The sequence below is a fragment of the Rhizobium sp. BK008 genome (assembly GCF_014197345.1).
Classification (GTDB): domain Bacteria; phylum Pseudomonadota; class Alphaproteobacteria; order Rhizobiales; family Rhizobiaceae; genus Rhizobium; species Rhizobium anhuiense.
On the sequence record NZ_JACIFK010000001.1, the window covers coordinates 2189928 to 2244879 of the forward strand.

Annotated in this window: 59 protein-coding genes (2 of these 59 only partly in view); 37 read left to right on the forward strand and 22 right to left on the reverse strand. The window is 62.1% G+C overall.

What is annotated here, in order from left to right; translation table 11 throughout:
- The 3 genes in view from FHT69_RS10745 to rsmA are tightly spaced (at most 6 nt apart) and all read left to right on the forward strand, a layout consistent with a single transcriptional unit that may run on beyond the window.
- Window positions 1–464: the end of a peptidylprolyl isomerase gene (locus FHT69_RS10745; RefSeq protein ID WP_028756979.1), read on the forward strand. It extends 484 nt beyond the left edge of the window; only the last 464 of its 948 coding nucleotides appear in the window; the start codon falls outside the window, past its left edge; it ends in the stop codon at window positions 462–464.
- A gap of 6 nt (window positions 465–470) precedes the next feature.
- Window positions 471–1499 carry a 4-hydroxythreonine-4-phosphate dehydrogenase PdxA gene (pdxA, locus tag FHT69_RS10750; RefSeq protein ID WP_183905314.1) on the forward strand — a complete coding sequence of 343 codons (1029 nt, stop codon included), beginning with the start codon at window positions 471–473 and terminating at the stop codon, window positions 1497–1499.
- A complete protein-coding gene (rsmA, locus tag FHT69_RS10755; protein ID WP_028756977.1) occupies window positions 1499–2353 on the forward strand; it encodes a 16S rRNA (adenine(1518)-N(6)/adenine(1519)-N(6))-dimethyltransferase RsmA in 855 nt (284 codons plus the stop codon). Before pdxA ends, rsmA begins: the two co-directional genes overlap by 1 nt.
- 98 nt (window positions 2354–2451) lie before the next feature.
- On the opposite strand, the gene gmk is transcribed toward rsmA, so the two are convergent.
- The 7 genes from gmk to fabD form a co-directional block, all read right to left on the reverse strand.
- On the reverse strand, window positions 2452–3114 hold the full coding sequence (gene gmk / locus FHT69_RS10760) for a guanylate kinase (protein WP_028756976.1): 663 nt from the start codon (window positions 3112–3114) through the stop codon (window positions 2452–2454).
- A gap of 3 nt (window positions 3115–3117) precedes the next feature.
- On the reverse strand, window positions 3118–4005 hold the full coding sequence (locus FHT69_RS10765) for a YicC/YloC family endoribonuclease (RefSeq protein ID WP_028756975.1): 888 nt from the start codon (window positions 4003–4005) through the stop codon (window positions 3118–3120).
- Window positions 4006–4023: 18 nt separating this feature from the next.
- On the reverse strand, window positions 4024–5262 hold the full coding sequence (gene mltG, locus FHT69_RS10770) for an endolytic transglycosylase MltG (RefSeq protein ID WP_028756974.1): 1239 nt from the start codon (window positions 5260–5262) through the stop codon (window positions 4024–4026).
- Window positions 5263–5444: 182 nt separating this feature from the next.
- A complete protein-coding gene (gene fabF, locus FHT69_RS10775) occupies window positions 5445–6707 on the reverse strand; it encodes a beta-ketoacyl-ACP synthase II (protein ID WP_028756973.1) in 1263 nt (420 codons plus the stop codon).
- A 93-nt stretch (window positions 6708–6800) separates the two neighbouring features.
- Window positions 6801–7037 (reverse strand): acyl carrier protein, encoded by a 237-nt coding sequence (locus FHT69_RS10780; RefSeq protein WP_003547058.1) that lies wholly within the window; start codon window positions 7035–7037, stop codon window positions 6801–6803.
- Between the two features lie 286 nt (window positions 7038–7323).
- A complete protein-coding gene (gene fabG / locus FHT69_RS10785) occupies window positions 7324–8061 on the reverse strand; it encodes a 3-oxoacyl-[acyl-carrier-protein] reductase (protein ID WP_028756972.1) in 738 nt (245 codons plus the stop codon).
- Window positions 8062–8091: 30 nt separating this feature from the next.
- Window positions 8092–9036: an ACP S-malonyltransferase gene (gene fabD / locus FHT69_RS10790; protein ID WP_097595056.1), complete on the reverse strand. Its 945-nt coding sequence runs from the start codon at window positions 9034–9036 to the stop codon at window positions 8092–8094.
- Window positions 9037–9237: 201 nt separating this feature from the next.
- On the opposite strand from fabD, the gene FHT69_RS10795 reads away from it, so the two are divergent.
- The 6 genes from FHT69_RS10795 to FHT69_RS10820 all read left to right on the forward strand — a co-directional run bounded on the left by FHT69_RS10795 (window position 9238) and on the right by FHT69_RS10820 (window position 14957).
- Window positions 9238–10281 carry an aldo/keto reductase gene (locus FHT69_RS10795; protein ID WP_183905315.1) on the forward strand — a complete coding sequence of 348 codons (1044 nt, stop codon included), beginning with the start codon at window positions 9238–9240 and terminating at the stop codon, window positions 10279–10281.
- 306 nt (window positions 10282–10587) lie between these two features.
- Window positions 10588–11055: a 30S ribosomal protein S6 gene (rpsF, locus tag FHT69_RS10800; RefSeq protein WP_003547040.1), complete on the forward strand. Its 468-nt coding sequence runs from the start codon at window positions 10588–10590 to the stop codon at window positions 11053–11055.
- A gap of 14 nt (window positions 11056–11069) precedes the next feature.
- Complete coding sequence (rpsR, locus tag FHT69_RS10805) at window positions 11070–11318, forward strand: 30S ribosomal protein S18 (protein WP_003547038.1); 249 nt, start codon at window positions 11070–11072, stop codon at window positions 11316–11318.
- Window positions 11319–11474: 156 nt separating this feature from the next.
- Window positions 11475–12461: a DUF2232 domain-containing protein gene (locus FHT69_RS10810; RefSeq protein WP_183905316.1), complete on the forward strand. Its 987-nt coding sequence runs from the start codon at window positions 11475–11477 to the stop codon at window positions 12459–12461.
- Window positions 12462–12483: 22 nt separating this feature from the next.
- The gene (gene rplI / locus FHT69_RS10815) at window positions 12484–13062 is read left to right on the forward strand and encodes a 50S ribosomal protein L9 (protein ID WP_028756952.1); all 579 of its coding nucleotides are present in this window, start codon (window positions 12484–12486) and stop codon (window positions 13060–13062) included.
- Between the two features lie 398 nt (window positions 13063–13460).
- Window positions 13461–14957, forward strand: coding sequence for a replicative DNA helicase (locus FHT69_RS10820; protein ID WP_025393962.1), 1497 nt, complete (start codon window positions 13461–13463; stop codon window positions 14955–14957).
- 24 nt (window positions 14958–14981) lie between these two features.
- Here FHT69_RS10820 and FHT69_RS10825 read toward each other — a convergent pair whose 3' ends face one another.
- The 3 genes from FHT69_RS10825 to FHT69_RS10835 form a co-directional block, all read right to left on the reverse strand.
- Window positions 14982–15284 carry an AzlD family protein gene (locus FHT69_RS10825; protein WP_028756953.1) on the reverse strand — a complete coding sequence of 101 codons (303 nt, stop codon included), beginning with the start codon at window positions 15282–15284 and terminating at the stop codon, window positions 14982–14984.
- Window positions 15281–16000 (reverse strand): AzlC family ABC transporter permease, encoded by a 720-nt coding sequence (locus FHT69_RS10830; RefSeq protein WP_028756954.1) that lies wholly within the window; start codon window positions 15998–16000, stop codon window positions 15281–15283. The genes FHT69_RS10825 and FHT69_RS10830 overlap by 4 nt, the downstream gene beginning before the upstream one ends.
- A 67-nt stretch (window positions 16001–16067) precedes the next feature.
- A complete protein-coding gene (locus FHT69_RS10835; protein ID WP_028756955.1) occupies window positions 16068–16889 on the reverse strand; it encodes an AraC family transcriptional regulator in 822 nt (273 codons plus the stop codon).
- Window positions 16890–17079: 190 nt separating this feature from the next.
- Between FHT69_RS10835 and alr the strand changes: the two genes are divergently transcribed.
- Window positions 17080–18243, forward strand: a complete 1164-nt coding sequence (alr, locus tag FHT69_RS10840) for an alanine racemase (RefSeq protein WP_018241436.1) — start codon at window positions 17080–17082, stop codon at window positions 18241–18243.
- Between the two features lie 10 nt (window positions 18244–18253).
- Here the strand turns inward: alr and FHT69_RS10845 are convergent, their stop codons facing one another.
- Window positions 18254–18889 (reverse strand): LysE family translocator, encoded by a 636-nt coding sequence (locus FHT69_RS10845; protein WP_097631074.1) that lies wholly within the window; start codon window positions 18887–18889, stop codon window positions 18254–18256.
- 166 nt (window positions 18890–19055) lie between these two features.
- Between FHT69_RS10845 and radA the strand changes: the two genes are divergently transcribed.
- The 4 genes from radA (at window position 19056) to FHT69_RS10865 (ending at window position 23656) form a co-directional block, all read left to right on the forward strand.
- A complete protein-coding gene (gene radA, locus FHT69_RS10850; RefSeq protein ID WP_028756957.1) occupies window positions 19056–20456 on the forward strand; it encodes a DNA repair protein RadA in 1401 nt (466 codons plus the stop codon).
- Between the two features lie 90 nt (window positions 20457–20546).
- Entirely contained in the window at window positions 20547–21173 is a 627-nt protein-coding gene (locus tag FHT69_RS10855) for a CvpA family protein (protein WP_028756958.1), read from the forward strand.
- Window positions 21174–21321: 148 nt separating this feature from the next.
- The gene (purF, locus tag FHT69_RS10860) at window positions 21322–22812 is read left to right on the forward strand and encodes an amidophosphoribosyltransferase (RefSeq protein WP_028756959.1); all 1491 of its coding nucleotides are present in this window, start codon (window positions 21322–21324) and stop codon (window positions 22810–22812) included.
- Between the two features lie 103 nt (window positions 22813–22915).
- The gene (locus FHT69_RS10865; protein ID WP_183905317.1) at window positions 22916–23656 is read left to right on the forward strand and encodes an SDR family NAD(P)-dependent oxidoreductase; all 741 of its coding nucleotides are present in this window, start codon (window positions 22916–22918) and stop codon (window positions 23654–23656) included.
- 25 nt (window positions 23657–23681) lie between these two features.
- Here the strand turns inward: FHT69_RS10865 and FHT69_RS10870 are convergent, their stop codons facing one another.
- Window positions 23682–24431 carry a GH25 family lysozyme gene (locus FHT69_RS10870; RefSeq protein WP_028756961.1) on the reverse strand — a complete coding sequence of 250 codons (750 nt, stop codon included), beginning with the start codon at window positions 24429–24431 and terminating at the stop codon, window positions 23682–23684.
- A gap of 298 nt (window positions 24432–24729) precedes the next feature.
- On the opposite strand from FHT69_RS10870, the gene cysS reads away from it, so the two are divergent.
- The 7 genes from cysS (at window position 24730) to rarD (ending at window position 31390) form a co-directional block, all read left to right on the forward strand.
- Complete coding sequence (gene cysS / locus FHT69_RS10875) at window positions 24730–26121, forward strand: cysteine--tRNA ligase (RefSeq protein ID WP_183905318.1); 1392 nt, start codon at window positions 24730–24732, stop codon at window positions 26119–26121.
- Window positions 26118–26594 carry a GFA family protein gene (locus FHT69_RS10880; protein ID WP_063474253.1) on the forward strand — a complete coding sequence of 159 codons (477 nt, stop codon included), beginning with the start codon at window positions 26118–26120 and terminating at the stop codon, window positions 26592–26594. Before cysS ends, FHT69_RS10880 begins: the two co-directional genes overlap by 4 nt.
- Window positions 26591–27079 (forward strand): GFA family protein, encoded by a 489-nt coding sequence (locus FHT69_RS10885; RefSeq protein WP_183905319.1) that lies wholly within the window; start codon window positions 26591–26593, stop codon window positions 27077–27079. The genes FHT69_RS10880 and FHT69_RS10885 overlap by 4 nt, the downstream gene beginning before the upstream one ends.
- On the forward strand, window positions 27076–27552 hold the full coding sequence (locus FHT69_RS10890; protein WP_028756965.1) for a GFA family protein: 477 nt from the start codon (window positions 27076–27078) through the stop codon (window positions 27550–27552). Before FHT69_RS10885 ends, FHT69_RS10890 begins: the two co-directional genes overlap by 4 nt.
- Window positions 27549–28508 (forward strand): prolyl aminopeptidase, encoded by a 960-nt coding sequence (pip, locus tag FHT69_RS10895; protein WP_028756966.1) that lies wholly within the window; start codon window positions 27549–27551, stop codon window positions 28506–28508. The genes FHT69_RS10890 and pip overlap by 4 nt, the downstream gene beginning before the upstream one ends.
- 164 nt (window positions 28509–28672) lie before the next feature.
- Window positions 28673–30286: a citramalate synthase gene (gene cimA, locus FHT69_RS10900; protein ID WP_183905320.1), complete on the forward strand. Its 1614-nt coding sequence runs from the start codon at window positions 28673–28675 to the stop codon at window positions 30284–30286.
- A 189-nt stretch (window positions 30287–30475) separates the two neighbouring features.
- On the forward strand, window positions 30476–31390 hold the full coding sequence (gene rarD / locus FHT69_RS10905) for an EamA family transporter RarD (protein ID WP_097595046.1): 915 nt from the start codon (window positions 30476–30478) through the stop codon (window positions 31388–31390).
- Window positions 31391–31496: 106 nt separating this feature from the next.
- Here the strand turns inward: rarD and FHT69_RS10910 are convergent, their stop codons facing one another.
- Entirely contained in the window at window positions 31497–32120 is a 624-nt protein-coding gene (locus FHT69_RS10910; protein ID WP_080759971.1) for a TIGR00730 family Rossman fold protein, read from the reverse strand.
- A 154-nt stretch (window positions 32121–32274) separates the two neighbouring features.
- Here FHT69_RS10910 and FHT69_RS10915 point away from each other — a divergent pair, with 154 nt between their 5' ends.
- The 5 genes from FHT69_RS10915 (at window position 32275) to FHT69_RS10935 (ending at window position 38595) form a co-directional block, all read left to right on the forward strand.
- Window positions 32275–34299 carry a LysM peptidoglycan-binding domain-containing protein gene (locus FHT69_RS10915; RefSeq protein WP_183905321.1) on the forward strand — a complete coding sequence of 675 codons (2025 nt, stop codon included), beginning with the start codon at window positions 32275–32277 and terminating at the stop codon, window positions 34297–34299.
- 207 nt (window positions 34300–34506) lie between these two features.
- Window positions 34507–36384 (forward strand): ABCB family ABC transporter ATP-binding protein/permease, encoded by a 1878-nt coding sequence (locus tag FHT69_RS10920; protein WP_047616292.1) that lies wholly within the window; start codon window positions 34507–34509, stop codon window positions 36382–36384.
- The gene (locus tag FHT69_RS10925) at window positions 36282–37217 is read left to right on the forward strand and encodes a phosphatidylserine decarboxylase (RefSeq protein WP_280952055.1); all 936 of its coding nucleotides are present in this window, start codon (window positions 36282–36284) and stop codon (window positions 37215–37217) included. The genes FHT69_RS10920 and FHT69_RS10925 overlap by 103 nt, the downstream gene beginning before the upstream one ends.
- Before the next feature lie 75 nt (window positions 37218–37292).
- Window positions 37293–38138 (forward strand): CDP-diacylglycerol--serine O-phosphatidyltransferase, encoded by an 846-nt coding sequence (pssA, locus tag FHT69_RS10930; protein WP_048338675.1) that lies wholly within the window; start codon window positions 37293–37295, stop codon window positions 38136–38138.
- A 310-nt stretch (window positions 38139–38448) separates the two neighbouring features.
- Window positions 38449–38595: a hypothetical protein gene (locus FHT69_RS10935; RefSeq protein ID WP_164735938.1), complete on the forward strand. Its 147-nt coding sequence runs from the start codon at window positions 38449–38451 to the stop codon at window positions 38593–38595.
- Between the two features lie 224 nt (window positions 38596–38819).
- Here the strand turns inward: FHT69_RS10935 and FHT69_RS10940 are convergent, their stop codons facing one another.
- Window positions 38820–39584 carry an SOS response-associated peptidase gene (locus FHT69_RS10940; protein ID WP_183905322.1) on the reverse strand — a complete coding sequence of 255 codons (765 nt, stop codon included), beginning with the start codon at window positions 39582–39584 and terminating at the stop codon, window positions 38820–38822.
- 41 nt (window positions 39585–39625) lie between these two features.
- A complete protein-coding gene (locus tag FHT69_RS10945) occupies window positions 39626–39946 on the reverse strand; it encodes a YnfA family protein (protein ID WP_183905323.1) in 321 nt (106 codons plus the stop codon).
- A gap of 71 nt (window positions 39947–40017) precedes the next feature.
- On the opposite strand from FHT69_RS10945, the gene FHT69_RS10950 reads away from it, so the two are divergent.
- The 8 genes from FHT69_RS10950 to FHT69_RS10985 all read left to right on the forward strand — a co-directional run bounded on the left by FHT69_RS10950 (window position 40018) and on the right by FHT69_RS10985 (window position 45097).
- Window positions 40018–40434, forward strand: a complete 417-nt coding sequence (locus tag FHT69_RS10950) for an NUDIX hydrolase (protein ID WP_183905324.1) — start codon at window positions 40018–40020, stop codon at window positions 40432–40434.
- A gap of 34 nt (window positions 40435–40468) precedes the next feature.
- Window positions 40469–40915 (forward strand): TIGR02301 family protein, encoded by a 447-nt coding sequence (locus FHT69_RS10955; protein ID WP_063474246.1) that lies wholly within the window; start codon window positions 40469–40471, stop codon window positions 40913–40915.
- A gap of 103 nt (window positions 40916–41018) precedes the next feature.
- On the forward strand, window positions 41019–41276 hold the full coding sequence (locus FHT69_RS10960; RefSeq protein WP_047616277.1) for a hypothetical protein: 258 nt from the start codon (window positions 41019–41021) through the stop codon (window positions 41274–41276).
- A 19-nt stretch (window positions 41277–41295) separates the two neighbouring features.
- Complete coding sequence (locus tag FHT69_RS10965) at window positions 41296–42054, forward strand: hypothetical protein (RefSeq protein ID WP_063474245.1); 759 nt, start codon at window positions 41296–41298, stop codon at window positions 42052–42054.
- 99 nt (window positions 42055–42153) lie between these two features.
- The gene (locus tag FHT69_RS10970) at window positions 42154–43017 is read left to right on the forward strand and encodes a YgfZ/GcvT domain-containing protein (protein ID WP_097631121.1); all 864 of its coding nucleotides are present in this window, start codon (window positions 42154–42156) and stop codon (window positions 43015–43017) included.
- Complete coding sequence (locus FHT69_RS10975; protein ID WP_047616273.1) at window positions 43014–43622, forward strand: YfbR-like 5'-deoxynucleotidase; 609 nt, start codon at window positions 43014–43016, stop codon at window positions 43620–43622. The genes FHT69_RS10970 and FHT69_RS10975 overlap by 4 nt, the downstream gene beginning before the upstream one ends.
- A complete protein-coding gene (locus FHT69_RS10980) occupies window positions 43619–44149 on the forward strand; it encodes a tyrosine phosphatase family protein (RefSeq protein WP_063474244.1) in 531 nt (176 codons plus the stop codon). Before FHT69_RS10975 ends, FHT69_RS10980 begins: the two co-directional genes overlap by 4 nt.
- 57 nt (window positions 44150–44206) lie before the next feature.
- Window positions 44207–45097 (forward strand): mechanosensitive ion channel family protein, encoded by an 891-nt coding sequence (locus FHT69_RS10985; protein WP_063474243.1) that lies wholly within the window; start codon window positions 44207–44209, stop codon window positions 45095–45097.
- A 110-nt stretch (window positions 45098–45207) separates the two neighbouring features.
- Here FHT69_RS10985 and FHT69_RS10990 read toward each other — a convergent pair whose 3' ends face one another.
- Together FHT69_RS10990 and FHT69_RS10995 are read right to left on the reverse strand one after the other, a co-directional pair.
- The gene (locus FHT69_RS10990; RefSeq protein WP_063474242.1) at window positions 45208–45723 is read right to left on the reverse strand and encodes a superoxide dismutase family protein; all 516 of its coding nucleotides are present in this window, start codon (window positions 45721–45723) and stop codon (window positions 45208–45210) included.
- A gap of 142 nt (window positions 45724–45865) precedes the next feature.
- Window positions 45866–46219, reverse strand: coding sequence for a hypothetical protein (locus tag FHT69_RS10995; RefSeq protein WP_174824458.1), 354 nt, complete (start codon window positions 46217–46219; stop codon window positions 45866–45868).
- A 409-nt stretch (window positions 46220–46628) separates the two neighbouring features.
- Here FHT69_RS10995 and FHT69_RS11000 point away from each other — a divergent pair, with 409 nt between their 5' ends.
- The 3 genes from FHT69_RS11000 to FHT69_RS11010 all read left to right on the forward strand — a co-directional run bounded on the left by FHT69_RS11000 (window position 46629) and on the right by FHT69_RS11010 (window position 50475).
- Complete coding sequence (locus FHT69_RS11000) at window positions 46629–48533, forward strand: bifunctional diguanylate cyclase/phosphodiesterase (RefSeq protein ID WP_183905325.1); 1905 nt, start codon at window positions 46629–46631, stop codon at window positions 48531–48533.
- 179 nt (window positions 48534–48712) lie between these two features.
- Window positions 48713–49372, forward strand: coding sequence for an HD domain-containing protein (locus FHT69_RS11005; RefSeq protein ID WP_183905326.1), 660 nt, complete (start codon window positions 48713–48715; stop codon window positions 49370–49372).
- 245 nt (window positions 49373–49617) lie between these two features.
- Window positions 49618–50475 (forward strand): MOSC domain-containing protein, encoded by an 858-nt coding sequence (locus tag FHT69_RS11010; protein WP_183905327.1) that lies wholly within the window; start codon window positions 49618–49620, stop codon window positions 50473–50475.
- Between the two features lie 276 nt (window positions 50476–50751).
- On the opposite strand, the gene FHT69_RS11015 is transcribed toward FHT69_RS11010, so the two are convergent.
- From FHT69_RS11015 to era, 5 genes are all read right to left on the reverse strand, one after another.
- Window positions 50752–51747: an aldo/keto reductase gene (locus FHT69_RS11015; protein WP_183905328.1), complete on the reverse strand. Its 996-nt coding sequence runs from the start codon at window positions 51745–51747 to the stop codon at window positions 50752–50754.
- Between the two features lie 101 nt (window positions 51748–51848).
- Window positions 51849–52619, reverse strand: coding sequence for a DNA repair protein RecO (gene recO / locus FHT69_RS11020; RefSeq protein WP_047616261.1), 771 nt, complete (start codon window positions 52617–52619; stop codon window positions 51849–51851).
- A 65-nt stretch (window positions 52620–52684) separates the two neighbouring features.
- Window positions 52685–53170, reverse strand: coding sequence for a response regulator (locus tag FHT69_RS11025; RefSeq protein WP_063474238.1), 486 nt, complete (start codon window positions 53168–53170; stop codon window positions 52685–52687).
- A 324-nt stretch (window positions 53171–53494) separates the two neighbouring features.
- Entirely contained in the window at window positions 53495–54247 is a 753-nt protein-coding gene (locus FHT69_RS11030) for a Crp/Fnr family transcriptional regulator (RefSeq protein ID WP_047616257.1), read from the reverse strand.
- 151 nt (window positions 54248–54398) lie between these two features.
- Window positions 54399–54952, reverse strand: the 3' portion of a protein-coding gene (era, locus tag FHT69_RS11035) for a GTPase Era (RefSeq protein WP_183905329.1). Its footprint extends 388 nt past the window's final position; 554 of the gene's 942 nt are visible here — the last part of the coding sequence; its start codon lies off the right edge, out of view; the stop codon is at window positions 54399–54401.

Consider the following 54952-nt stretch of genomic DNA (forward strand, 5'->3'; position numbering starts at 1 on the left):
AACAGAAGCCGGTGACGACGGAATATATGCTGCAGCAGATCATCTTCGTCATTCCGCAAGCCAAGCGCGGCGCCATCACCGGCAAGCGTAAGGGCGAGGCCGAGGCGTCGCGCTCGAAATTTCCGGGCTGTGATCAGGCAAAGGTCTTTGCCGCGACGATGCGCGACGTGTCTGTGCGCGATCTCGGCCGCATGCTCGCCCCCGAGATCCCGCCGGATTGGAAACCGCTGGTCGAGCAGGCCAAGGGCAATACGACGGGCACCCGCGTCACCGACAAGGGCGTCGAATATCTGGCGATCTGCAGCCAGCGCCAGGTCTCCGACGACCAGGCCGCCGAAATGGTCTTCCGCCAGGAGGATCTCGACAAGTCCAAGGCCGGTAAAAAAGATGCCGGCCCGGAAAATGAAAACAGCAAGAAATACCTGGATGAACTGCGCAAAAAGGCGCAGATCGCCTACCGCTGACCGACGATGGCGACACCGTTTTCGCGACCGCTTGCGCTGAGCCAGGGCGACCCCGCCGGCATCGGGCCGGATATTACGCTGATGGCGTGGCTGCGGCGGCGCGAACTCGGGCTGCCGCCTTTCTTCCTGATCGGCGATCCTGATGTTCTGGCGCTGAGAGCCCGCCAGCTCAATCTGGCGGTTTCGATCCGCGAGACGGACACGGCCAGCGAGGCTGCCGGCCTATTTGCCGACGCGCTGCCGGTCATGACCGTACCGGCCGGCATCGAAGTGGTGGCCGGCGAGCCGCATGCGGCTACGGCGAAGGGCACGATCGCATCGATCGAGAAAGCCGTGTCGCTCGTCATCAGCGGCGAGGCGCTCGCGGTCGTGACCAACCCGATCGCCAAGGCCGTGCTCTACGAGGCGGGTTTCCGGTTTCCCGGCCATACCGAATTTCTCGCCGATCTCGCCGCCAGGGCGACGGGCCGGCCGGTGACGCCTGTCATGATGCTGTCCGGTCCGAAACTGCGGGCCATTCCCGTCACTATCCACATTCCAGTCCGGGACGTGCCGCAGGCGCTGACCGGCGAACTGATTGTGGAAACCTGCCGGGTCGCCCATGAAGACCTCAGGCACCGCTTCGGCATCGAGGCGCCGCGGCTCGCCGTTGCCGGCCTCAACCCGCATGCGGGCGAAGGCGGGACGATGGGCCGGGAGGACGAGGACATTATCCGTCCGGCGATCGAGCGCCTGCGCGACGAGGGCATCGATGCGATCGGCCCCCTGCCCGCCGATACGATGTTCCATGACGAGGCGCGGGCGCGTTACGACGTCGCCGTCTGCATGTATCACGATCAGGCGCTGATCCCGGCCAAGGCACTCGGTTTCGACGACAGCGTCAACGTGACGCTCGGGCTTCCCTTCGTGCGCACCTCGCCGGATCACGGCACCGCTTTCGGCATCGCCGGCAAGGGACTGGCGCGCGAGCAGAGCCTCATTGCCGCGCTGAAGCTCGCCGCCCAGCATGGCCGCAGCGCCGAAAGCCGCCGCTGATGGCTGCACTCGACGGTCTGCCACCGCTTCGTGACGTCATCCAACGCCACGGCCTCGATGCGCGCAAGGCGCTCGGGCAGAACTTCCTGCTCGATCTCAACCTCACCCAGAAGATCGCCCGCACGGCGGGGACGCTCGACGAGGCAACCGTCATCGAGGTCGGCCCCGGCCCCGGCGGGTTGACCCGCGCGATCCTGGCGCTCGGCGCCAGGAAGGTTATCGCCATCGAGCGGGATACACGCTGCCTGCCGGCGCTCGCCGAGATCGCCGATCATTATCCCGGCCGGCTCGAGGTGATCGAAGGCGACGCGCTGAAGACGGATTTCGAGACATTGGCGCCGGAAGGCCCGATCAAGATCATCGCCAACCTGCCCTACAACGTCGGCACGCAGCTTTTGGTCAATTGGCTGCTGCCGAAAGCCTGGCCGCCGTTCTGGCAGTCGCTGACGCTGATGTTTCAGAAGGAAGTCGGCGAGCGTATCGTCGCTGGCGAAGACGATGATCACTACGGCCGTCTCGGCGTGCTCTGCGGCTGGCGGACAGAGGCCCGCATGGCTTTCGACGTGCCGCCGCAAGCCTTCACACCGCCGCCGAAGGTGACGTCGACGGTCGTGCATCTCACACCCCGCGAAAATCCCATCCCCTGCGCTGTCGCCGATCTGGAAAAGGTGACGCAGGCCGCCTTCGGGCAGCGCCGCAAGATGCTGCGCCAAAGCCTGAAACCGCTCGGCGGTGAGCGCCTGCTCATCAAGGCCGGGATCGATCCGGCGCGGCGAGCCGAGACCCTTTCCGTCGAAGAGTTCTGCCTGTTGGCGAACAGCCTTCAAAGCTCGGCGAAAAGCCAGCCGTTCTAGAGCATTTCCGTTTTTCTTCGAATCACGAAAATGCTCTATCTCTTTGTTTTCACGCAATTCCGGACGCAAAACCGCTGTGCACTTTTGCTGGAATTGCTCTAAAGCGACGGCGTTTCTTCCAGCAGTCCGCGGACGAAGTCGAACATGCCATGGCGGCGGTCGCGGCGCAGGCGTTCGGCCTTGACGATCGACTGAACGGCGTCGAAGGCGGTGTCGAGGTCGTCGTTTACGATGACATAGTCATATTCGCGCCAGTGGGCGATCTCGGCGCGGCTGTTGGCGAGGCGCGTCTGGATGACCTCTTCGGAATCCTCGGCGCGGCGATGCAGCCGCGACTGCAGTTCGGTCATGGTCGGCGGCAGCACAAAGATCGAGACGACGTCGGCCGACATTTTCTCCTGCAATTGCTGGGCGCCCTGCCAGTCGATATCGAAGAGCATGTCGCGGCCTTCGGCCATGGCCTGCTCCACCGGCTCGCGCGGCGTGCCATAGAAATTGCCGTGCACCTCGGCCCATTCGAGCAGCGCATCGCTGTCACGCAGCCGCTCGAACTCACGCACGCTCTTGAAGTGGTAATGCACGCCCTCAACCTCGCTCGGGCGGCGCGGGCGCGTGGTAACGCTGACGGAAAGGCCGATATTCTTGTCGATCCCCAGCAGCGTGCGCGCGATGGTGGACTTGCCGGCGCCCGACGGCGACGAAATGACAAGCATCAGACCGCGGCGGGCGATCTGCACGGGCGAAGTTTTCGCCGGTTTCATGTCTTACTCCAAATTCTGGACCTGCTCGCGGAACTGGTCGATCACGACTTTCAGCTCGATGCCGGCAGCGGTGACCGCCGAGGCATTCGACTTCGAGCAGATGGTATTCGATTCGCGGTTAAATTCCTGTGCAAGGAAGTCCAACCGGCGCCCTGCAGGGCCACCTTTCACCAGAAGATCGCGCGCGGCGGCGATATGGGCCTTCAGACGATCGATTTCCTCGCGCAGATCGGCCTTGGTCGCCAGCAGCGCGGCTTCGGCATGCAGCCTGTCGCGGTCGAGCGCGGCCATGCCGTCCATCAGCAAGGCGACCTGCCCGGCAAGCCGCGCAGCGATCTCCTGCGGCGAGCGCGACGGATCGGCCTCGATCGTCCGTGCCAGGCCATCGATCGTCGCGACATGGTCGAGAAGAATGCGGGTCAGCGCCGCCCCTTCCTGTTCGCGCATCGCCCTCAGATCGGCAAGCGCGGCCAACAGACCGGCAGCGATATCGGCGTCACGGGCGGCAAGCGCCTCCTCGCCATCCTCGCCTTCGCGGAATTCCACGATGCCGCGCACCAGGAGCAGCGTATCGAGCTTCAGCGGCGACGGATCGATCACCCCGTCCAATTGCTCGCGCATGGCCAGCACGGCGGCGAGCGCCTCCCTGTTCAGCACCGCCTCGAAGCGGTTCTCGTCGGCGGTGACGGATAGGGATGCCTGCAGGTTGCCGCGGCTGAAGCTTTCGCCGGCGAGGCGGCGGACCTCCGCCTCCATGCGTTCGAGGCCGGGCGGCAGGCGCAGGCGCAGATCAAGGCCCTTGCCGTTGACCGAGCGCAGTTCCCATGCCCAGCGCCAGCGGCCGCTCGTTCCCTCGCGCCGCGCAAAACCGGTCATGGACTGCAAAGCCATGCGAACCTCCCGAAGGTATCAGTTGATCTTCTTTTTCTTCGGCGGCACGACGGTCGCGCCACTATCCGCCGGCTGCTCTTCCGGCTGGCCGTCGACTGCGATGTTCGGATCCGAACCCTTGTCGGCTTCGAGCTTGCGCCAGCGCTTGACGTTGGCGTTGTGCTCCTCGAGCGTGGCGGCAAAGACATGGCCGCCGGTGCCGTCGGCAACGAAATAGAGATCCTGCGTCTTCCAGGGATTGGCGACGGCTTCGAGCGCATCCTTGCCGGGATTGGCGATCGGCGTCGGCGGCAGCCCCTTGATGACATAGGTATTGTATGGCGTGTCCCGCTTCAGGTCCGACTGGTAGATCGGCCGGTCGGCCGGTTTACCCTCGCCGCCGAAGAGACCGTAGATGATCGTCGGATCGGATTGCAGGCGCATGCCCTTGCCGAGCCGGTTCAGGAAAACGGAGGCGACATGGGCACGCTCGTCGGGAACGCCGGTTTCCTTTTCGACGATCGAGGCGAGCGTCACGAACTCCTCCTTGGATCGCAGCGGCAGCGAGGAGTCGCGCTTGTCCCAGATCTGATCGACGAGCTTCTGCTGCGCAGCCGCCATCTGGTCGATGATTTCCGAGCGTTTGGTGCCGCGCGAGAATTTGTAGGTATCCGGACGCAGGCTGCCCTCGGTCGGCAGGGCGGCCGGCAAGTCGCCTTCCAGCACAGTATCCTGCAGCATGCGGTCAAACATCTGGCGGACCGTCAGGCCCTCCGGGAAGGAAACGGAATAGAGAATGGACTTGCCCGATTTCAGAAGCTCCATGATATCGCTCATGGAAGCCCTCGCCTTGATCTCGTATTCACCCGCTTTCAGGCTCTCACCGGCAGAAAGATGCGTTGCCGTGAGATAGCGGAAGATGCGGGCATCGCTGATGATCGCATTGCGCTCGAGGTTCGAGGCGATTTCGGCCAGACCAGCGCCGTTGCGGACGATGAAATTGGTGTTGGTCTGCAGCGGACCGGGGTTTCGATAGGTCGATGTGGCATAGTAGAAGCCGATGACGGCGACGACGCAGACCAGAACCGCCATGGTCATGATGAAGTTCAGGAAAAGAACCACCTGTCCGCGGGCTTTCTTGGACCGCTTCGGCGGCTCCGGAACGCGCTCCGGACGCAGGGCTTCGCTCGGCGACTTCGGGATGATCGGTCCCTTCTGTGCCTGCCGGTCGTTCTCGCCCTGCGGGGTATCGTTGCTCTGGTTCGTCGTATCGCTCACCGGCAATCCTCTAAAACTTGACCCTCACTTCGCTATTTCGCGAAGCAATGCGGCAAAAGCAGGTTCTGCCGCCGTTCAACGGCGCCGCTGCCGGTCGTTATGCTCCCGCACGTCCCGCTACGCAACGTAGGGAACGGCCGCCCTGCGGCGCAAGGGACACCCGTTACGCCGCGTAGAGGCCCTTATTGTGCGTAGCGGCGCAGCACGAGCGACGCGTTCGTGCCGCCGAATCCGAACGAATTGGACAGCGCCACATTGATTTCTCGCTCGCGCGCCTTGTGCGGCACAAGATCGATCGCCGTCTCACGTTCGGGATTGTCGAGATTGAGCGTCGGCGGCGCGATATTGTCGCGGATGGCGAGCGTGGTGAAGATCGCCTCGATGGCGCCGGCAGCACCGAGAAGGTGCCCTGTCGCCGACTTGGTCGAGGACATCGAGATCTTCGACGCCGCATTGCCGACCAGCCGTTCGACGGCGCCGAGTTCGATCGTATCGGCCATGGTGGAAGTACCGTGGGCGTTGATGTAATCGATATCGGCCGGCGTCAGCCCGGCCCTCTTCAGCGCCATCGCCATGCAACGGCCGGCGCCCTCGCCGTCCTCGGACGGCGCGGTGATGTGATAGGCATCGCCCGACAGGCCGTAGCCGACGACTTCGGCGTAGATCCTGGCGCCGCGCGCCTTGGCGTGTTCCAGTTCCTCGAGCACGACGATGCCGGCGCCCTCGCCCATGACGAAGCCGTCGCGGTCGCGGTCGTAGGGGCGCGAAGCCTTTTGCGGGTCGTCATTGTGCTGGGTCGACAGCGCCTTGCAGGCGGCGAAGCCGGCAAGCGAAATGCGGCTGACCGGGGATTCCGTGCCGCCGGCGACCATGACGTCGGCGTCACCCAGCGCGATCAGCCGAGCGGCATCGCCGATCGCATGCGCGCCCGTCGAGCAGGCGGTGACGACCGAATGATTGGGGCCGCGCAGCTTGTGGCGGATCGAGACCTGGCCGGAGACGAGGTTGATCAGGCGGCCGGGAATGAAGAAGGGAGAAATGCGGCGCGGGCCCTTGTCGCGCAGGGTGTAACCCGCCTCGACGATGCCTTCGATGCCGCCGATGCCGGAGCCGATCAGCACGCCGGTGGCGATCTGGTCCTCATCGGTTTCGGGGTGCCAGCCGGCATCGGCAAGCGCCATGTCGGCGGCGGCCATGCCGAAGATGATGAAGGGATCGACCTTGCGCTGTTCTTTCGGCTCCATCCACTGATCGACATTGAATGTGCCGTCGGTGCCGTCACCGACTGGGATACGGCAGGCGATCTTGGCGGGAAGGTCGTCGACTTCGAATTCGGTGACGAGGCGGGCGCCGTTCTGGCCGGCAAGCAGCCGGGACCACGTCACCTCTGTTCCGCATCCCAAGGGTGATACCATGCCGGTACCGGTGATGACGACACGTCTCATCGCGTGCTTCCCCCCGTCTCTTATGTTCTATGGAGAAATATGCCGAAAAGAAAAGGGCGGACTCCAGGCCCGCCCTTTCTCAAATGCACAGGATCAGGCCTGGGCCTTCTCAATAAACTTCACGGCATCGCCGACCGTCAGGATCGAGTCGGCAGCGTCGTCAGGAATTTCAACGCCGAATTCTTCTTCGAAAGCCATGACAAGTTCGACCGTGTCGAGCGAGTCAGCGCCCAGATCGTCGATAAAGCTGGCGCTCTCGACGACCTTGTCGGCATCGACGCCAAGATGATCAATAACAATTTTCTTTACGCGTTCTGCGATATCGCTCATGTCGGTTTCCTCGACCTTATGTCCTGATCGGAATGCCATTGCGGCACCCTTACCCTGTTTCAGCCTGCGATGTTTTCAGACATCCTCGGCAAACTCGTTTACCCGGCTTCAGAGATGTCCCAGGCTTGCAAAAAGCCCGCCGGTCCGTCTGCTTTCTCGGGACGACTGTTCACAGTCATGGCCCGCTTAACATGCTTTATGTCTGCCGCAAAGCCAGAAAATCAACGGTTCGTGATTGCTCAACATGCTATTGGCGGAATTATACCCATGCCAACAGTTTGTCGTTTCAGATCATCGCCATGCCGCCGTTTACGTGCAGCGTCTGGCCCGTCATGTAAGCAGCCTCGGAGGAGGCAAGATAAGCGACCGCCGAAGCGACCTCGCCGCCCGTACCCATGCGCTTCATCGGGATCGCTCCCATGATCGCTTCCTTCTGCTTGTCGTTCAGCTTGCCGGTCATGGCGCTCTCGATAAAACCGGGCGCCACGCAGTTGACCGTCACGTTGCGGGTGGCAATTTCCTGCGCCAGCGACTTGGTGAAGCCGATCATGCCAGCCTTGGAGGCGCAGTAATTGGCCTGGCCCGGATTGCCGGTGACGCCGACGACCGATGTGATGTTGATGATGCGGCCATAGCGGCGACGCATCATCGGATGCGTCAATTCGCGCGTCAGGCGGAAGGTCGACGTCAGGTTGACTTCGAGCACGCTGTCCCAGTCCTCGTCGCTCATGCGCACGAACAAGCCGTCGCGGGTGATGCCGGCATTGTTGACGAGAATGTCGACGCCTTCGAGGTCGGCCTCGGCCTTCTGGCCGAGCGCCTTGACCTCATCGCGGTCGGAGAGGTTGGCCGGGAAGATCTTGACGCGCTCGCCGAGTTCGGCGGCCAGCGCTTCCAGCTTCTCGACGCGGGTGCCGTGGAGGCCGACGATAGCGCCCTGCTTATGAAGAAGGCGGGCGATTTCCTCGCCGATACCACCCGATGCGCCGGTGACGAGAGCCTTGCGGCCGGAAAGATCGAACATGGAAACGTTCCTTATATCTGGAGATACCAATCAGGCCATGAGGGCGGCGACGGCCGCGTCGATATCCGCCGGACCGTTGACGGAGATGCCGTTGATCGTTTTGTCGATGCGACGGGCAAGGCCGGTCAGCACCTTGCCGGAACCGAGTTCATAAAGCGTCGTGACGCCATTTCCGGCGAACCATTCCACCGTCTCGCGCCAGCGGACCTGGCCGGTGACCTGCTCGACCAGGAGGCCGGCGATCTCGTCGGCGCCGGTCACGGGGGCGGCACGCACATTGGCAATGAGGGGCACGACCGGATCGGATTTCGAAACCGTTGCCAGTGCTTCGCGCATGGCGTCGGCGGCCGGCGCCATCAGCGTCGAATGGAAGGGAGCGGAGACCGGCAGCAGAATGGCACGCTTGGCGCCCTTGTCGGTCGCAAGGCCGGCGGCCTTTTCGACGGCGGCCTTCTCACCAGAGATGACGATCTGGCCGCCGCCATTGTCGTTGGCGATCTGGCAGGCGCCGACGGCAGCCGCTGCCTCGCAGACGGCAACGACGTCGGCGTGTTCGAGGCCGATGATCGCGGCCATGGCGCCGACGCCGACGGGGACGGCCGCCTGCATGGCATTGCCGCGGATGCGCAAAAGCCGCGCAGTATCGGCGAGCGAGAAAGTGCCGGCGGCGCAAAGTGCCGAATATTCGCCGAGCGAGTGGCCGGCGACATAGGCGACCTTGGACTTCAGATCCAGCCCCTTGGCTTCAAGAACGCGGACGACGGCGATCGAGACGGCCATCAGCGCCGGCTGGGCGTTCGCCGTCAAGGTCAACGTATCCTCGGGACCATTGAACATGACGTCCGAAAGCTTTTCACCGAGTGCCTCGTCGACCTCGTCGAAGACGGCGCGGGCTTCGGCAAAATTCTCGGCGAGATCCTTGCCCATGCCGACGGCCTGACTGCCCTGGCCGGGAAAAGTGAAAGCGATGGTCATTTTCATGTCCCTGATTGCGCCCCTTGAGGCTGTTTTGCCTCCAATTGACATTCTTTCCGGCAGAGTCAAGTGGCGGCCCCTTCTGCGCAAAGCCTTTCGCACGCGCGCAAAAGCCCGGTTTTTGCTCTTGCGCTCCGCCAAATCCAGCCTAGATTTGCGCGGACCCTCCCAAGGCTTTCACCTCTCTTCCAAGGTTTTTCCATGAAGTACAATTCACTAGGCCGCACCGAGATTTCCGTTTCAGAGATCTGCCTTGGCACGATGACCTGGGGTTCGCAGAACAGCGAATCCGACGCGCATGCGCAGATGGACTACGCCGTCGAAAAAGGCGTCAATTTCTTCGACACGGCCGAGCTTTATCCGACCACGCCGGTTTCGGCCGAAACGCAGGGCTGGACCGAAGACTATATCGGCAGCTGGTTCGAAAAGACCGGCAAGCGCGGGGATATCGTGCTCGCCACCAAGGTTGCAGGCCGCGGCCGCGACTATATTCGCGGCGGCCAAGGCGCCGATGCAAAGAATATCCGACTGGCGCTCGAGGCCAGCCTGGCGCGGCTGAAGACCGATTACGTCGATCTCTACCAGGTCCACTGGCCGAACCGCGGCCATTTCCATTTCCGCCAGAACTGGAGCTACAATCCCTTCAACCAGGATCGCGACAAGGCCGTCGCCAACATGCTCGACATCCTGGAAACGCTCGGCGCGCTGGTGCAGGAAGGCAAGATCCGCGCGATCGGCCTTTCCAACGAAACCACCTGGGGCATACAGAAATATCTGACGCTTTCCGAACAGAAGAGCTTGCCGCGCGTTGCCAGCGTCCAGAACGAATATAACCTGCTCTACCGTCATTTCGATCTCGACCTCGCCGAACTCTCGCATCACGAGGATGTCGGGCTGCTCGCCTATTCGCCGCTTGCCGGCGGCATCCTGTCCGGCAAATATGTAGATGGCGGCAGGCCGAAGGGTTCGCGCGGTTCGATCAACCCCGATATCGGCGGTCGCCTGCAGCCGTTGCAGGAACCGGCGACCAAAGCCTACCTGCAGATCGCCGCAACCTTCGGCCTCGACCCGGCGGCCATGGCGCTCGCCTTCTGCCGATCAAGGCCGTTCATGGCCTCGGTCATCATCGGCGCAACCTCGATGGAGCAGCTGAAAGTCGATATCGGCGCGGCCGAACTGACGCTCTCTCATGAAGTCCTGGCGGAGATCGCCAAGGTGCACCGCCAGTATCCGCTGACGCTTTGATCATCTTGCCGTAACGCCCCCCGACGCCGACCATCGGTTTGCGTCGGGTCCGATTGCACTTGCCTTTGCCCAAAAAATCCGTATAAGCCGCCCTGTTCGTTAACCCGGTCTTCTGGCTGGTGGCTGAACGGAGGGCCGGTTTCTTTTTGGAAATCGTTCGGAACGGAAGCGTTCCAGCCTCCCGTGTCTCCGCTCTCGACCGTCTCGGAAACGCTTTCTTGCCTGGGCCCGCCCAATCAGGAGCAGTCGTTGAGGCTTAGCCGCCGAATATCGGGTTGAACCAAACGCAAGAAAGGCAAAGCTGTCATGGCTCTTTATGAACATGTATTCCTTGCCCGGCAGGATATTTCCGCTCAGCAGGTCGATGCCCTCGTAGAACAGTACAAGGGTGTGATCGAAGCAAACGGCGGTAAAGTCGGGCGTATCGAGAATTGGGGCCTCAAGTCCCTCACCTACCGCATCAAGAAGAACCGCAAGGCGCACTACGCCCTGATGGACATCGATGCACCGGCTGCTGCCGTCCAGGAAATGGAACGTCAGATGCGCATCAGCGAAGACGTTCTTCGCTACATGACGATCGCCGTCGAGAAGCATGAAGAAGGTCCGTCTGCCATGATGCAGAAGCGCGACCGTGACGACCGTCCGCGTGAAGGCGGCCGTGGCCCGCGTGAAGGCGGCTTCGGTGATCGCGACCGTGGCCCGCGTCCGCCGCGTGAAGGTGGCTTCGGCGACCGTGACGACCGTCCGCGCCGTCCGCGCGAAGACCGTGTATAAGGGAGATCCGAGATATGTCTGAAACTTCCTCCGCTCCGGTCCGCCGCCCGTTCCATCGCCGCCGCAAGACCTGCCCGTTCTCCGGCGCCAACGCGCCGCGGATCGACTACAAGGACGTACGCCTGCTGCAGCGCTACATTTCCGAGCGCGGCAAGATCGTTCCGTCCCGCATCACGGCGGTTTCCCAGAAGAAGCAGCGCGAACTCGCCCAGGCGATCAAGCGCGCCCGTTTCCTCGGCCTGCTGCCCTACGTCGTCGCCTGATCGGCCGACACCAATACCATTGAGGGAAGGCATTCGTGCCTTCCCTTCTCCCTTTCGCGATGGGCGCGGATCGGAACTCTTAAAACCCATGTTGAGACGTTTCTGAATTCGATTCAGCAACATCCTCTAACTGCTTGATGAAGCAGGACAGCGACCTTGAAACGACTAAACATTAGAACGCTGCTGATCGGCGCACTCGCCGGATTGACCGCCGCCCTGCTGGTGCTGGGCGCGAGCATGCAGCCGTCGTTTTTCAGCGCGCTTCTCTACACGGCTTCAGCGCTGCCGATTCTGATCGTCGGGCTCGGATGGGGCAATGCCGCGGCGATCTCGGCCGTCACCACCGCTGCCGCACTCGGCGCGATCTTGATCTCGCCTTCCTTCGCGCTGATCATGACGCTGGTGACGCTTCTGCCGGCCGGCTGGCTGAGCCATCTCGCCAATCTCGCGCGTCCCGCCTCCGAACTCGGTGGCCCCGACCACCTGCTTGCCTGGTATCCACTCTCCGATATCCTGCTGCATCTCTGCGGCCTGGTGACGCTTGCGGTCATCGTCATCGGCGTGATCATCGGCTACGGGCCTGAGATCACCGATCCGATCGTCGACCTGCTGATCACCTCGCTCAAACAGCAGCAACCGGAATTCATGCCCGATCCGGCCGCGACCGCGCAGACCAAATCGCTGATCCTGCTGATGCTGCCGGCTTTGCAGGGCGGCATGTGGGTCTCCATGCTGTTTGCCGCCTATTATTTTGCGGTGCGCATCGTCTCAGCCTCCGGCCGCGGCCTTCGCCCGCGCGAGGACATTCCCTCGTCGCTGCGCATGAACCGCAACTCGATCTTCATCTTCCTGGCCGGGCTTGCCGCCTGCTTCTTCGGCGGCGTTCCGGCGCTGGTCGGCGCGACCGTGGTCGGCACCTTCGGCGCCGGTTTCATGCTCTCCGGTTTCGCCTCGCTGCATTTCCGCACGCGCGGCAAGGACTGGCGCATGCCGGCCCTCATCCTTAGCTACCTGGCTTCGATGCTCATGCTGCTGCCAGCTCTCCTCATCCTCGTCCTTGGTCTCAGCGATACGCGCAAGGCGATCGCGCTGACCCCGACGAAAGATGCTGATGCCCCCAAACAACCCGATACGAAAATCTGAGACACAAGAAAGGAAAAAGAAAATGGAAGTCATTCTTCTCGAACGCATCTCCAAGCTCGGCCAGATGGGCGAAACCGTCAAGGTTCGCGACGGCTTTGCCCGTAACTACCTGCTGCCGCTCGGCAAGGCGCTGCGCGCCAACGCCGCCAACAAGACCCGCTTCGAAGCCGAGCGTGCGACGCTCGAAGCCCGCAACCTCGAGCGCAAGTCGGAAGCCCAGAAGGTCGCCGACGTTCTCGACGGCAAGTCCTTCATCGTCGTGCGTTCCGCCGGCGAAACCGGCCAGCTCTACGGTTCGGTCGCTGCCCGTGACGTCGTCGAGATCCTCGCCGCCGAAGGCTTCAACATCGGCCGCAACCAGGTTCACCTCAACACGCCGATCAAGTCGATCGGCCTGCACAAGGTTGAGCTGCAGCTGCATGCCGAAGTCGAAATCCACGTCGAGCTCAACGTTGCCCGTTCTGCCGAAGAGGCAGAGCGCCAGGCCAAGGGTGAAGAGCTCACCTCGGTCGACGCGATCTACGGTGTCGACGAAGACGCATTGCGTCCGGAAGACTTCTTCGATCCGGAAGCCGACGGCGTCGACGAAGACGAAGCATAATTTTCGTCGGAGCGATCCACGAGAGAGAAAGCCCGGCCATCGCGCCGGGCTTTTTCGTTTACACACCTTCGACAGACCGTTTTCCACCCCTTCGACAGGCGCGGCCGATCGGGGTCGCTTTTTTAAGGGGATTTCCCGGATGTTTTTGCTGCGCGCCTTATCGCGCCACGCTAAAATACCCTTCTCCGAAACGGATGCGCTGAGTCGGCGCCAGACCGTGTCGTGCGGGTGACACTGCCGGTATTTCTCCTTTGTGTCGCCCAGGACTGTGGAGAAGTCGAACAACGTGCACAGCGTTCAGGATTTAGGCGAAGAGAGCCCCCGCTCCTTTCGTAGCCTCTTGATTTTCGCGTCCGGAATTGCAAATCCGGAGCTGGAAAAAGACAGAACGGATGATGATGAACGACGCCGCTCGAAAGATTGCAGCCGTTGCTCCGTCGGAGCAGCATTATCGCGAAGCTCCCAACAATATCGAAGCCGAGCAGGCGCTTCTGGGCGCAATCCTGATGAACAACGACGCCTATTACCGGGTGTCGGACTTCCTGAAGCCTATCCATCTCTATGAACCGCTGCATCGGAAGATCTTCGAGGTTGCCGGCGATATCATCCGCATGGGCAAGATCGCCAATCCGGTGACGATCAAGACCTTCCTGAAGGCCGACGAGAAGGTCGGCGACATGACGGTTTCGCAATATCTGGCGAGCCTCGTCAGCAACGCCGTCACCGTCATCAATGCCGAGGATTACGGCCGGGCGATCTACGACCTGGCGCTGCGCCGGGCGCTGATCACCATCGGCGAGGACGTCGTCAACATCGCCTATGACGCGCCGCTCGACATGCCGCCGCAGTCGCAGATCGAAGATACCGAACGCCGCCTCTTCGAACTGGCGGAAAACGGCCGCTACGACGGCGGATTCCAGGCCTTCAACGATGCCGTTGCGCTGGCGATCGACATGGCGGCCGTCGCCAAGGAACGCGATGGCGGGCTTTCCGGCATTTCCACCGGCATCCATTCGCTGGATTCCAAGATGGGTGGCCTGCAGCGTTCGGACTTGATCGTGCTGGCCGGACGTCCCGGCATGGGCAAGACCTCGCTTGCCACCAATATTGCCTATAATATCGCCGCCGCCTACGAAGGCGAAGTCCAGTCGGACGGCAGCATGAAGGCGAAGAACGGCGGCGTCGTCGGCTTCTATTCGCTCGAAATGTCGTCCGAACAGCTCGCCACCCGTATCATCTCCGAGCAGACGGAAGTCTCCTCCTCGAAGATCCGCCGCGGCGACATCAACGATGCCGATTTTGAAAAGCTCGTCGCCTGCTCGATGATGATGCAGAAAGTGCCGCTCTATATCGACCAGACCGGCGGTATTTCGATCGCCCAGCTTTCGGCGCGCGCCCGCCGCCTCAAGCGCCAGCGCGGCCTCGACGTGCTTGTGGTCGACTACATCCAGCTGATGACCGGCTCGGGCAAATCCAGCGACAACCGCGTCCAGGAAATCACCCAGATCACCACCGGCCTGAAGGCGCTCGGCAAGGAGCTCAACGTTCCGATCATCGCGCTGTCGCAGCTCTCGCGTCAGGTCGAAAGCCGCGACGACAAGCGCCCGCAGCTTTCCGACCTTCGCGAATCCGGCTCGATCGAGCAGGACGCCGACGTCGTGTTGTTCGTGTTCCGCGAGGAATACTACGTCAAAAATTCGGAGCCGCGCGACATCCACGATCCGAAATATCCGGAATGGGAAGCGCTGTTCGACAAGGTAAAAGGTACGGCCGACGTCATCATCGCCAAGCAGCGCCACGGGCCGACAGGCACGGTGAAGCTCGCCTTCCAGTCGGAATTCACCCGCTTCGCCGATCTCGCCGATCCCTCCTTCACACAGTACGAGGAACATTGACGCGGTTTTCCGGGTCAATTTCCCCTAGAAACCTGTGGCCCGCAACAAGGCCACCGTCACAACGCCGCCGACGACGCTGGCAAGCATCGGCAGGCGGCGGGCGGCCAGCGCCGTTGCGGCACATGCCAGTGTCTCCGCCCAGCCGGTCGCAAAGGCGGTCGGAGCGATCACCGCCATCAGGACCGCCGGCGGGATCGCCTCAATCGCCGTTTTCCAGCGCTCGTCCAGCTGCACGTGACGGATGAGGACGAGACCGCTGATGCGCGTGAAAATCGTCGCGAATGCCATCGCGAGGATGGCAAGCAGGGTATTGATATCAAGCGTCATGCGGCCTGCTCCTGGACCCCACCCTTCCAGAAAGCCATCACCAGTCCGGCCAAAGCGCCGGCTGCGATATACCAGACGCCCGGCACGAAATGATGGACGGCGACGGCTGCAATTCCGCTCGCGGCCAGAATAGCGCCCGTTTCCGGTCCCTTCCAGAAGCCCATGACCAGCACGACAAACACGGCCGGAAAAGCGAAATCGAGACCGATGACCGCCGGATCGCCCAGAAAGACGCCGAGCAACGCGCCTGCGAGCGAAGAGCCGACCCAGGCGACATAGAAGGGCGCGACGATGCCGGCATACCAGACGGGCGTCAGCCGTGTGCTGCCGGCGCGGAACTCCGCCATGGCCCAGAGTTCGTCAGCGAGAAACAGCATGGCGGCATAGCGCTTGATGGTGGAGAAGGACTGCATCTTCATACCGAGCGACGCGCTCATCAGCACATGGCGGATATTGACCAGCAGTGTTGCGAAGCCGACGCCGACCCAGCTTGCCGGATGCGCCCATATATCCATTGCCACGAACTGCGAGCCGCCGGCGAAGACCAGCGCACTCATCAGCGTCGTTTCCAACACCGAAAGACCCTTGGTGGCCGAAATCGCGCCGAAAACCAGACCGATCGGAGCAACGGCGACGACAAGCGGAAAGATGGCGCGCATTCCGGCAAGAAATTCGCCGGTAAGAAATTCGCTGGATGGCCGGCTTTGCTGCAACATGGCAACCTCCTGATTGAGATCACGGAGCAGTAGCCCAGCCCGACACAGCCGTATTGAACGAAAGTGATCAGCCAGTACGGAATTGACCGGGTGTTACGCCTGTCCGCGCCTTGAAGTGCCGGGAGAAATGCGCCTGATCGGCAAAACCGCATTCGAGCGCGATATCGGCGGGCATGCGCCCCTGCCGCAGCAGCCTGCGGGCCACCTGCACGCGCCGGTCCGTCAGGAAGGCATGTGGCGTGATGTGGTATTCCTTGCGGAAGGCGCGGATGAGATGCGCGCGGCTCAACCTCGCCACCCCGGCCAGTTCCTCAAGGCCGACGTCGCTGTCGAAATTCTCGATGAGATATTCGCGCGCGCGGGCGACGGCGCTTCGCTCCTGCGTATCGACAGGCACGACGATTGTGCTGCCGTGGCGCGCAAAGATCGCCGCCAGCACCGAGAACATGCTTTCATCGGACTCCAATGCACCTGCGCCCCTTTCGAGCGTGCGGTGGGCGGCGTGAAAAGCATTGGCGAGTTGCGGATCGCGTGGAAGCCCGCCGGAAAAAGACGGCGTCGCGTGAAAGGCCTTGCCCGTCACATCCTCCAGAATATCGATGAATAATTTCATGTCCGGATAAATCATGCGGTAGCGGTAGCCCTCGCCGCCGGGAGCGCCGTCATGAATGACGCCCGGATCGATAAGATAAAGGTCGCCCGGGCCGGTTTCCTCCCGCCTGCCGCTCAGCGTGGCGATCTGGCTGCCGCTTTCAATCGCGCCGATGCTGAATGTATCGTGCGCATGCGGCGCATATTCATGAGTGAGAAAGGTAGCGCTCAGACACTCCATGTCACGGAAGCGGCTGTCCCGCCAAAAGCGGGCCGATTCCACGTTGGCGAGCGGCATAGCCTCCGCCGCCTCTTTCTGAGATACGTTCTGCATGCGGGTAGATTAGCGCCGAAGCCGCCATGCGTCTTGAACAAAAGTGATCGTACAGGCGGCAAAGGATGGTATGTGACCGCCCGCGCTTTCCCTTGGCCACAATGCTCACTAGACTGGGTGAGGTGATTTTCCCTTCATTTCTTCACGGCGATTCATGACAGATTTTCCCATTCCCTTCGACGACGACGATCTTTTCGCTTCCGCAGGCCTGCGGCTGACCGTCGACTTGACCGCGCTTACGGAGAACTGGCGCGATATGGCGCGCCGCTCCGGTGCAGCGCGCGCCTCGGCCGTCGTCAAGGCGGATGCCTATGGCATGGGCATCGAGGATGCCGGCGAAGCGCTCTATATGGCAGGCGCCCGCGACTTCTTCGTCGCGACCGTCGACGAGGGCGTCACCCTTCGCCTCTATGCGCCGGAGGCGCGCATCTTCGTGCTCTCCGGCATCTGGCCGGGCACCGAGCGACGCTTCTTCGACAATGATCTGGTGCCGGTGATTTCTTCCGACGAGCAACTCGCCTTCTGGATGGCGGTGCTGGCCGATTACGGCGACTACCCCTGCGCGCTGCATGTCGATACCGGTTTCAATCGGCTCGGACTACATATCGACGATGCGATCGCGCTCGTCGACGATGTTTCGCGGCCGGCGAGTTTCGCGCCGGTGCTTGTCATGAGCCATCTCGCCTGCGGCGACGATCCCAGCCATGCGATGAACCGGCGGCAGCTCGAATCATTCCACAGGGTTAGCGCCGCCTATGAAGGCATCGATTCAAGTCTTGCGGCCTCGGCCGGCATCTTTCTCGGCGAGGATTATCACTTCGACCTGACCCGCCCCGGCATTGCGCTCTATGGCGGCGAAGCGGTCTGCGGCATGACGAACCCGATGCGGCCGGTGGCAACCGCGGAAGCGCGCATCATCCAGGTGCGAAATGTCGAGGCCGGCGAGACCGTCAGCTATGGGCGGGCGCTGCAGCTCAACCGCAAAAGCCGGCTGGCGATCGCCTCGGCCGGTTATGCCGACGGCTATATGCGCAGCCAGTCGAGCGGCGGCGTGCCGCTGCGCCAAGCGGTGCCGCAAGGCGGGCAAGGCTTTATCGCCGGACACAAGGTGCCGGTTGCCGGCCGGATCACCATGGACCTGACGATCTTCGATATCACCGACCTGCCTGACAATGCCGTGCGCGCCGGGGATTATGTCGAGCTGTTCGGCAAGAATATGCCAGTCGACGACGTGGCGCGGGCAGCAGGCACGATCGGATACGAGATCCTGACCAGCATGGGGCTCCGCCATGAGCGGCGCTATGTCGCCGAGGAGTAGAGTTCGCCCGTCAACGGCTGCTGAGCGCAAGGCGGACGCCGAGCGCTACGAAAAGCGCGCCGAGGCTGCGATCGAGCCATAGCCCGACTTTCTGATTATGCCTGAGCGCATCGGCAAGGCGCCCGCCGAGAAGGACGAGCGGCGGCTCGATGAAGGCAGCGACGACAATGATAAGCCCGCCATGCAGCAGGAGTTGGGCCCATGCCGGTCCTGCCCCTTCGACGACGAATTGCGGCAGGAAGGCCAGGAAGAAGATCGCCACCTTCGGATTGAGCAACGACACCAGGATTCCCTGCCGGTAGATCCTTGCGCCCGGCATTTCTTCACCGGCAGCCTTTATCAGTCCATTGCCGCCGCCGGCGCGCAACGCCTGGATGCCCAGCCAGACGAGATAGGCGGCGCCGATCCATTTGACCGTCGAGAAGGCGGCGGCGGAAGCGGCAAGCACGGCGGAAAGGCCGAGTGCCGCCATCAGCACGTGCAGGCAGGCGCCAGACCAGACACCGAACAACGCGGAAAAACCTGCACGTTTTCCGCCTCTCATCGTGTGACCGAGGATGAAGGCGATGTCGGGGCCGGGCGAGAGGTTGAGCAAAACCGCAGCCGACAGAAATGCAAGCCAGTGCGCGAGCGAATAATCGAACATCTTCCACCGTTCCGGATAAGCAGAGAACAAAGGATAGGCACGGCGCGCGCTGATGGGGAAATCATTAGTTTTGATCCGTCGCGATAGCCATTATCTCAAGCACGACAATGATTCGATGAAGCGGCGCGTCTGCTTGCCTCGGGAATCCGGACTGAAAGAGTAATTGATGGCGAAGGCCAGGACACAATTCATCTGCCAGAATTGCGGCACGGTTCATAACCGCTGGGCCGGCAAATGCGAAAACTGCGGCGAGTGGAACACCATCGTCGAAGAGGACCCGATGGGCGGGATCGGCTCCGGTCCGGGCAAGACGCCGAAAAAGGGCCGCCCGGTGGCGCTGACGGCGCTATCCGGCGAGATCGAGGAGGCGCCGCGCATCCACACCGCCATGTCGGAGCTCGATCGGGCGCTTGGCGGCGGCTTCGTGCGCGGCTCGGCGGTGCTGATCGGCGGCGATCCCGGCATCGGCAAATCGACGCTGCTGATGCAGGCGGCCGCCGCCCTTGCACGGCGCGGCCACAAGATCATCTACGTCTCCGGCGAAGAAGCCGTGGCGCAGGTCCGGCTGCGGGCGCAACGCCTCGCGGCGGCCGATACCGACGTGATGCTGGCGGCCGAAACCAATGTCGAGGATATTCTGGCGACCCTCGCCGAGGGCAAGCGGCCGGATCTCGTCATCATCGATTCCATCCAGACGCTGTGGAGCGAACTGGCCGAATCCGCGCCGGGAACGGTGACGCAGGTGCGCACCGGCGTGCAGGCGATGATCCGTTTCGCCAAGCAGACGGGGGCCGCCATGGTGCTCGTCGGGCATGTGACCAAGGACGGGCAGATCGCCGGCCCGCGCGTCGTCGAGCACATGGTCGATGCCGTGCTCTATTTCGAAGGCGATCGCGGCCATCACTACCGCATCCTGCGCACGGTCAAGAACCGCTTCGGACCGACCGACGAGATCGGCGTCTTCGAAATGTCCGACAAGGGCTTGCGCGAAGTCGCCAATCCCTCGGAACTCTTCCTCGGCGAGCGCAACGAGAAATCGCCGGGCGCTGCCGTCTTTGCCGGCATGGAGGGCACACGTCCGGTGCTCGTCGAGGTGCAGGCGCTGGTGGCGCCGACCTCACTCGGCACGCCGCGGCGCGCCGTGGTCGGCTGGGATTCGGCCAGGCTGTCGATGATCCTGGCCGTGCTCGAAGCCCATTGCGGCGTCCGGCTCGGCCAGCACGACGTCTACCTCAACGTCGCCGGCGGTTACCGCATCACCGAACCGGCCGCCGATCTGGCCGTCGCTTCGGCGCTCGTTTCCTCGCTTGCCGGTATTGCCCTTCCTGCCGATTGCGTCTATTTCGGCGAAGTCAGCCTGTCGGGCGCCATCCGGCCGGTTGCGCACACCGCCCAGCGCCTCAAGGAAGCCGAGAAGCTGGGTTTTTCCGCGGCATTGCTTCCATCCGCCTCCGCCGAATTGCCGAAGGGTTCCGGCGGGCGCTGGAGCGAGGTCGAAAGCCTGCCGGATCTGGTCGCGCGCATCGCCGGGTCGAAGGGGGCGTTGCGTGTGGAAGACGAGGTTTGATCCTTTCATTGCCAAGATTGGTGATGATATAGGAGGCACACGATAAGGCACGACACGGCCGCCAAGCGGCAGTCCTGGAGTTGAATATACATGCCCATTACGATTTTCGACGGTATTGTCATCGGCGTCGTGCTCTTCTCCGCCGTGCTGGCGATGGTCCGCGGCTTTTCGCGCGAGATCCTCTCGATCGCGAGTTGGGGCGGTTCGGCGGCGGCGGCCTACTACCTCTATCCCTACCTGCTGCCCTATGCGAAGAAATACACCGATGACGACCGCATTGCGATCATCGGTTCGGCAGCGGTCGTCTTCCTGATCGCGCTCATCGTCATCTCCTTCATCACGATGAAGATCGCCGATTTCATCATCGACAGCCGCGTCGGCGCGCTTGATCGCACGCTCGGTTTCCTGTTCGGGGCAGCCCGCGGCGTGCTGCTGCTTGTCGTTGCCGTCGCCTTCTGGAACTGGCTGGTCGATGTCGATCACCGCCCGGCCTGGGTCAACGAAGCCAAATCGAAGCCCTTCCTGGATTCGATGGTCGTGAAGCTGAAATCGGCTCTGCCGGAGCAATTTGCCCAGATGATACCGGCGAGCATCCGTGATAAGCTTCAGCCGCAGGCACAGGGCACTGAGGGTACCACGCCGCCGACGGGCGACCAGGCTCCGGCGGAAGACGCACCGAATGCGCCTGCAGACGGCGCACAGCAGCCGGCGAATTGACACAGTGTTCAAGAGCTTGACCCGCCTTAAGGCAATTGCCATTTGAGCGGAATGTGAATGAGGGTCCGGTCGGGCATTCCAGCTCCGCCGGGCTTCCGTTATTTCTGGAAATGCCGATCCATTCTTGTGAGAGCAGAGGCCCGCAGAAATGAACCAGTCCCATGCCATCCCGACCGACGATCCGCTCGACGGAGATACGCTGCATGAAGAATGCGGGGTATTCGGAATTTTGGGACATCCCGATGCCGCAGCGCTCACGGCGCTTGGCCTGCATGCGCTTCAGCATCGCGGACAGGAAGCGGCCGGCATCGTCTCCTTCGACGGCAAGCGCTTTTATCAAGAGCGCCATATGGGCCTCGTCGGCGACCACTATACCAATCCGATGACGCTCGCCCGCCTGCCCGGCAGCATGTCGATCGGCCATACGCGCTACTCGACGACAGGCGAAGTGGCCATGCGCAACGTGCAGCCGCTCTTTGCCGAACTGGAAGAAGGCGGCATCGCCATTGCCCATAACGGCAATTTCACCAACGGGTTGACGCTGCGCCGCCAGATCATCGCCACCGGCGCCATCTGTCAGTCCACCTCCGACACGGAAGTTGTCCTCCACCTCATTGCCCGCTCGCGCCATGCGTCCACATCCGACCGCTTCATCGATGCGATCCGCCAGATGGAAGGCGGCTATTCGATGCTCGCCATGACGCGCACGAAGCTGATTGCCGCCCGTGACCCCACAGGCATCCGCCCGCTCGTGCTGGGCGAACTCGACGGCAAGCCGATCTTCTGCTCCGAAACCTGCGCGCTCGATATCATCGGCGCCAAGTTCATCCGCGACGTGGAAAACGGCGAAGTCGTCATCTGCGAAATCCAGCCCGACGGCTCGATCAGCATCGATGCGCGCAAGCCCAGCAAGCCGCAGCCGGAGCGCCTCTGCCTGTTCGAATATGTCTATTTCGCCCGGCCGGACTCGGTCGTCGGCGGCCGCAACGTCTATACGACGCGCAAGAACATGGGCATGAACCTCGCCAAGGAATCGCCCGTCGATGCCGACGTGATCGTGCCGGTGCCGGATGGCGGCACGCCCGCAGCGCTCGGCTATGCCCAGCAGAGCGGCATTCCCTTCGAATACGGTATCATCCGCAACCATTATGTCGGCCGCACCTTCATCGAGCCGACGCAGCAGATCCGCGCCTTCGGCGTAAAGCTGAAGCATTCGGCCAACCGGGCGATGATCGAAGGCAAGCGTGTGGTGCTGGTGGACGATTCCATCGTGCGCGGCACGACCTCTCTCAAGATCGTCCAGATGATCCGCGAAGCCGGCGCGCGCGAAGTCCATGTCCGCGTCGCAAGCCCGATGATCTTCTTCCCGGATTTCTACGGCATCGACACGCCCGATGCCGAAAAGCTGCTGGCAAACCAGTATGCCGATGTCGAAGCCATGGCCAAATATATCGGTGCGGATTCGCTGGCTTTCCTGTCGATCAACGGGCTTTACCGCGCCGTCGGCGGCGAGGATCGCAATCCGGCCCGGCCGCAATTCACCGATCACTATTTCACCGGTGACTACCCGACCCGCCTACTCGACAAGAACGGCGAGTCGATGGGCAACAAGCTTTCGATGCTTGCCAGCAACGGCTGACCAGTAACGGCTGGCAAGCAACGGCTGACGGGGGCCGGCTTTCCTATCATCCATTCGGAGGGGTTCACCGCACCCCTCTCCCTTCGTCGGGGAATACGACATCATGAACATCAATCTTGAGGGCAAGATCGCACTCGTCACCGGCGCGTCGCGCGGCATCGGCTATTTCACGGCGCTGGAACTGGCCAAAGCCGGCGCCCATGTGATTGCCTGCGCCCGCACGGTCGGCGGGCTCGAGGATCTCGACGATGCGATCAAGGCCGTCGGCGGCACGGCGACGCTCGTGCCCTTCGACCTTGCCGACATGAATGCGATCGATGCGCTCGGCGGCTCGATCTTCGAGCGCTGGGGCAAGCTCGACATCCTCGTCGCCAATGCCGGCGTGCTCGGCGTCATTTCGCCGATCGGCCATATCGAAGCGAAAGTGTTCGAGAAGGTGATGAGCATCAACGTCACCGCGACATGGCGGCTGATCCGCTCGGTCGATCCGCTGCTCGCCCGTTCCGATGCCGGCCGAGCGGTCATCCTGTCTTCAGGCGCTGCCCATAAATGCCGCCCCTTCTGGGGCGCCTATTCTGCCTCCAAGGCCGCCGTCGAGGCGCTGGCGCGCACATGGGCGGGCGAAAGTCAAAGCACATCGCTGCGGATCACCAGCGTCGATCCCGGCGCGACACGCACCGCGATGCGGGCGCAGGCGGTCCCCGGCGAAGATCCGCAGACATTGCCGCATCCATCCGAAGTGGCGAAGGCGATCCTGCCGTTGCTCGGTCCCGGAGTAACGGAGACGGGCAAACTGTTTATGGTGCGGGAAAACAAGCTCGTCGATTACCGGCTGCCGGAATAGAAAGACGCGCGGCGCTATAGACGTCTCACTTCGCAGCAACGGCCGGGAACAGATGCGCCAGGCCCGTTTCCGACGGGCATAGGACGTTGAGATCCACCGGTCCCTGAATGCCGTCCAATGTGCCGTTATCGGCAAATTGCCAGATCGACCAACGGCTGCATTCTTCCTGCCTCGGCTCCCTGAACACGCTTCGCAGCCACAGGTAATGATCGGGGAAGCGGGATTCATTGCCTTTCAGATATTGATCGAAGAATTCCTGCGTGACGTAAAAGATAGGCTTTTCGGGAAAGGTGACTTTCAGTTCGGCGAAGAAGGCGCTCACCTCGGCCGCCATTTCCTCGAGCGTCGGGACTCTGTTGCAATTGCCGACAAACTCCAGATCGACGGCGATGGGCAGGGTTCCCTGCTCCTTCGGCACGGTCGCCAGGACATTCTGCGCCTGATCCCTGCCCGGGCGGCAGAAGGTGAAGAAATGATAAGCGCCCCTGACCACGCCGGCATCTCTGGCGCGCTGCCAGTTGTCGGCGAATTTGGAATCCCGATGATCTCCCCCTTCGGTCGCCTTCATGAAGGCGAAGCGGACATTCGCCTGCGTAGCGACCGCCTTCCAATCGATATCACCCTGGTGATGGCTGACATCGATGCCTTGGATCGGATAGCTGTCGAGAGAGGGATTGTTGAAGCGAAGCATCCCGAAATCGTATGCCAGATATGCCGCGAATGCGACCACCAGAATTGCAGTTGCTCCGATCGTCGATCGAGCCAGTTTCCGCATCCCTTCCCCCCAATTTTCGACAACTTCTCATCTGGCTATGCGAGATTTGCGCCGCGAAAATGGCAGAATCGGATGGATGGATCCTGTTGCCGCCGATCGCTCTTCGTCCCCCTTGACCGGAAGCGCGAACCGGGCCATAAAACCCGCCATGAAAACGGTTATCTGCATTATCTGCCGGAAGATTATTCGCTAGCGCGAGCGCTGGCCCGGCCGTTTTCGTCTCCCAAATAGTCAAGATGCGAAACGCCCCGGTCCGCCGGTCGCATTATTTTTCTGATCGTGCCTTTGGGAGAGTGGAATGGACGCGACGCCGGAACTGAAGCTGTACAACACGCTGACACGGGAAAAATCGGTGTTTTCGCCGATCGATCCCGACGCTGTCCGCATGTATGTCTGCGGGCCGACCGTCTATGACTTCGCTCATATCGGCAATGCCCGGCCGGTCATCGTCTTCGATGTGCTGTTCCGGCTGCTGCGTCATGTCTACGGCAAAGACCACGTCATTTACGCCCGCAACATCACCGACGTCGATGACAAGATCAATGCGCGCGCACTTCGGGACCACCCGGGCCTGCCACTCAATGAGGCGATCCGCGCGGTCACCGAAAAAACCGAAACGCAATTTCACGCCGATGTCGCCGAACTCGGCTGCCTGGAGCCGGATTTCGAACCGCGCGCCACCGACAACATCGCCGAGATGATCGAGATCATCGAGAAGCTGATCGGTAACGGCCATGCCTATGTCGCATCGGGCGAAGTGCTGTTCGACACCAAATCCATGGCGGATTACGGTCAGCTTTCGAAGCGTCCGCTCGACGAGCAGCAGGCAGGTGCGCGCATCGCCGTCGACGCGCATAAGAAGAACCCGGGCGATTTCGTGCTCTGGAAACTGTCGAGCCACAACGAGCCCGGCTGGGAGAGCCCGTGGGGCCGCGGCCGGCCTGGATGGCACATCGAATGCTCTGCGATGAGCAAGCGTTATCTCGGCGATGTCTTCGACATTCACGGCGGCGGGCTGGACCTGATCTTCCCGCACCATGAAAACGAGATCGCCCAGTCGCGCTGCGCCCATGGTACCCAAGTGATGGCGAATGTCTGGATGCATAACGGGTTCCTGCAGGTCGAAGGCCGCAAGATGTCGAAATCCGAAGGCAATTTCGTCACCATCCACGAATTGCTGCACACGGATACTTTCGGCGGCCGCCAATGGCCGGGCCAGGTGCTGCGCCTTGCCATGCTGATGACGCATTACCGCGAGCCGATCGATTTCTCGATCAAGCGACTGGAAGAGGCCGAACGTCTGCTCGCCAAATGGCCGGCCACAGAAGCCGGCGACGCGGCGCCCGATGAAAGCGTGCTGAATGCGCTGGCGGACGATCTCAACACGGTGGCGGCGGTGCAGGCATTGCATGCACTGGCGCAGGCCGCCCATACGGATCCCGCCGTGGGCGCCACCTTTGCGGCAACGGCCGACCTTCTGGGCCTGCTGCCGAAAAAGACGGAGATCGACGAAGCCGTCGCATCGGCGATCGATGCGCTGGTCGCCATGCGTCTCGAAATGCTGAAGGCGAAGAACTTCACCGAGGCCGACAAGATCCGCGACGAACTGACGGCAAAGGGTATCCAGCTGAAAGACGGCAAGGATCCGGTGACAGGCGAGCGCGTGACGACGTGGGAGGTCAAGAGATGACCACCTACACCGGCGGCTGCCAATGCGGGACGATCCGTTTCCGGGTCAGCGGGGACATCAAGGATTCGTCGATCTGTCATTGCCGCATGTGCCAGAAGGCGTTCGGGGCTTATTATGCGCCGCTGGTCTCGGTGCGCGGTGCCGATTTCGAATGGACCCGCGGAGAGCGGAAAAGATTTCGCTCTTCCAATTTCGTCGAGCGCGGCTTCTGCGGCGATTGCGGCACGCCGCTCACCTACGAAGCGCCGGATGGAATGGCGATTGCCGCGGGCGCCTTCGACGATCCTTCGGCGTTTCCGCCGCTGGTCCAATTCGGCGTCGAGGGCAAGATCGGTTTCGTCGATCATCTGCACGAATTGCCGGGGCACAGGACGGAGGAGGATGTGCAAGCCGCTCCCTTCCTGCTCGAGCTTGTCTCCTACCAGCATCCAGATCATGAGACGCAGGCATGCCCCCCCAAGGAGCTCGAATGACGACGGAAACGGACAAAAGCGGCGGGTGCCAATGCGGGGCGGTGCGTTACCGCGCCAAAGGCGAACTCGGCTATCCCCATCTTTGCCATTGCCGCATGTGTCAGAAGGCGGCCGGCAATTATTTCATGCCGCTGGCCGGCGTGAAGCGCAGCGATTTCACCATGACGCGCGGCGCGCCAAAATGGTTCCAGTCCTCGGATCTGGTGCGGCGCGGTTTCTGCGGCGATTGCGGCACGCCGCTGTTCTACGACATTCCGGGCGAAGGCTTCATCAACCTCACGCTCGGCTCGCTCGACGAGCCCGACGCGGTCAGGCCGGTGGCGCAATCGAATACCGGCCAGAAGATGTCCTGGTTTCATGCGCTGGACGGCCTGCCGCTCGAACCGGAGCCTGAGACGCCCGACCGCGAGAATGCGATCGCGGCGAGCAATCATCAGCACCCCGACCACGACACGAAAAGCTGGCCTTTCGGAGAGACCTCATGACGGACACGATCAAGACAGGCGGATGCCAGTGCGGCGCCGTGCGCTTCCGCATCTCAGGCAAGTTGGGGCGTCCCTCGATCTGCCATTGCCGCATGTGCCAGAAGCAGTTCGGCGGCTTTTTCTCGGCGCTCGTCACCGCGCCTGAGGAAGGCATGGAGTGGACGCGCGGCGAGCCGAGCTACTTCCAGTCCTCGGTCAATATCGATCGCGGCTTCTGCAGCAATTGCGGCACCCCGATGACCTATCGTCATCCGGGCGGACTGGAGCTTGCGATCGGCACCTTCGACGACCGCAGCGACCTCGCACCGCTGATCCAGGTCAACTACGAGGCCCGCCTGCCCTGGGTCGAGGAAATCTTCAAGGCGCCGGTGCTGAAGGATCAGGATTTCTACGCCCGGCAGGAGGCGATCATCTCCTTCCAGCATCCCGATCACGACACAGAAGTCTGGCCCGCGAAAGGCGTGAAGATATGACCGAGATCCTGCGCACGCTCTATCCGGAAATCGAACCCTATGCGTCCGGCCATCTCGATGTCGGCGATGGCCATGTGATCTATTGGGAGCGCTCCGGTACGCCTGGCGCCAAGCCCGCCGTCTTCCTCCATGGCGGTCCGGGCGGCGGTTTTTCGCCCGCACACCGCCGGCTTTTCGATCCCGCGCTTTACGACGTCATGCTGTTCGACCAGCGCGGTTGCGGCAGGTCGACGCCGCATGCGGATCTCAATGCCAACACGACCTGGCACCTCGTCGCCGATATCGAGCGGCTGCGCGAAATGGCCGGCGTCGACAGCTGGCAGGTGTTCGGCGGCTCCTGGGGTTCTACGCTGGCGCTCGCCTATGCCGAGACGCATCCGCAGCACGTGTCCGAGCTCATCCTGCGCGGTATCTACACGCTGACCAAGGCCGAGCTCGACTGGTACTATCAATTCGGCGTCTCGGAAATGTTCCCGGATAAGTGGGAGCGCTTCATCGCTCCCATTCCGCCGGAAGAGCGGCATGAGATGATGCATGCCTATCATCGCCGCCTGACGCACGAGGATAGGAAGGTGCGCCTCGAGGCCGCGCAGGCCTGGAGTATCTGGGAAGGCGAAACGATCACGCTGCTGCCCGAACCTTCGACGAGCGGCAAGTTCGAGGAGCCGGAATTCGCCTATGCCTTTGCGCGCATCGAGAACCATTTCTTCGTCAATGCCGGCTGGATGGACGAGGGACAGCTGATCCGCGATGCCGGCAGGCTCAAGGATATTCCCGGCGTCATCGTGCATGGCCGCTACGACATGCCCTGCCCGGCTAGATATGCCTGGCAGTTGCACAAGGCCTGGCCGAAGGCGGAGTTCCATCTGATCGAGGGTGCGGGCCATGCCTATTCGGAGCCCGGGATTCTCGATCGGCTGATCCGGGCGACGGATCAGTTTGCCGGGAAGGCATAAGCCACACCGTGAAGCCCCCCTCACCCTAACCCTCTCCCCGAGGGGAGAGGGGACAAGGCGAACGACGTGGCTACCCTTCTCCCCTCGGAGAGAAGGTGCCCGTAGCGCGGATGAGGGGGCATCCGCACGACAGAAACAACACCCGCTTGGCGGGAGGAAACGACATGAAAGAACGCATCTATCTCTTTGACACGACGCTCCGGGACGGGCAGCAGACGCCCGGCATCGATTTCTCCGTCGAGGATAAGATTGCGATCGCCGCCATGCTGGACGAGTTCGGCCTTGATTATGTCGAGGGCGGATATCCCGGCGCCAATCCGACGGATACTGCCTTCTTCGGCGAGAAGCGCACCAGCCGGGCCAGTTTCGTCGCCTTCGGCATGACGAAACGGGCAGGCGTTTCGGTGTCCAACGATCCCGGCATAGCGGGGCTCTTGCAGGCCAAGAGCGACGCCATCTGTTTCGTCGCCAAGAGCTGGGACTATCACGTCGCGGTGGCGCTCGGCTGCACCAATGAAGAAAACCTCGAATGCATCGGCGAAAGCGTCAAAGCGGCGGTCGGCGCCGGCAAGGAGGCGATCGTCGATTGCGAGCATTTCTTCGACGGCTTCAAGGCCAATCCGGCCTATGCGCTCGCCTGCGCCAAGACGGCCTATGAGAGCGGCGCACGCTGGGTCGTGCTCTGCGATACCAATGGCGGCACGCAGCCCCCGGAGGTGCGGGCGATCGTCGAGGCGGTGATCGCCTCAGGCGTTCCCGGCCACTGTCTTGGAATCCATGCGCATAACGACACCGGCCAGGCGGTCGCCAATTCGCTTGCCGCAGTCGAAGCCGGCGTCCGGCAGATCCAGGGCACGCTGAACGGCATCGGCGAGCGCTGCGGCAATGCCAATCTGGTGACACTGATCCCGACCTTGGCGCTGAAGAGCGCCTACAATACACGTTTCGAAACGGCGATTGACGAGGAGCGGCTGCTCAATCTCACCCGGCTCTCGCATGCCTTCGACGAGTTGCTCAACCGCTCGCCCGATCACCAGATGCCCTATGTCGGCGCTTCCGCCTTCGCCACCAAGGCCGGCATCCACGCCTCGGCGCTGCTCAAGGATCCGCGCACCTATGAACATGTGCCGCCGGAAAGCGTCGGCAATTTCCGCAAGGTCATGGTGTCGGACCAGGGCGGCAAGGCAAACTTCATCAATGCGTTGAAACGGCGCGGCATCGAGGTCGCCAAGGACGATCCGAAGCTCGACCTGCTGATCTCGATCGTCAAGGAACGCGAGGCGACGGGCTATGCCTATGAGGGCGCGGATGCGAGCTTCGAGCTGCTGGCGCGCCGCACGCTCGGCACGATCCCCGAATTCTTCACCATCGACGGCTTCCGCGTCATGATCGAGCGCCGCTTCGACAGTCTTGGCCGTGTGAAGATCGTCTCGGAAGCGGTGGTCAAGATTACCATCGACGGCCAAACGCTGATGTCGGTTGCCGATGCCGAAGGTCCCGTCAACGCGCTCGACCTCGCGCTGCGCAAGGATTTCGGCAAGTACCAGCACGAGATCGACGATCTGGTGCTCGCCGATTTCAAGGTGCGTATCCTCAATGGCGGCACGGAGGCGATCACCCGCGTGCTGATCGAATCCACCGACAGCGACGGCGTGCGCTGGTGGACGGTCGGCGTCTCGGAGAACATCATCGACGCTTCGTTCCAGGCGCTGATGGATTCAGTCATCTATAAGCTGATGAAGAACCGGCAGCTGGCGGGCAAGATCGCGGCGGAATAAGTCTATTCCGCCGGTTCGGCGACAAGACCCATCCAAATACCGTTCGTCCCCTTCGGGCGTCGCCGCGGCCGATGCCGGCCGGCGTCTTGCGCTTCAGATCTTCTCACCCTTCATTCAACGAAATGAATTGGCCTATTCACGGCGCTTAAGCTAGGCCGGATCAGAAGAAGAACAAAGATGGAAACACCGATGTCGACCGATGCATCCCTTCCGTTGGCCAAGAACGAAGACAGTCCGCGCGGGTTCGCCTTCGCGCTGACGGCCTATCTGCTCTGGGGCTTCCTGCCGATCTACATGAAGGCGGTGGCGCATATTTCGCCGGCCGAGGTGATCGCCCATCGCATCGTCTGGTCGCTGCCGCTGGCAGGCCTAGTGCTGGTCGTGCTCGGACGCACCGGGGATATCCGTGCCGCGCTCCGCTCGCCGCGCATGCTGGCGATGGGGGCGCTGACGGCGTCGCTGATCACCGTCAACTGGGGCACCTATGTCTGGGCGATCGGCGCCGGCCATTCGCTCGATGCGGCGCTTGGCTATTTCATCAATCCGCTGTTCAGCATCTTTCTCGGCGCGGTGATCCTCAAGGAAAAGCTGCAGCCGCTGCAGATGGCGGCGATCGGACTGGCAGCCCTCGCCGTCGCCGTTCTCGCGCTGGATAGCGGCGGCATCCCGTGGGTGGCGCTGACGCTGGCAATCAGCTGGGGTTTTTATGCCCTGCTGCGCAAGACGCTGCCGCTCGGGCCGAACCAGGGCTTCTTCCTCGAAGTGCTGATCCTGAGCGGCCCGGCCCTGCTCTACATCCTCTATCTCGAATTCGGCAGCGGCCAGGGTCATCTCTACCGCACCGGCCTTGCCGACACGACCCTGCTGCTCGGCTGCGGCGTCATCACCGCCGTGCCGCTGATGATCTATGCGAACGGCGCCAAGCTCCTGAAGCTCTCGACGATCGGCATCATGCAGTATATCGCGCCGACAATGATCTTCCTGATCGCGGTTTTCGTCTTCCACGAGCCACTCGGCACGGCGCGCATGATCGCCTTCCCGCTGATCTGGGCGGGGCTGTTCCTCTATAGCTGGTCGATGCTGAAGGGGAGCCGCGGACGCTGAAGCGCCAAAGGGCGTCGCGTCAAACCGGAGTCACGCGACGCGCTTCAGGTCTTTGTTCTATGCATGCCGTTGTCCCAAAACCGCTGGGGCGACCTGCATTGAAACCCTACATCTTCGAAATCACGTCCTCCTCGCCGTCACGATCGGCGGCGAGCTGGGCTGCCTGGGCCATGATCGCCGGGATGATGCCGGAGATCTCGTCGACGACGAGCGGCTGAACCCGGTGGGCGGTGTGCAGGAAGCCCTCTTCGGTCATATGGCGCATCAGTTCCATCATCGGATCCCAGAAACCGTTGATGTTGGCGAAGACCATCGGCTTCTCGTGGCGGCCGAGCTGCGCCCAGGTCATGATCTCGACGATCTCCTCCAGCGTCCCGATGCCGCCGGGCAAAGCGACGAAAGCATCGGAGCGCTCGAACATGGTGTGTTTGCGCGCATGCATGTCAGGGGTTACAATGAGTTCGTTGAGCTGACCGAGCGAGTGGCGAGTCGCTTCCATATCGATCAGGAATTCGGGAATGATGCCCGTCACCTGACCGCCGCCTGAAAGAACACCGCTCGCAACCGCGCCCATGATGCCTTTGGTACCCCCGCCATAGACGAGGCGCAGGCCGTATTCGGCGATCTCTCTTCCGAGAGCACGCCCGGCCGCCATGTGGGAAGGATCGCGTCCCGGCCTTGAGCCGCAGTAAACGCAGATGGATCGAATCGATACAGATTGTTCGGTCATAGAGGCAAACAACTATTCCATTTCAATGCAGTCAAGAAAATTGACTGAAAAGCAGCATGCCTAGCTTGCCTAATTGCTTTGAATGCTTGTGAAAAGCAACGGGAATCGCTAGCAATTTTGGTTACTACGGCAAATTGCCGCCTTGGGAGACATAATGATGAAGAACCGTGCCGGCTTGCTGGCTCTTGCAGTCCTCGTAATCGCAATCCTATTGATGGTGTTTTTCGTCATGCCGCGCATCGGCGGCGATGCAACCAAGGTCGGCGACGCCATCAACCAGGCAAGCACGGAGCTCAAGAACACGGTCAACGAGGCGGCAAAGACATCACGCTCCACCATCGCCGACACGGCTGCGGTCGCCGATAAGGTGGGTCGTCTTTCGGCCGATGCCGGCGTGTCGCTCAGCGAGCTCAAGGCGCTGTTCGCCGATGGCAAAGGCCCCGCCATCGATGCCTTCACCGCCGCCAAGACCAAGGCCGTCAATGCATTGACGGCACTTGCCGATTTTGCCATCCCCGAGGGTCTCGATCCCGCGACCCAGACCCTTGCCGCCAAGGCCAAGGACGGCGGCGCAAAGGCGCTCGCCATCGTTCAGTCGCTGCCCGAGAACATCGCCGATGCGTCTGCCGCGATCGCCAGGGCCGAGGCCGCGCTGACCGGTGCGCCCGAGCCCGCCCCAACTGCGAATAATGCGGCGGCGAATACCGGACCGAAGCTTCCGGCTTTCGACGTCTTGCGCGTCGAACCCGACGGCTCGACGGTGATTGCCGGCTCCGCCGAACCGAACGGCAAACTCGAGGTGCTCGACGGCGAAAAGGTGGTGACGACGGCTAATGTCGATGCGAGCGGCGATTTTGCCGCCGTCCTCGACGATCCGCTTCCAGCCGGCGACCACCAGCTCGTGCTCAAATTCACGGACAAGGACGGCAAGAGCACGCTTTCCGAAGAGGTCGCGACCATATCCGTGCCGAAGGACGGCAATGGCGCCAATCTGCTCGCCATGGTCTCCAAACCCGGCGCGGCGAGCCGGATCATCACCGCGCCGAAGGCCGGAACCGAAGTCGCCGATGCCTCCAATCCGGCGGCGCCGCCTGCGGACAAGCCGGCGAGCGAAACCGCGGCTGCGCCGACCGGCGAGCTGGCGCTGCAGACGCCTGGTGTCACCGACACCTCCGGCGGCACGGATACGGCACCGGCCACTCCCGGCACGGCCGCACCTGACAAGACGACTGCGCCCGATGTGATGGTCAATGCCGTCGAGATCGAGGGCAACAAGATCTTCATTGCCGGCACGACGCGCTCCAATGCCAAGGTCATCGGCTATGCAGACGACAACCTCATCGGCCAGGACACGGCCGGCACCGACGGTCATTTCGTCATCGACGGCGTGGTGGCGCTTTCGGTCGGCGACCACAAAATCCGCGTCGATGTCGTAGACCCCACAGGGAAAGTGATCGTGCGCGCGGCGGTGAATTTCAATCGCCCGGCCGGCGATCAGGTGAGGGTCGCGGCGCAATCGGTCCCGGCCGATGCGAGTGGCGCCTCCTCGATGGTGCCGCTCGACGAAGGCGAGCTCGGCAAGCTCAAGGCCGAGGCCGGCAAGGCCTTCGGCCTGCTGAAGGGGCTGTTTGCCGACGGCAAGCTGCCTGGCGCCGAACAGCTTGCGGCGGCGCGCTCGGCAACGGAATTCGCGCTGCGCTCCGTCGCCGACTTCCGCCCGGCGGCCGATGCCCCGGACGCGTTCAAACAAGCCTCCGGCTCTTCGTCGCAGGTCGCCGGCAATGCGCTGAAGCTGCTGCAAAGCCTGCCCGGGGATGCGAAGTCTGTCGGCGCCGCACTCGACAGGCTGGGCGGCATGATTGCCGAACTCACCGCTGCACCCGCTCCGGCGGCACCCACTGCAAACGACATCGGCAGCAATGAGCCGAAGACGATCGAACAGGCGCCGCTGACGGCAAACAACGCGGCGGTCATCATTCGCCGCGGCGACACGCTGTGGCAGATCTCACGCCGCACCTATGGCCTCGGCGTGCGCTACACGACGATCTACATCGCCAACGAAGACAAGATCATCAATCCCGATCGCATCCGCCCCGGCCAGATCTTCGGCCTGCCGAAGGATGTGTTGCCGAATGCCGAAGAGCTGCACCGCAAGCGTCTTTCCGGTCAGCGGCTCTAAGCTCCAACAACAACATGACGAGGCCGGGCGGGATAACCCGCCCGGCTTCTCTTTTCCTGAAGCCCGCACGTGTTGTATTCGTCCGCGCGGCACCCTATCTGGCGGCTGCGGGTTGTGGGAAACGCCTTCAGGCACATTCCGATTCCGCGCTTTGCCGGCATCGATGCGCCGCTACGACGGTACATTTCGTCCGGGCTGGAGATAAGCATGGCAAACGGCAAGACAGTCTCGGAATCCAATCTGCTGCGCACACTTCTCAACCTCTGGCCCTATATGTGGCCGGCCGGCCGAAGCGACCTCAAGATGCGCGTCGTCTGGGCCTCGGTCTACCTGCTGATCTCCAAATTCGTATTGCTGCTGGTTCCCTATTTCTTCAAGTGGTCGACCGATGCGCTGAACGGCAGGATGGATCTTGCCGGCTCCGTGCCGCCGCTCTTTGCCGGCGCCATCGCCCTTGTCATCGCCTACAACATCACCCGGCTGATCCAGCTCGGCCTCAACCAGCTGCGCGACGCGCTCTTTGCCAGCGTCGGGCAACATGCGGTGCGCCAACTCGCCTACAGGACCTTCGTGCACATGCACGAACTGTCGCTGCGCTTCCATCTCGAGCGCAAGACCGGCGGGCTTTCGCGCATCATCGAGCGCGGCACCAAGGGCATCGAGACGATCGTACGCTTCACGATCCTCAATTCGGTCCCGACCGTCATCGAATTCCTGCTGACGGCGGTGATCTTCTGGTGGGGTTACGGTTTCTCCTATCTCGCCGTCACCGCCTTCACCGTCTGGGCCTATATCTGGTTCACGATCCGCGCATCCGACTGGCGCATCGCCATCCGCCGGTCGATGAACGACAGCGATACCGACGCCAACACCAAGGCGATCGACTCCCTCCTCAATTTCGAGACCGTCAAATATTTCGGCAATGAGGAAATGGAGGCAAAGCGCTTCGACAAATCGATGGAACGCTACGAGAAGGCGGCGACCGATGTCTGGACCTCGCTCGGATGGCTGAACTTCGGCCAGGGCGTCATCTTCGGCATCGGCACGACCATCATGCTGGTGCTGTCGGCACTGGCGGTGCAGCGCGGCGAGCAGACGGTCGGCGATTTCGTCTTCGTCAATTCGATGCTGCTGCAGCTTTCCGTGCCGCTCAACTTCATCGGCTTCGTCTACCGCGAAATTCGCCAGGGGCTGACCGACATCGAGCAGATGTTCGACCTGCTCGAGGTGAAGTCCGAGGTCAAAGACGCACCCGATGCGAGCGAGCTCAGGATCGGCCAGGGCGCAATCTCTTTCAAGGACGTGCACTTCGCCTACGATCCGGCCCGTCCGATCCTGAAGGGCATTTCCTTCGAGGTGCCGGCCGGCAAGACGGTCGCCGTCGTCGGTCCGTCGGGTGCCGGCAAATCGACGCTGTCACGGCTGCTCTATCGTTTCTACGATATTCAGAGCGGCGCGATCACCGTCGACGGCCAGGATATCCGCACGGTGACGCAGAAGAGCCTGCGCTCTCATATCGGCATGGTGCCGCAGGATACGGTGCTCTTCAACGACACGGTCGCCTACAACATCCGCTACGGCCGCACATCGGCCAGCGACGGCGAGGTCTTTGCGGCGGCCGAGGTGGCGCAGATCGCGCATTTCATCGAAACGCTGCCCGAGGGGTTCGAAACCAAGGTCGGCGAGCGTGGGCTCAAACTTTCCGGCGGCGAGAAGCAGCGGGTGGCAATCGCCCGCACCATCCTCAAGGCGCCGCCGATCCTGATCCTCGACGAGGCGACGTCGGCGCTCGACACGACGACTGAGCGTGAGATCCAGACGGCGCTCGACGTGGTCTCGAAGAACCGCACGACGCTTGTTATCGCCCACCGTCTTTCGACGGTCATCAGCGCCGATGAAATCATCGTGCTCAAAAGCGGCGAGATCGCCGAGCGCGGCACACACGCCGCCCTCCTCGAAAGGAACGGCCTCTATGCCTCGATGTGGAACCGCCAGCGCGAGGCGACACAGGCGGAGGAACATCTGAAGCAAGTGCGCGAAAGCGACGACATGGGCGTGATCACGCGGCTTGCTCCGGCAAGCTGAACCTGGAAACCGGCGCCGGCCGGCTTTTGTTGTTCAGAACCCCGGCATGGGAACCGGGGCCAGGGCCACAGCATTGCCCCGGAGACGGTTTTTCGCTAACCAGCAAAAAACGACAACGCAAGGAGACCGGCAGCATGAGCCTGTTCAACACGGTTCGCAACACGATCGTCCCCGTGCACAAGGAGGGTTATCCCTTCGTTGCCGCCTTCTTCGTCGCATCGCTGGTCTTGGGCTGGATCTTCAAGCCGCTCTTCTGGATCGGCATGATCTTCACGCTGTGGTGCGCCTATTTCTTCCGCGATCCGGAGCGCGTGACCCCGCAGGACGACGATCTGGTGATCTCTCCTGCCGACGGCAAGGTCTCGGCGATCCAGATGGTGACGCCGCCGGCCGAGCTCGACCTCGGCTCCGAGCCGATGCTGCGCATCTCGGTCTTCATGAACGTCTTCAATTGCCATGTGAACCGGGCGCCAATGCGGGGGCGGATCGTCAGCATCAACTACCGCCCCGGCAGCTTCGTCAATGCCGAACTCGACAAGGCGAGCGAGGACAACGAGCGCAACGGACTGGTGATCGAAACCCGCCACGGCCAGATCGGCGTCGTGCAGATTGCCGGCCTGGTGGCGCGGCGCATCCTCTGCTGGGCGAACCCGAACGAGCCGGTGGATGCCGGCGAGCGCTTCGGGCTGATCCGTTTCGGCTCGCGACTCGACGTGTTCCTGCCCGCCGGTGCGGCACCACGCGTCTCGCTCGGCCAGACGGCAGTTGCCGGCGAAACCGTGATTGCCGAATTCGCCTCCGCCAAGGGTCCTGTCATCAGCCGCCGCAGCTAAAGCGGTTCAGCTTTTCACGGAAGCGACCGCTGGGCAGTCTTGCTGGAATTGCTTTAGGAACGATTGGAACGCGATATGGAAACGCCTTTTCCGCCTTTCGAGCCCAATGGGCCGGATGATTCCGCCCGCGGCCCGCGTCTGCGCGAAATCCCGCTCCGGCTCGTCTTTCCGAACCTCATCACCATTCTGGCGATCTGCGCCGGGTTGACCGGCATCCGGCTGGCTTTCGAGAATCGTTACGAGCTCGCCGTCGCCATGGTGCTGCTCGCCGCCTTCCTCGACGGCATCGACGGGCGCGTGGCGCGGCTGATGAAGGCGACCTCGAAGTTCGGCGCGCAGATGGATTCGCTTGCCGACATCGTCAATTTCGGCGTCGCGCCCGCCCTCGTCGTCTATGTCTTCGCCCTCGACCAGGCGCGTTCGCTCGGCTGGATCGCCGCCCTGATCTATGCGATCGCCGCCGGACTTCGCCTTGCCCGCTTCAACGTCATGTCAGAACGCGAGAACAAGGCGAGCTGGCAATCGGAATATTTCGTCGGCGTGCCGGCGCCGGCCGGCGCCATGCTGGTGCTGCTGCCGGTCTATCTCGGCTTCCTCGGACTGGCAACGGACCGCACCTTCGCCTATCTCTCGTCGATCTACACGGTGCTGATCGCCTTCCTGCTGATCAGCCGGCTGCCGGTCTGGTCGGGCAAATCGGAAGGCAACCGTCTGCGGCGCGATCTCGTGCTGCCGATGATGCTCGGCGTCGTGCTCTATGTGGCGCTGCTGATGAGCTACACCTGGGAGGTAATGGTCTTTACCGTTGCCGCCTACCTCGTTTCGCTTCCCTTCGGCGCACGGAAATGGCAGCGGAAATACGGGACCCTGACGATCGAGGAACCCGGCGTCGGCGACGACGATATCGGCCGGCACATCTGATCTTCGAGCATTTCCGGATTTCTCCAAATGACGGAAATGCTTCTTTTCCTTCATTCTCAGCTATCCCCGGGAAAGCAGGCGCTTTATCCCGGTGAAAACCGTTGCGCGCTTTTCCCCAGAAAACCGCTTTCGCGCTTTTATTGGAACCGCTCCCTTCAGTAAGTATTAACCAACGTAGGCTTCAGTTAAGCCTCGCGAATTATGGTCGGCGTTTACAAATCCTGATAAGCTACGCCCCCGTTTTGTCGCTATTCGTGACCAAACATCAAACCATAAAATACCCAGGGAAGAACCACGTAAGGAGAGTATCGTGACTTCGAAGAAGAGCAGTACCGGCGAACAGCAGGCGTCCAAGCCAGACCTCGCCGCCAACTATCGCCCCGTCGGCCTGAAGGCTGTTGCCGCAGCATCGCTGATGGCAAAGCATAAGCCGACCAGCGTCAAGAAATCCGCTTGAGGCGGAAGACTTCAAATTGGGATCATGCGTGCTTTCGGGTTACATGCGTTAGGCACCGCTGACGAAGTGAATGACGAGGCGATCGCCGGAAATCTCCTAACAACGCTCTGGCGACATAAGCACAACCCGAAAAACCTGATGGACGAAGCGACGTGACGCCGCCGCTGATGTGAGATGTCGGCGCCGATAGGCCGCCGGCGGCCCTGAACATCTTAGGATATCGTTCAGAAGAAGCTGAGTTGGCCGTCTTCCGGCTTTTGCTTCTCGGGCGCCCTCAGCGGCCTTTCGATGACGACCGGCTGCTGCAGGTCCGGCCCCATATTGGCAACCTTGTTGACCTTGTCGGAGACCGGGACGGCCTCAAAAAAATCATCCTGAACGGGCTGCATCAGGTCGGCCACGTCGCGTGGTTCCTGCGTCTTGCAATCGAGCCAGCGCGAGAAATCCTCAGGTCTGATGACGACAGGCATGCGATCGTGGATCGCCGATATGCCTGAATTGGCCGATGTCGTCAGGATCGCGCCGGTATCGACCTCGGAGCCGTCGGCCGAGGACCATGTCTCCATCAGCCCGGCAAAGGCGATGACCCCGCCCTGGCGCGGCCTGATCCAGTAGGCCTGCGGCCGCTCGCCGCTTTCCTTGGACGGGCGATGCCATTCATAGAAGCCGGAGGCCGGAATGAGCACGCGGCGATGGCGCATGGCGGCGCGGAAGGAGGCTTTGCCGATCGCGGTTTCGGAGCGCGCATTGATCAGCAGCGGGAAATCCTTCGGGTCCTTGACCCAGCCCGGCGTGAGACCCCAGCGCACGAGCACGGCGCGCCGGTCGGGCAGATTGCTACCCTGCTCCCTGCCCTCGCCCGCGATGACGACGAGGATCGGCTGCGTCGGCGCAATATTGTAGCGCGCCGGAAAATCGTCGAGATCGAGACCGGAGAAGAAATCGCGCAGGTCGGCGCGGGAGCTTGTCAGGGAGAAACGTCCACACATCGGCGTGTTTTTGCACCCAGCTCGTGTCCGGTCAAGGCGCCTCAACCTCTCGGCGCGAAGAGGATGAGGCTGGCGCCGGCAAGGCAGATCAGCGCGCCGCCGATGTCGTAACGGTCCGGCACGCGGCTCTCGACCAGCCACAGCCAGAGCAGCGAGGCGAGGATGTAGATGCCGCCATAGGCTGCGAAGGTACGGCCGGCGGCCTCGCTCGGAACCAGCGTCAGAAGCCAGGCGAAAAGCGCCAGGGAGATCATGCCCGGCGCCAGCCACCAGGCGGGCTTTTCGAGCTTCAGCCATGCCCAGAAGGCAAAGCAGCCAGCGATCTCGAAGAGAGCGGCAAACGCAAAGATGATGTAGGTCACGGAAGCACCTTTCGAATCCCCGCCGCACTCTTCATCCGATAAGATGGGCGATCACAGCAAGAGCAGGCCCGATGACATCCACCGCCAAACCCGCCTCATCCGCCATTCTCGAACGTGACGGACGATTCCTTCTGGTGTTGCGACGCAACCCGCCTTCCGCCGACATGTATGCCTTTCCCGGCGGACGTGCCGACCCCGGCGAAACGCCGGAGGAAACGGCATTGCGGGAATTCCGCGAGGAAACCGGCATTTCCGCCCGCAATCCGCGGCTGTTTTCGACCTATGACCTGAAGACGCATGCGGCCGACGGCAGCATCAACAGCCATTTCCTGCTGTCGGTCTTTCGCGTCGACGCGGATCGCGACGCGGTGGCGGAAGCCGCCGACGATGCGGCCGCCCTCGGTTGGTACACGGTGGAGGAAATCCGGCGGCTGCCGGTTCCGCAGAGCGTGCTCGAATGCGCGGAGCGGCTTTCGGGCGGCGAATAGAAGTGGAAACTTTCAGGCACGCCTTGTTGCCGTCATGCTCAGCGTATCAACTACGAGCATGATTCCCGTTCGACGCGTTTTCCTGGCCCTGCTCGTGCTCGCCGGCCCCACGATGGCGCAGGGCAAGAATACGCCGCCTCCACAGGAGGAGGAAATTGCGCCGCCGCCTGCTGTAGCCGTGCCCTATGATGACAAGCTGGCGCGGCTCGCCGAAGTGCTGGGATCGGTGCATTATCTCAGAACGCTCTGCAAGGCGGCGGGCGGCGACGAGTGGCGAGACGGCATGCAGCAACTGCTCGATTCGGAGACCGGCAACGAACCGCAGCGTCGGGAAAAGCTCACAGCGGCCTTCAATCGCGGTTATCGCACCTTCGCCTCGGTCTATACGGATTGCACCCCGGCGGCCATCGTGGCAGAAGAGCGCTACCGTAACGAAGGTGCAACACTCGCCACAGAAATTACCTCGCGCTTTGGAAATTAACCTTAAATTAACCTGTTTTCGCATGCGGACGTGTCGTTTTGGGAAAAGGCTGTTAGTGTTGTTAACGGTGCAGTAAGACATGAGAAGTTCTGAGGAAAAAACAATGGAAGCAAGCCTCAACGACATCGACGACATGATCGTCCACGAAAAGATGCAGGCGGCTCTGGAGTACCAGAACGAGGCTTGGGCCGACGGCATGGCCGACGGAATCGAGCCTGAAATCATCGCTGATGCAGCCATTGCGCATGCGCTGCGCGAGACGATCAGATTGCATGGGGAAAACAGTGCCGAAGCCCTGCTGGATTCGCTGCGTGAGCGCATGCTTGCCGGCGAATTCTCCGCGAACCGCACCCTGCAATAACGACCAATCAGAGAGATTGATGCGCCCCGGTAAAGAGAAAATTTCGCGAACTCCCCTCGCGCCGGTGCTGCTTGCGTTCAGCCTCGCCGCCGGCAATGTTTTCCTCGCGCCGGCAGCCTATGCGCTTTCCGAACTGCACAAGATCCCGGGCCAGGCGGCCAACGACACTCCGCCCGCGCAGGGAAACGCTCAGGGACAGAGCCAGCCGCAAGGCGGGACCACTCCCGGTGTTCCGATGGCTGATCCGCTGGTCAACAGCCAGAACAATCAGGGTGTCGACAAGACGCCCGGCGCCCAGGATGCTTCCAAGCCCGTCGAGGTGATCTACGATATCGGCAAGGTGCCGGAGCCGGTTCGCAAAATGCGTGAGCAGATCGTCGAGGCGGCCGCCTCCGGCGATCTCGAACGGCTGCGGCCGCTGATGGGCACCGGCGCCGAACAGACGCAGGTGACGGTAGGCGAGCCGACCGACGATCCGATCGGCACGCTGAAGGATCTTTCAGGCGATCCTGACGGAGACGAGATTCTTGCCATCATGCTCGACATCGTCTCGACCGGTTTCGTGCATGTCGGCCAGGGCACAGCAGACGACATGTATGTCTGGCCCTATTTTGCCGAGAAGGATCTGAAGTCGCTGACGCCGCCGGAGCGCGTCGAGCTGCTGCGCATCGTCACCGCCGGCGATCTCTCCGACATGCAGGAGTTCGGCGGATATAATTTCTACCGCCTCGGCATCACACCTGCGGGCAAATGGAAATTCTTCACGGCGGGCGACTGACACCCCGTCTCACTTGCGCCTTTCACATCTCGCATGGCGCTTGCGATCCACCTCATGAAGACATACCTCTGAGCGATGACCAACGCGACAGGTTCCGCCATGCCAGCCGTATTCCTGAAAGACCGCTCATTGCTTCTCGTCAGCGGTGCGGAAGCCCAATCCTTCCTGCAGAACCTGATCACCACCGATATCACCTCGCTCGGCGCCGACGAGGCGCGGCCCGGGGCACTGCTGACACCGCAGGGCAAGATCCTGTTCGACTTCATGATCTGGCAGGACGGCGACGGCTACAGGATCGAAACCGATGCCGGCCAGCGCGACGGCCTGCTGAAGCGGCTGACCATGTACAAGCTGCGCGCCGCCGTCACACTTGCGCCGAGTGCCGAAGAGGGCGTCACCGTTTCCTGGGATGAGGACGCCGACGGCAGCCAAGGCGTCCGAGACAGCCAAGGCGTCCGGGATAGCCGCTTTGCCAAGGCCGGCGTCACGCTGATCCGACGTCCCGGCAAACATGGCGACGGCCAGGAAGCGCTCTACGACGCGCTGCGCATCAGCCACGGCATCGTTACATCGGGATCGGACTTCGCCTTGCAGGACGCCTTCCCGCATGACGTGCTGATGGATTTCAACGGCGGCCTCTCCTTCCGGAAAGGCTGCTATGTCGGCCAGGAGGTCGTCTCGCGGATGCAGCACCGCGGCACCGCGCGCCGGCGCGTCGTCACGGTGTCCGCCGCAACAGCCTTGCCGGAGACCGGGACGGAGATCACCGCCGCCGGCAAGCCCGTGGGAACGCTCGGCTCCGTCGAAGGCGGCCATGGGCTTGCGATCGTGCGCATCGACCGCGCCGGCGCCGCGATGGCGGCAGGCACGCCGCTGCTCGCCGGCGAAACGCCTGTTTCCCTCGTCCTGCCGGCATGGTCCGGCCTTGTCTTTCCCGCCAGCGCCGACGAGGCCAGCGCGTGACAACGGCGAAAACTCCGCGCGCCTGGCAACGCATGCTGTCCGGGCGCAGGCTCGACCTGCTCGACCCCTCGCCGCTCGACGTCGAACTCGCCGACATCGCCCATGGGCTTGCGCGCGTTGCCCGCTGGAACGGCCAGACCTCAGGCGATCATGCTTTTTCGGTGGCCCAGCACAGTCTCGTCGTCGAGGATATTTTCCGCCGCTTCAACGACGCGCGGCCGCAGGAGTGCCTGATGGCGCTGTTGCATGATGCACCCGAATATGTGATCGGCGATATGATATCGCCGTTCAAATCGGTGGTCGGCGGCGGCTACAAGACGGTGGAAAAGCGATTGGAGGCCGCCGTGCACCTGCGCTTCGGCCTGCCACCGCACCCCTCGCGCGACCTCAAGGACCGGATCAAGAAGGCCGACGCGATCGCCGCCTATTTCGAAGCGACGGTGCTTGCCGGCTTCACGCCCGCCGAGGCGCAGAAATTCTTCGGCCAGCCACGCGGCATCAGCAAGGACATGCTGATGATCGAGCCCTTGCCGGCGATCGAAGCGCAGCGGTTGTTCTGCGAGCGTTTCGCGGCGATCGACGCCGAGCGGGAGACGGTATCGTGAGCTTCATCGTCGTCTCGCCGCTGGCCCGCATCGCGGAAATGGCGGTGCGCCACAAGGCGCGCGACATGATCAGCCTGATTGCCAAGGAGCAGGCCTTTCACCGGCCGGGCGTGATCGCGGCCGATCGCCATCTGACGCTCGGTATGAACGACATCGCCTTCAAGGGCACCGGCAATCTCGTAGCGCCTGACGAGACGCATGTGCGCGGGATTATCGACTTTGCCGCCTCGTGGCGGCAGGAGACGCCGCTGCTCATCCATTGCTGGATGGGCGTGTCGCGATCGCCGGCCGCAGCCCTGATCGCCGCCCTGTCGCTGGCACCGGATCAGAGCGAGGGAACGCTTGCCCGCCGGCTGCGGGCCGCCTCGCCTTTCGCAACACCGAATACCCGGCTGGTCGAGATCGGTGACGCGCTGCTTGACCGCGGCGGCCGGTTGGTCGCGGCGGTGCGGGCGATCGGCCGCGGTGCCGATGCCGACGGCAATGCGCCCTTCGTGCTTGATATCCGGGACACCGCCTGCGGTTGACGCTGCCGCCAGCCGCTCCATCTAGCCCCCGACCAAGCACAACGACAGGGCCAGATCATGGAACAACAGGCAGCCGATGTCCTCCTCGCCACGCAAACCGCACTCAGCCAGGCAAGCGCGCTGGCGGTGCAGTATTCCTTCTCCGTCCTCGGCGCGGTGATCCTGCTTGTTCTTGGCTGGGCGCTTGCCGGCTTTACCAGCCGCTGGGCCTATGAAGGCCTGTCGCGTGTCCGTGGCATAGACGAGACGTTGGCGCGATTCTTCACCAACGTGCTGCGCTATGCGCTGCTCATCCTGGTGTTCATCACCGTCCTCGGCCAGTTCGGCGTCCAGACCGCCTCGATCATCGCGGCACTCGGCGCAGCCGGCCTCGCGATCGGACTGGCGCTGCAAGGGACGCTGCAGAATATCGCTGCGGGCATCATGCTGTTGATCCTCAGGCCGTTTCGCGTCGGGGAATATATCGAAACCAGCAGCGTGGCCGGCACGGTGCGCGAAATCGGATTGTTTGCGACCGAACTCAGGACCGGCGACGGGCTCTACCGATTGGCGCCGAATTCGACGCTCTGGAACACGCCGATTACCAATTTCAGCCGCGAGCCCACGCGGCAGAACGATGTGAAGATCAAGGTCGCCTATGAGGATGATATCGATCTGGCGATGGGGACGCTGATGGGCCTCGCCAAAGCCGATTCGCGGGTGCTGCCATCACCGGCTCCCAGCGTCTTTATCGACAGCATCGCTGACGGCGCGATCTTCGTAACGCTGCGCTACTGGGCAAAGACCGGCGACTGGTGGTCGCTCAGCCGTGACATGGTGAAGCGCGTGAAACTCGCCTTCGACGAGAAGGGTCGTCCGGCCACGCTGTCGGATACCTCAGACGCAACACCGACAAAGAAGTCCAACGGCAGGACGGCGGCCGAAAAGCAGGCGGCGACACGGCAATGAAAGGTTACAGCGCGCCTTGTCGTTCAAGACGTGCAAATAACGATGTAACACCTTGAATTTGTGCATAATTTTGCCCTTGAATCGATCCGATCAAGGAGTTGCCCCGTGGATTATTGGATGACGCCGCAGGACAGTCTTTCCCCGGCATCCCCCGAGGGCTGGCTGCGATAATCATCGGAATTGGCATGCACCATCAAGGCGCGGCCGCGAATGCCGTCGGTCTTGTCGTCGAGCGTGACCATGCTGTCGAAGATCTGCGCCCGGAGCACCCCGTCCTGCCCGACATATTGATTGGGCATATCACCGGCGTGCGGCCCCTTGGCGGCAAGGATGCCGTGCTCGGCCTTGCCAGGGTTGAAGTGGCCGCCTGCCGACTCGTGATGGGTCGCGGCGTCGCATCGGCCGGTCTCATGAACATGGAAGGCCACCCATTTGTTCGCCGGCAGCCCCGATATCTCGACTTCGATCAGCACACCGCCAGTGGCGGCGGCCGTCAGCTGGGCGCGGCCGTCTTCCTTGCCGTCCTTGCCGACGAAATTGGCGACCGCCGTCTGCTTGTCCTGAGCCGCCGCCGGCAATGCGACCGCAAGCAGGCTCAGAGCGGCGATGGTGCGCATGGCTTTCATGGAGATCTCCTTCCATTCGGTTGTCCTCCTGAACGTGTCAAACCGGAAGGTGTTCCTGACCGAGGAAGATCGAACGAAGAAGACGGAACGAGAAAAGCCGGCCAAACGGCCGGCTTGCAGATCACCTGGATCGGGATGCCGTTCAGGCGACGGCGTCGAAATCGAACTGGCCGTAGGTCTTGCGGTAGAGATCCTCGGGCTGATCGCCCGTTGTCGGCGCGGTCTGCTGCAACGGATAGGAAACGGCGATGCTGCTTGCCGTGCCACTGTCACGCGTGTCCATCATCAGCGCAATCAGGCTGCCGGAAAACTTCGGCTGCGTCTCGCTGGCCTTGTCCTCTTCGAGGAGCTCCTTGATGATGCCGGGCTTCTTGTCGGCGGCACGTTCGCCGCGGCTGAGTACGCCATCGCCATTGGCATCGAGCCGCGAAAGCGTCGCCAGATATGCATATGAGGTGTCTGAAACGGATGTGGTGCTGGTCATACAAACCTCCATTCACCGCCTTTTGCCGGTGGTGTTTGTACGCAATACGAAGGTGGAAAATCACTGTTGACTCGGTGGTTAAACTGATTTGCGCAGTGCGTCAATAAGTTGTTAACTTCTCATTAACGATGATTGACAAACGTTAACGGAACGCCTCGGTACAGGCTTCCGCCAGCGTCAACGGGCCGATTTTCTCCGTATTTCAGCGATTTTTCACATAAAAAACAAACGTCTATCGCGTCAACGCCGCTGCTGCACTGCAACCGAATATTAATCCGGCCCGTACAAAATGGGCGTCACAAGGCACCACCCAGGCGTTCAGCTTATAAAAAATCAATTTTAGAGGTTTCCCAACGCAATGAGGTACGTTCATCAATGAAGACGACCATGCCGTCGCAGCCGTCTCGCAAGATGTATCGGCATGAAAGCTGAAGCGCTCTTCTGGCAGCAATGTAGCCAGGCCGTCGCCGCCGATGGATCGATCGATGCGCAGCGACTGATGGAACTTGTGATCGCGACCTATCGCGTCCATGAAAGCGATTATGACGAAATCGAAAGAAGCGCGGAGACGCTGCTCAGGGAAAACCATGCGCTGCGAGGCAATATTTCCGCCCTCAGCCAGGCATTCGACGGACAGACAAAGCTCTTCGAAATCATTCTCAACAATCTGCCGCTCGGTCTCAGCGTCTTCGACGCCGACCAGCGGCTGACGCTTTCCAACATCCGCTTCCGTCAACTCTTCGGCCTGACGCAGGAAGATGTCACTGCCGGCGCGGCAATCGCCGATCTCACGTCCAAAATGCGCGGTACAGAGAGCGCCGGGGCCAAGCCCGGCCGGCGGAGCGGGCGACATTCCTCCGCAACCGCAAGAACCGGCAGCATCCGCCGGCGCGAATGGGTGATGGACGATGGCCGCATCATTCAGAGCATGGTGACCATTCTTGCCGACGGCAGCAACATCGCCATACATGCCGATATTACCGAGGATCGAAGGGCGGCCGAGCGCATCACCTATCTCGCCCACCACGACCCGCTGACCGGCCTTCCGAACCGCATCCATTTCCGCGAGCAGGTCGATGCGACGCTCACCGAGCGCAAGCCGGATGAGCAGATAGCCCTCGTCCACCTCAATCTCGACGGGTTCAAATCGATCAACAACACGATGGGCGTTTCGGCCGGCGACACGATCCTGCAGCAGGTCGCCGCGCGTATCCGAATCTCGGCCGGTTCGGAGAACACCCTGGCGCGCCTCGGTTCGGACGAATTTGCCATCCTGCAGACGGGCAAGCAGCAGCCGTGGAACGTGACGGCGCTTGCAGAGCAGATCCGCCAAGAGCTTTCCGCACCATTCTTCCACGGCGAAAAACAGGTGGAACTCAGCGTCTCCATGGGCATCGCAGTCGCCCCTGATGATGGGGAGGAAACCGACATCCTGTTGAGGAACGCCGGCGTGGCGCTGTCACATGCCAAGGCAGATGGGCGCAAGCGCGAGCGCTTCTTTACCGGCGAGATGGAAGCGCAGATGCAGCTGCGCCACGCGCTTGAGGCAGACCTCAAAGCCGCCGTTGAGAACGAGGAATTCGAGCTGCACTACCAGCCGCTCTATGATCTCTCGCAGCGGCGCGTCTGCGGCTTCGAAGCTCTGATCCGCTGGAACCACCCCGTCCGAGGCCGCGTTCCGCCGATGGATTTCATTCCGCTTGCCGAAGAGGTCGGCCTCGTCGTCGATATCGGCCGATGGGTTTTGCGCCAGGCCTGCAGCGATGCGGCGCAATGGCCGGAGGGCATCAAGGTCGCCGTCAATGTCTCGGCGATCCAGTTCAGCAGCAGCGACCTGACGCAGGATGTCAGCGAGGCGCTTGGCGCTGCATCGCTGTCGCCGTCGCGGCTAGAGCTCGAAATCACCGAAAGCGTGCTGATGGAAAATCTGGGCGAGGTGCTGCCGATCCTGCATGCGCTGAAGGAGCGCGGCATCCGCATCTCGATGGACGATTTCGGCACCGGCTATTCCTCACTGAGTTACCTCTCGAGCTTCCCCTTCGATAAGATCAAGATCGACAAATCCTTCGTCAACGACATCGTCGACAACAAGGAAGCGCATGCGATCATGCACGCGATCATCCTGCTCGGCGATGCGCTCGGCATGCGCGTCACGGTCGAAGGTGTCGAGACCGCAGCGCAGTTGGCGCTGCTCGAACGCGAGGAATGCGACGAGATCCAGGGCTATCATATCAGCCCGCCAAGACCTGCAGGTGACGTGGCCCATCTTCTCTCCCTGCCGCCAAATAACGGCGCCGTGGCGCATCGTCCTCAAGCCAAGCACTGAGATCCCAATTCAGGGCGTTGCGGCGCTCTCGTCTTCTCAGACGGGCAGTGCCGTCGATTGCGACTCGCACGGCAAGCCGCTACACAATCGGCTGCGATTCCCGGTGTCTTCGTTGTCGCATAGTTTACCCGCCGGCATCACTTCCGCCCGATGCCCTGTTGGCGGAAACGATTTTCCTTATGACAGGTGGCGCAATGTTCGAGGCCGAAGCCTTCTCCCCATACGAAACGCTCGCGGCGGCGCTGATTGCCCATGCGACCGACGGCGACGACGGCTCGCACGACCTTGCGCATATCCTGCGCGTGTTCAGGAATGCCATGCGCATCCATGCGGGCGAAGGCGGCGACGGGCGGGTTCTTGCCGCTTCCGTGCTGCTGCACGACTGTGTCGCCGTCGAGAAGAATTCGCCGTTGCGGGCAAAAGCATCGGCTTTGGCGGCGGAGAAGGCATCGGCAATCCTGGCGGAACTCGGCTGGAGCGAAGCGGATATTGACGCCGCGGCCCATGCAATCACCGCGCACAGCTTCTCGGCCGGGGTGGCGCCGCAGACGCTGGAGGCGAAGATCCTGCAAGATGCCGACCGGCTGGACGCGATCGGCATGATCGGCGCCGCACGCTGCTTCTATATCGCCGGGCGACTAGGATCCGGGCTCTACGATCCGTTCGATCCGGCGGCAGCGGACCGTCCGCTCGATGACAAGCGTTATGCCATTGACCATTTCCAGACGAAGCTGTTCAAACTGGCGGAAGGGTTCCAGACCGAGACCGGCCGCAGGCTGGCGGCCGCGCGCGACAAGAGCTTGCGCGACTTCCTCTCGGCCTTCATGGATGAAATCTAGAGTCTTTCCGGGTTAGATTGCAGCATTCTGTTGGCTCAAACGGAGTCGGATGGTCGACCGGCCGGCGCGCGTCGTAGCCCAGTTCTACGGCCAAGCCGGCCGGTCGATCAGACGCCCGTTTCAGCCAACCCTCCCGCAGATTTGCCTGGCAAATCTGCAAGACTTTAAAATCGCCGGACGCACCTGTTGCTTCGCATGGCGAACCAGTGCGGCCGGTGGGCCGGGCATCTCTACAGGAGCACAACATGCGTGTCAGCGACCTCTTCATCTACCCGCTCAAGAGCGCCCGCGGCATTGCGCTGCCGGCCGCCGACATCGACGCCTACGGGCTTCCCGGCGACCGACGGGCGATGATCACCGATGCGCAGGGGCACTTCATCACCCAGCGCGAGCTGCCAGACCTCGCACGTATCGAGGTGCGACCGGAAGCGAACGCCTTTCGGCTGCTGATGCAGGGAAAGCCTGACATATCGGTTCAGCCGCCTCAGCCTGAAAATCGCATGGATGTGACCGTGTGGAAATCTGCCGTCAGTGCCGCCGTCGCCGATCCGGAGAGCAACCGGCAGCTTTCCGAGTGGCTCGGCCGCGAGGTGCGGCTGGTCTTCTTCGATGGCCAGGCGCGGCGAACGGCGAATGCCGAATGGCCTGGCGAAGGCACGCCCGTCACCTTCACCGACGGCTATCAGATCCTTGTGACGACAACCGGCTCGTTGAAGGCATTGAATGCCGATCTCGCCGCCCATGGCGAAGGCAGTGTCGGCATGGAACGCTTCCGTCCGAACATCGTCATCGATACGGACGAGGCCTGGCCAGAGGACCGCTGGGCGGCAATCGAGATCGCCGGCATCCGCTTCGATCTCGTCAAACCCTGCTCCCGCTGCATCATGACGACGCAAGACCAGCTGACCGGTTCACGCGAGGGGCCAAACCCGATGCCGGCCATGGGCCGCATCCGCATGTCGGCCGACCGGCGCGTGCCCGGCCCACTGTTCGGCTGGAACGTCACGCCGCGCGGCAGCGGCAGGATTACGGTCGGCGACGCCGTCAGCATCGTTGAAGAGAGACCGGAAGGCTGGGCGCTCAAACGTCGCACCGCAGCCTAGAGCCTTTCCGGGTTAGATTGAAACATTCTGTTGGCTCAAACGGAGTCGGATGGTCGACCGGCCGGCGCGCGTCGTAGCCCAGCTCTACGGCCAAGCCGGCCGGTCGATCAGACGGCCCGTTTCAGCCAACCCGAAGGGCCGGGCATCTTTCCGCCAGGATCAAAGGCGATCGGCTCGAACGTACCAGGAGGTACGCCCTTCGCCAATCGCCTCTGCCCTGACGAAAACCTGCTCCGGCAGAATGCTGCAATCTAACCCGGAAAGGCTCTAGCCTTTTCAGACGCGATCAAGCGCGGCATCGATTCCCGCCATGACATCGGCCGGCAGCGGTCCCTTTTCCAGTGCGCCGGCATTTTCCTCCACCTGGGCGACGGTGCGGAAACCCGGAATGGGGAGCGTGCGCGGCGAGCGTGCCCAAAGCCAGGCAAGCGCGCCCTGCGTCAGCGTGCGGCCACCTGAGGTCAGGAGATCACGGACGGCATCGAGCCTTGCGGCGAATTCGGGGGCGATGCGCCCGTCCTTGAAATAGACCATCCAGTCGAGGGCGGCACCGCGGACATCCTTCGCGCCCACCGCCTTGTCGGCGGTGAACTTGCCAGTGAGGAGACCCATGGCCAGCGGGCCGCGATTGATGGAGATCAACCCCTTCCCCTCGATCACCGCAATCATCTCCGGCACCGGCTCGAAGACGTTCATCGTATGCTGGATCGAGACATAGCCCCGGCGGCCGGCATGACGGGCGGCGCGATCGGGAGAATCGGTGCTCCAGCCGAACGCATCGATCTTGCCTTCGGCCCGCAGCGCCTCCAGCGTATCGAAGACGGCATCCGACTGTTCCAGCGGAAAATCATTGATGTGGAACTGCAGCAGATCGAGGCGGTCGCGCTTCAGGCGGCACAACGAGGTCTCGACCGAACGGCGAATGAAGGCCTCATCGGCAAAGGCACCGGTTGCCTGCTTGGTTTCCGGATCGGTGGCAAAGCCGAATTTGGTGGCGATGACGATATCGTCGCGACTGCCGATCGCCCGGCCGAGCATGTCCTCCGAGTGGCCGGCGCCGTAATTCGACGCCGTGTCGAAGAAGCGGATGCCGAGTTCGATGGCGCGATGGATCGCTTCGACGGATTCATCGTCGTCGACATCGCCCCAGCCGAGTGGCGTGTCGCCGGCGAAGAAGGGACCGCCGATCGCCCAGCATCCCATGCCGAGGCGCGGAATTTCGCGGCCGTTCCAGAGCGTGATCGTCGTCGGTGATGCGGTCTTGGTCAGCATGAGGTCCTCCTTGATTGGCAATCCTGTGAAGACATAGGAAGCACTCTTCGGCAGGTAAACCGCCAAATCCGGAGGATGTTTTGCACCCGTAAAAAACGAGGTCAGGCGGAAATACCATTCGGAGGGGAAAGCGTCCGCAAGGCTGGATTGAGCGCCTTGAGCGCGGCCTGAACGAAACCGTCGCGGGCCGCCGCCGCCTCGATGCCACGCGGCTCATAGACGTGGCGATGCAGAAAGAACCCCGTCAGCCGGAATGCTGCTGCGAGACTATCGAAGTCGGCCGCATGATTGCCTTCGGCACTGAGGAACGGCGGCAGGAGCAGCATCTTGTCCGCCCAGGGGGCACCGGCCGTGCGGCTGACGGCACGCCCGGATTTCGGCGAGACATAGACAAGATCGGAACGGGCGCCGGTTGCGGCGCATTCGGCAAGATCGAGTCCAAAGCCGAGATCATTCAGCACCGCAAGCTCGAAACGCACGAAGAGTTCGCCGGCATCGGCCGGGTTGTGCAGGTGATCGAGGATTACTTCAAGCGCATCGAAGAGATGCGGATGCGGGTCACGCTCCGGCAGCAGCCGCAGCAGCGCGCCCATGGCCTGGACGCCGTAGACGGCGGTCGCCGTTTCCATCAGGCGGGCGGCGCGCAGCGTCACCGGCTCGACGCGGAAATCTCCGAGATGCTCGTCAAGCCGAGCGCGCCAGGTGACTTCGACGGCATTGCCCGCCTGCAGCACAGGCTGCATGGCGCGCGAGCGGCCGGAACGCACCAGGCCGAGATGGCGGCCGCGATCACGCGTCATCACCTCGGCGATGACGCTCGTCTCACCGTGGCGCTTGACGCCCAGAATGATCGCGTGGTCTTGCCACTGCATCGAAAGAGTCCTTGCGGATGACGAATCCATCCTAATCCAAGGACCGGTTTCTGTCATGGACCGCGTCAGGCGACAGCCGGGAAAAGCCTCAGCAGGAAGTCACGCATCGCCGTTTCGTCGAAAGGCTTGACCAAAAGCGGGATGTGCTGCAGGTCGGGTGGGAAATCGCCCGTATCGGAATAGCCACTGACGAAGCCGAAGGGGATGCCGATATCGAAAAGATGGCGGGCAAATCCGAAGCTCATGCCGTCACCGAGATTGACGTCGAGAAGGGCGAAATCATATGTCTCCGCCGCGATGGCAGCCCTCGCCTGCTCGACGCTGCCGACGATATCGATGCTCTCGACGCCGGCCAGGCGCAGAATATCCTCCGCCTCCATCGCGATGATCAGACTGTCCTCAAGAACCAGAACACGGATTGCGCTCATGATTCGATGCCCCTCGTCGAGCGCCTGTCGCAGCGCCCCGGCCGTTTCGCCAACATCATTGCCCTCCGGTGCCCCGCATGGCACGCTATCGGTGAATTCCGCCACCTTGTCTGAATAAACCATTTTTCTGCCCGGTCGATAAGAATCAAAATCGGAGGAAAGATGATGCCCGACCTTATTTTCCCTGATGCTAATCTGCATTTAAAAAAGACATAACCAAGCTGGTTGGCCAGGGGTCTGTCGACAAATAATCGTGTCCTCAGACGGATGACTGTGATTTGCGCGAAGCCAAGACGGCTACCGGCAGTTTTGTCGTCGCAGGCGGACCGATCTCACAGAAATGCGAGAGTTTGCCCATCAAATGTGGATGGTAGCAAGCGATCGAAATCGATCGCAATAACGCCAAAACAAAGCGATAGAGCATGCCCGGGACGCGGAGAATGGAATTTAGATGAACGGGCGTTTGCCCTCTCCGAGCCCTTCCCAACCGGCGATCGCCATCAACTCTTCGCCGTTCAGCACCTCGCAGCCGCGCTCCTGCCAGCGAATCAACCCACGTTCGGCGAGCTTTTTCAGAGTCTTGTTGGTGTGGACGATGGAAAGACCAAGCGTGTCGGCAATGTGCTGCTGGGTGATGGGGATGAATTTGCGGCCGTTGAAGATATTGAGCTTCCGGCCGCGCTCGAACAGGAAAGCGATCAGGTAGGCGGCTCTTTCCAGCGCCGTGCGGCGGCCGATGCTCAGGAGATGCTCATCCAGGATGCGTTCCTCGCGCGCGGCGATCCAGGTGATGTCGAAGGCGAGCGAGGCATGTTTGTTGTAGAGCGTCATCAACCGGTCACGCTCGAAAACACACAGGGAAACGGGCGAAAGCGCTTCGACGGAGTGCTGCATCTCGCCGGCGATCGTTCCCTGCAGGCCGATCAGGTCGCCCGGCATGATATAATTCAGAATCTGGCGGCGCCCGTCCTCCAGCATCTTGTAGCGGAAGCCCCAGCCGGAAAGCACCGTGAAGAGATGAGCGCTGTGTGCGCCCTCGACGAGGATGGTGGAGCCGGCATCGACGGCAAGCTCGCCCCTCTTGAAACGCGAGACGAATTCCAACTCGTCGCGGCTGAACTCCCTGAAATGCGGCAAGGGGCGCAAAGGACATTGCTCGCAAGGGGTCTTGAAAGAATGGATGGGTCTCGACGTCGCCATATTTGCCCTTGCCGTCGCAAAACCGGCGCGCCAACGTTGGCGCGCCGCTCATCAAAGAATGCGCAGGCCACGGATTTGTTCCACGAGCGAGGCAGATTTTTTATGCGAAAACAAAGGGCTGGCGCGTGCCCGATGAAATCTTTGCCATGCTTTATTTCGGGAAATCGAGGCCCATTTCGCGGAACCGCTCGGGATCATCGCCCCAATTCTCACGAACCTTGACGAACAGGAAGAGATGGACCGGCTGTTCGAGGATTTCCGACAGTTCCTTGCGGGAGGCAGTCGAGATCGCCTTGATGGTTTCACCACCCTTGCCGAGGGCGATCTTCTTCTGGCTGTCGCGCTCGAGATAGATCACCTGCTCGATCCGCACCGAGCCGTCCTTGCGCTCTTCCCACTTCTCCGTTTCGACGTGCGAGGCATAGGGAAGCTCCTGATGGAGGCGCAGAAACAGTTTTTCGCGGGTGATCTCGGCGGCGAGCTGACGCATCGGCAAATCGGAGATCTGGTCTTCCGGATAGTACCACGGCCCCTCCGGGAGGGTCTTCGCCAGATAGTCCATGACGTCGTCGCAACCGGAGCCGTTTTCGGCCGATATCATGAAGGTGCGCTCGAAGGCGATCTTCTCGTTGGCGGCAGCGGCCAGCGCCAGGAGATCCTCGCGATTGACGCGGTCGATCTTGTTGAGCAACAGTATCTTCGGCT

What these genes read in the sequence shown, in the direction of transcription:
- pdxA (WP_183905314.1), top strand. Translation starts at nt 471, where the DNA reads ATGGCGACACCGTTTTCGCGACCGCTTGCGCTGAGCCAGGGCGACCCC.
- rsmA (WP_028756977.1), top strand. Translation starts at nt 1,499, where the DNA reads ATGGCTGCACTCGACGGTCTGCCACCGCTTCGTGACGTCATCCAACGC.
- gmk (WP_028756976.1), bottom strand. Translation starts at nt 3,114, where the DNA reads ATGAAACCGGCGAAAACTTCGCCCGTGCAGATCGCCCGCCGCGGTCTG.
- FHT69_RS10765 (WP_028756975.1), bottom strand. Translation starts at nt 4,005, where the DNA reads ATGGCTTTGCAGTCCATGACCGGTTTTGCGCGGCGCGAGGGAACGAGC.
- fabF (WP_028756973.1), bottom strand. Translation starts at nt 6,707, where the DNA reads ATGAGACGTGTCGTCATCACCGGTACCGGCATGGTATCACCCTTGGGA.
- FHT69_RS10780 (WP_003547058.1), bottom strand. Translation starts at nt 7,037, where the DNA reads ATGAGCGATATCGCAGAACGCGTAAAGAAAATTGTTATTGATCATCTT.
- fabG (WP_028756972.1), bottom strand. Translation starts at nt 8,061, where the DNA reads ATGTTCGATCTTTCCGGCCGCAAGGCTCTCGTCACCGGCGCATCGGGT.
- fabD (WP_097595056.1), bottom strand. Translation starts at nt 9,036, where the DNA reads ATGACCATCGCTTTCACTTTTCCCGGCCAGGGCAGTCAGGCCGTCGGC.
- FHT69_RS10795 (WP_183905315.1), top strand. Translation starts at nt 9,238, where the DNA reads ATGAAGTACAATTCACTAGGCCGCACCGAGATTTCCGTTTCAGAGATC.
- rpsF (WP_003547040.1), top strand. Translation starts at nt 10,588, where the DNA reads ATGGCTCTTTATGAACATGTATTCCTTGCCCGGCAGGATATTTCCGCT.
- rpsR (WP_003547038.1), top strand. Translation starts at nt 11,070, where the DNA reads ATGTCTGAAACTTCCTCCGCTCCGGTCCGCCGCCCGTTCCATCGCCGC.
- rplI (WP_028756952.1), top strand. Translation starts at nt 12,484, where the DNA reads ATGGAAGTCATTCTTCTCGAACGCATCTCCAAGCTCGGCCAGATGGGC.
- FHT69_RS10820 (WP_025393962.1), top strand. Translation starts at nt 13,461, where the DNA reads ATGAACGACGCCGCTCGAAAGATTGCAGCCGTTGCTCCGTCGGAGCAG.
- FHT69_RS10825 (WP_028756953.1), bottom strand. Translation starts at nt 15,284, where the DNA reads ATGACGCTTGATATCAATACCCTGCTTGCCATCCTCGCGATGGCATTC.
- FHT69_RS10830 (WP_028756954.1), bottom strand. Translation starts at nt 16,000, where the DNA reads ATGTTGCAGCAAAGCCGGCCATCCAGCGAATTTCTTACCGGCGAATTT.
- FHT69_RS10835 (WP_028756955.1), bottom strand. Translation starts at nt 16,889, where the DNA reads ATGCCGCTCGCCAACGTGGAATCGGCCCGCTTTTGGCGGGACAGCCGC.
- alr (WP_018241436.1), top strand. Translation starts at nt 17,080, where the DNA reads ATGACAGATTTTCCCATTCCCTTCGACGACGACGATCTTTTCGCTTCC.
- FHT69_RS10845 (WP_097631074.1), bottom strand. Translation starts at nt 18,889, where the DNA reads ATGTTCGATTATTCGCTCGCGCACTGGCTTGCATTTCTGTCGGCTGCG.
- radA (WP_028756957.1), top strand. Translation starts at nt 19,056, where the DNA reads ATGGCGAAGGCCAGGACACAATTCATCTGCCAGAATTGCGGCACGGTT.
- FHT69_RS10855 (WP_028756958.1), top strand. Translation starts at nt 20,547, where the DNA reads ATGCCCATTACGATTTTCGACGGTATTGTCATCGGCGTCGTGCTCTTC.
- purF (WP_028756959.1), top strand. Translation starts at nt 21,322, where the DNA reads ATGAACCAGTCCCATGCCATCCCGACCGACGATCCGCTCGACGGAGAT.
- FHT69_RS10865 (WP_183905317.1), top strand. Translation starts at nt 22,916, where the DNA reads ATGAACATCAATCTTGAGGGCAAGATCGCACTCGTCACCGGCGCGTCG.
- FHT69_RS10870 (WP_028756961.1), bottom strand. Translation starts at nt 24,431, where the DNA reads ATGCGGAAACTGGCTCGATCGACGATCGGAGCAACTGCAATTCTGGTG.
- cysS (WP_183905318.1), top strand. Translation starts at nt 24,730, where the DNA reads ATGGACGCGACGCCGGAACTGAAGCTGTACAACACGCTGACACGGGAA.
- FHT69_RS10880 (WP_063474253.1), top strand. Translation starts at nt 26,118, where the DNA reads ATGACCACCTACACCGGCGGCTGCCAATGCGGGACGATCCGTTTCCGG.
- FHT69_RS10885 (WP_183905319.1), top strand. Translation starts at nt 26,591, where the DNA reads ATGACGACGGAAACGGACAAAAGCGGCGGGTGCCAATGCGGGGCGGTG.
- FHT69_RS10890 (WP_028756965.1), top strand. Translation starts at nt 27,076, where the DNA reads ATGACGGACACGATCAAGACAGGCGGATGCCAGTGCGGCGCCGTGCGC.
- pip (WP_028756966.1), top strand. Translation starts at nt 27,549, where the DNA reads ATGACCGAGATCCTGCGCACGCTCTATCCGGAAATCGAACCCTATGCG.
- cimA (WP_183905320.1), top strand. Translation starts at nt 28,673, where the DNA reads ATGAAAGAACGCATCTATCTCTTTGACACGACGCTCCGGGACGGGCAG.
- rarD (WP_097595046.1), top strand. Translation starts at nt 30,476, where the DNA reads ATGTCGACCGATGCATCCCTTCCGTTGGCCAAGAACGAAGACAGTCCG.
- FHT69_RS10910 (WP_080759971.1), bottom strand. Translation starts at nt 32,120, where the DNA reads ATGACCGAACAATCTGTATCGATTCGATCCATCTGCGTTTACTGCGGC.
- FHT69_RS10915 (WP_183905321.1), top strand. Translation starts at nt 32,275, where the DNA reads ATGATGAAGAACCGTGCCGGCTTGCTGGCTCTTGCAGTCCTCGTAATC.
- FHT69_RS10920 (WP_047616292.1), top strand. Translation starts at nt 34,507, where the DNA reads ATGGCAAACGGCAAGACAGTCTCGGAATCCAATCTGCTGCGCACACTT.
- pssA (WP_048338675.1), top strand. Translation starts at nt 37,293, where the DNA reads ATGGAAACGCCTTTTCCGCCTTTCGAGCCCAATGGGCCGGATGATTCC.
- FHT69_RS10940 (WP_183905322.1), bottom strand. Translation starts at nt 39,584, where the DNA reads ATGTGTGGACGTTTCTCCCTGACAAGCTCCCGCGCCGACCTGCGCGAT.
- FHT69_RS10950 (WP_183905324.1), top strand. Translation starts at nt 40,018, where the DNA reads ATGACATCCACCGCCAAACCCGCCTCATCCGCCATTCTCGAACGTGAC.
- FHT69_RS10955 (WP_063474246.1), top strand. Translation starts at nt 40,469, where the DNA reads ATGCTCAGCGTATCAACTACGAGCATGATTCCCGTTCGACGCGTTTTC.
- FHT69_RS10960 (WP_047616277.1), top strand. Translation starts at nt 41,019, where the DNA reads ATGGAAGCAAGCCTCAACGACATCGACGACATGATCGTCCACGAAAAG.
- FHT69_RS10965 (WP_063474245.1), top strand. Translation starts at nt 41,296, where the DNA reads ATGCGCCCCGGTAAAGAGAAAATTTCGCGAACTCCCCTCGCGCCGGTG.
- FHT69_RS10970 (WP_097631121.1), top strand. Translation starts at nt 42,154, where the DNA reads ATGCCAGCCGTATTCCTGAAAGACCGCTCATTGCTTCTCGTCAGCGGT.
- FHT69_RS10985 (WP_063474243.1), top strand. Translation starts at nt 44,207, where the DNA reads ATGGAACAACAGGCAGCCGATGTCCTCCTCGCCACGCAAACCGCACTC.
- FHT69_RS10990 (WP_063474242.1), bottom strand. Translation starts at nt 45,723, where the DNA reads ATGAAAGCCATGCGCACCATCGCCGCTCTGAGCCTGCTTGCGGTCGCA.
- FHT69_RS10995 (WP_174824458.1), bottom strand. Translation starts at nt 46,219, where the DNA reads ATGGAGGTTTGTATGACCAGCACCACATCCGTTTCAGACACCTCATAT.
- FHT69_RS11000 (WP_183905325.1), top strand. Translation starts at nt 46,629, where the DNA reads ATGAAAGCTGAAGCGCTCTTCTGGCAGCAATGTAGCCAGGCCGTCGCC.
- FHT69_RS11005 (WP_183905326.1), top strand. Translation starts at nt 48,713, where the DNA reads ATGACAGGTGGCGCAATGTTCGAGGCCGAAGCCTTCTCCCCATACGAA.
- FHT69_RS11010 (WP_183905327.1), top strand. Translation starts at nt 49,618, where the DNA reads ATGCGTGTCAGCGACCTCTTCATCTACCCGCTCAAGAGCGCCCGCGGC.
- FHT69_RS11015 (WP_183905328.1), bottom strand. Translation starts at nt 51,747, where the DNA reads ATGCTGACCAAGACCGCATCACCGACGACGATCACGCTCTGGAACGGC.
- recO (WP_047616261.1), bottom strand. Translation starts at nt 52,619, where the DNA reads ATGCAGTGGCAAGACCACGCGATCATTCTGGGCGTCAAGCGCCACGGT.
- FHT69_RS11025 (WP_063474238.1), bottom strand. Translation starts at nt 53,170, where the DNA reads ATGGTTTATTCAGACAAGGTGGCGGAATTCACCGATAGCGTGCCATGC.
- FHT69_RS11030 (WP_047616257.1), bottom strand. Translation starts at nt 54,247, where the DNA reads ATGGCGACGTCGAGACCCATCCATTCTTTCAAGACCCCTTGCGAGCAA.